The organism is Cuneatibacter sp. NSJ-177 (assembly GCF_022867805.1).
GTDB lineage: Bacteria > Bacillota > Clostridia > Lachnospirales > Lachnospiraceae > Pseudolachnospira.
In genome coordinates this window covers 1-57,671 of sequence record NZ_JALIFO010000015.1, presented here as the reverse complement: position 1 = coordinate 57,671, position 57,671 = coordinate 1, and the positions used below count along the sequence as shown (strand labels likewise).

At 49.3% G+C, this 57,671-nt stretch carries 50 protein-coding genes and 1 tRNA gene (1 of these 51 running past the window's edge); 45 read left to right on the top strand and 6 right to left on the bottom strand.

Translation table 11 applies throughout. From position 1 onward, the window contains the following. From MUB23_RS18035 to gatB, 15 genes are all read left to right on the top strand, one after another. Window positions 1–34, top strand: the final stretch of a protein-coding gene (locus MUB23_RS18035) for a GIY-YIG nuclease family protein (protein ID WP_244802150.1). The gene continues 236 nt to the left of window position 1, outside the view; 34 of the gene's 270 nt are visible here — the last part of the coding sequence; its start codon lies off the left edge, out of view; it ends in the stop codon at window positions 32–34. Window positions 35–193: 159 nt separating this feature from the next. Continuing rightward, a complete protein-coding gene (locus tag MUB23_RS18030; protein WP_244802149.1) occupies window positions 194–574 on the top strand; it encodes a GntR family transcriptional regulator in 381 nt (126 codons plus the stop codon). Continuing rightward, window positions 571–1,500 (top strand): ABC transporter ATP-binding protein, encoded by a 930-nt coding sequence (locus tag MUB23_RS18025; RefSeq protein ID WP_244802148.1) that lies wholly within the window; start codon window positions 571–573, stop codon window positions 1,498–1,500. Before MUB23_RS18030 ends, MUB23_RS18025 begins: the two co-directional genes overlap by 4 nt. Continuing rightward, window positions 1,497–3,680, top strand: coding sequence for a hypothetical protein (locus MUB23_RS18020; RefSeq protein WP_244802147.1), 2,184 nt, complete (start codon window positions 1,497–1,499; stop codon window positions 3,678–3,680). The genes MUB23_RS18025 and MUB23_RS18020 overlap by 4 nt, the downstream gene beginning before the upstream one ends. A 241-nt stretch (window positions 3,681–3,921) precedes the next feature. After that, entirely contained in the window at window positions 3,922–5,271 is a 1,350-nt protein-coding gene (glmM, locus tag MUB23_RS18015) for a phosphoglucosamine mutase (RefSeq protein WP_244802146.1), read from the top strand. Between the two features lie 2 nt (window positions 5,272–5,273). Next, complete coding sequence (locus tag MUB23_RS18010) at window positions 5,274–6,329, top strand: pyridoxal phosphate-dependent aminotransferase (protein ID WP_244802145.1); 1,056 nt, start codon at window positions 5,274–5,276, stop codon at window positions 6,327–6,329. A 96-nt stretch (window positions 6,330–6,425) separates the two neighbouring features. Continuing rightward, window positions 6,426–6,497 (top strand) — tRNA-Gln (locus MUB23_RS18005). Window positions 6,498–6,733: 236 nt separating this feature from the next. Further along, entirely contained in the window at window positions 6,734–7,462 is a 729-nt protein-coding gene (locus MUB23_RS18000) for an acyl-[acyl-carrier-protein] thioesterase (RefSeq protein ID WP_244802144.1), read from the top strand. 1 nt (window position 7,463) lies between these two features. Beyond that, entirely contained in the window at window positions 7,464–8,297 is an 834-nt protein-coding gene (locus MUB23_RS17995) for a CvfB family protein (RefSeq protein WP_244802143.1), read from the top strand. Window positions 8,298–8,526: 229 nt separating this feature from the next. Continuing rightward, window positions 8,527–9,129, top strand: a complete 603-nt coding sequence (locus tag MUB23_RS17990; protein ID WP_244802142.1) for a GNAT family N-acetyltransferase — start codon at window positions 8,527–8,529, stop codon at window positions 9,127–9,129. 14 nt (window positions 9,130–9,143) lie between these two features. After that, window positions 9,144–9,581 (top strand): GatB/YqeY domain-containing protein, encoded by a 438-nt coding sequence (locus MUB23_RS17985; RefSeq protein ID WP_244802141.1) that lies wholly within the window; start codon window positions 9,144–9,146, stop codon window positions 9,579–9,581. Window positions 9,582–9,648: 67 nt separating this feature from the next. Then, window positions 9,649–10,506, top strand: a complete 858-nt coding sequence (gene dapF, locus MUB23_RS17980) for a diaminopimelate epimerase (RefSeq protein ID WP_244802140.1) — start codon at window positions 9,649–9,651, stop codon at window positions 10,504–10,506. 162 nt (window positions 10,507–10,668) lie between these two features. Then, complete coding sequence (gene gatC, locus MUB23_RS17975; protein WP_244802139.1) at window positions 10,669–10,965, top strand: Asp-tRNA(Asn)/Glu-tRNA(Gln) amidotransferase subunit GatC; 297 nt, start codon at window positions 10,669–10,671, stop codon at window positions 10,963–10,965. After that, complete coding sequence (gene gatA / locus MUB23_RS17970) at window positions 10,962–12,425, top strand: Asp-tRNA(Asn)/Glu-tRNA(Gln) amidotransferase subunit GatA (RefSeq protein ID WP_244802138.1); 1,464 nt, start codon at window positions 10,962–10,964, stop codon at window positions 12,423–12,425. Before gatC ends, gatA begins: the two co-directional genes overlap by 4 nt. Before the next feature lies 1 nt (window position 12,426). Further along, window positions 12,427–13,857, top strand: coding sequence for an Asp-tRNA(Asn)/Glu-tRNA(Gln) amidotransferase subunit GatB (gene gatB / locus MUB23_RS17965; protein WP_244802137.1), 1,431 nt, complete (start codon window positions 12,427–12,429; stop codon window positions 13,855–13,857). A 73-nt stretch (window positions 13,858–13,930) separates the two neighbouring features. Here the strand turns inward: gatB and MUB23_RS17960 are convergent, their stop codons facing one another. Next, entirely contained in the window at window positions 13,931–14,851 is a 921-nt protein-coding gene (locus tag MUB23_RS17960; protein WP_244802136.1) for a LysR family transcriptional regulator, read from the bottom strand. 235 nt (window positions 14,852–15,086) lie between these two features. Here MUB23_RS17960 and MUB23_RS17955 point away from each other — a divergent pair, with 235 nt between their 5' ends. From MUB23_RS17955 to cls, 5 genes are all read left to right on the top strand, one after another. Next, entirely contained in the window at window positions 15,087–16,037 is a 951-nt protein-coding gene (locus tag MUB23_RS17955) for an alpha/beta hydrolase (protein ID WP_244802135.1), read from the top strand. A 26-nt stretch (window positions 16,038–16,063) separates the two neighbouring features. Then, window positions 16,064–17,374 carry an SLC13 family permease gene (locus tag MUB23_RS17950; protein ID WP_244802134.1) on the top strand — a complete coding sequence of 437 codons (1,311 nt, stop codon included), beginning with the start codon at window positions 16,064–16,066 and terminating at the stop codon, window positions 17,372–17,374. Between the two features lie 667 nt (window positions 17,375–18,041). Continuing rightward, a complete protein-coding gene (locus MUB23_RS17945; RefSeq protein ID WP_244802133.1) occupies window positions 18,042–19,388 on the top strand; it encodes an LCP family protein in 1,347 nt (448 codons plus the stop codon). Between the two features lie 254 nt (window positions 19,389–19,642). Continuing rightward, window positions 19,643–21,223 carry a S1C family serine protease gene (locus MUB23_RS17940; protein WP_244802132.1) on the top strand — a complete coding sequence of 527 codons (1,581 nt, stop codon included), beginning with the start codon at window positions 19,643–19,645 and terminating at the stop codon, window positions 21,221–21,223. A 103-nt stretch (window positions 21,224–21,326) separates the two neighbouring features. Continuing rightward, a complete protein-coding gene (cls, locus tag MUB23_RS17935) occupies window positions 21,327–22,859 on the top strand; it encodes a cardiolipin synthase (protein ID WP_244802131.1) in 1,533 nt (510 codons plus the stop codon). 213 nt (window positions 22,860–23,072) lie between these two features. Here the strand turns inward: cls and MUB23_RS17930 are convergent, their stop codons facing one another. Together MUB23_RS17930 and MUB23_RS17925 are read right to left on the bottom strand one after the other, a co-directional pair. Then, window positions 23,073–23,594, bottom strand: coding sequence for a DUF4364 family protein (locus MUB23_RS17930; RefSeq protein WP_244802130.1), 522 nt, complete (start codon window positions 23,592–23,594; stop codon window positions 23,073–23,075). Window positions 23,595–23,607: 13 nt separating this feature from the next. Then, window positions 23,608–24,756 carry an NAD(P)-dependent malic enzyme gene (locus MUB23_RS17925; protein WP_244802129.1) on the bottom strand — a complete coding sequence of 383 codons (1,149 nt, stop codon included), beginning with the start codon at window positions 24,754–24,756 and terminating at the stop codon, window positions 23,608–23,610. A 312-nt stretch (window positions 24,757–25,068) separates the two neighbouring features. Here MUB23_RS17925 and rho point away from each other — a divergent pair, with 312 nt between their 5' ends. From rho to MUB23_RS17885, 8 genes are all read left to right on the top strand, one after another. Then, window positions 25,069–26,991, top strand: a complete 1,923-nt coding sequence (gene rho, locus MUB23_RS17920) for a transcription termination factor Rho (RefSeq protein WP_244802128.1) — start codon at window positions 25,069–25,071, stop codon at window positions 26,989–26,991. 171 nt (window positions 26,992–27,162) lie between these two features. Next, a complete protein-coding gene (locus tag MUB23_RS17915; protein ID WP_244802127.1) occupies window positions 27,163–28,257 on the top strand; it encodes a VanZ family protein in 1,095 nt (364 codons plus the stop codon). Between the two features lie 182 nt (window positions 28,258–28,439). Continuing rightward, entirely contained in the window at window positions 28,440–28,646 is a 207-nt protein-coding gene (gene rpmE / locus MUB23_RS17910) for a 50S ribosomal protein L31 (protein ID WP_244802126.1), read from the top strand. A 167-nt stretch (window positions 28,647–28,813) separates the two neighbouring features. Beyond that, window positions 28,814–29,785 carry a DUF1385 domain-containing protein gene (locus MUB23_RS17905; RefSeq protein ID WP_244802125.1) on the top strand — a complete coding sequence of 324 codons (972 nt, stop codon included), beginning with the start codon at window positions 28,814–28,816 and terminating at the stop codon, window positions 29,783–29,785. Then, complete coding sequence (gene prmC / locus MUB23_RS17900) at window positions 29,782–30,621, top strand: peptide chain release factor N(5)-glutamine methyltransferase (RefSeq protein WP_244802124.1); 840 nt, start codon at window positions 29,782–29,784, stop codon at window positions 30,619–30,621. The genes MUB23_RS17905 and prmC overlap by 4 nt, the downstream gene beginning before the upstream one ends. Further along, window positions 30,615–31,688, top strand: a complete 1,074-nt coding sequence (gene prfA, locus MUB23_RS17895; RefSeq protein WP_244802123.1) for a peptide chain release factor 1 — start codon at window positions 30,615–30,617, stop codon at window positions 31,686–31,688. Before prmC ends, prfA begins: the two co-directional genes overlap by 7 nt. Window positions 31,689–31,701: 13 nt before the next feature. Further along, on the top strand, window positions 31,702–32,013 hold the full coding sequence (locus tag MUB23_RS17890; protein WP_244802122.1) for a hypothetical protein: 312 nt from the start codon (window positions 31,702–31,704) through the stop codon (window positions 32,011–32,013). Window positions 32,014–32,096: 83 nt separating this feature from the next. Then, complete coding sequence (locus tag MUB23_RS17885) at window positions 32,097–32,582, top strand: VanZ family protein (protein ID WP_244802121.1); 486 nt, start codon at window positions 32,097–32,099, stop codon at window positions 32,580–32,582. A gap of 243 nt (window positions 32,583–32,825) precedes the next feature. On the opposite strand, the gene argS is transcribed toward MUB23_RS17885, so the two are convergent. Further along, window positions 32,826–34,595: an arginine--tRNA ligase gene (gene argS / locus MUB23_RS17880; RefSeq protein WP_244802120.1), complete on the bottom strand. Its 1,770-nt coding sequence runs from the start codon at window positions 34,593–34,595 to the stop codon at window positions 32,826–32,828. A gap of 170 nt (window positions 34,596–34,765) precedes the next feature. Here argS and MUB23_RS17875 point away from each other — a divergent pair, with 170 nt between their 5' ends. The 6 genes from MUB23_RS17875 (at window position 34,766) to MUB23_RS17850 (ending at window position 42,379) form a co-directional block, all read left to right on the top strand. After that, window positions 34,766–34,951: a DNA-directed RNA polymerase subunit M gene (locus MUB23_RS17875; RefSeq protein WP_244802119.1), complete on the top strand. Its 186-nt coding sequence runs from the start codon at window positions 34,766–34,768 to the stop codon at window positions 34,949–34,951. Window positions 34,952–35,222: 271 nt separating this feature from the next. Next, window positions 35,223–36,710, top strand: a complete 1,488-nt coding sequence (locus MUB23_RS17870) for an LTA synthase family protein (RefSeq protein ID WP_244802118.1) — start codon at window positions 35,223–35,225, stop codon at window positions 36,708–36,710. Window positions 36,711–36,822: 112 nt separating this feature from the next. Further along, window positions 36,823–37,890, top strand: coding sequence for an acyltransferase (locus tag MUB23_RS17865; protein WP_244802117.1), 1,068 nt, complete (start codon window positions 36,823–36,825; stop codon window positions 37,888–37,890). A gap of 50 nt (window positions 37,891–37,940) precedes the next feature. Continuing rightward, window positions 37,941–39,188 carry a uracil permease gene (gene uraA, locus MUB23_RS17860; protein WP_244802116.1) on the top strand — a complete coding sequence of 416 codons (1,248 nt, stop codon included), beginning with the start codon at window positions 37,941–37,943 and terminating at the stop codon, window positions 39,186–39,188. Window positions 39,189–39,553: 365 nt separating this feature from the next. After that, complete coding sequence (locus MUB23_RS17855) at window positions 39,554–41,875, top strand: ATP-binding protein (RefSeq protein WP_244802115.1); 2,322 nt, start codon at window positions 39,554–39,556, stop codon at window positions 41,873–41,875. A 129-nt stretch (window positions 41,876–42,004) separates the two neighbouring features. Next, entirely contained in the window at window positions 42,005–42,379 is a 375-nt protein-coding gene (locus MUB23_RS17850; RefSeq protein ID WP_244802114.1) for a response regulator, read from the top strand. A 4-nt stretch (window positions 42,380–42,383) separates the two neighbouring features. Here MUB23_RS17850 and MUB23_RS17845 read toward each other — a convergent pair whose 3' ends face one another. Continuing rightward, window positions 42,384–43,247, bottom strand: coding sequence for a YitT family protein (locus MUB23_RS17845; protein WP_244802113.1), 864 nt, complete (start codon window positions 43,245–43,247; stop codon window positions 42,384–42,386). A gap of 119 nt (window positions 43,248–43,366) precedes the next feature. Here MUB23_RS17845 and MUB23_RS17840 point away from each other — a divergent pair, with 119 nt between their 5' ends. The 9 genes from MUB23_RS17840 to MUB23_RS17800 all read left to right on the top strand — a co-directional run bounded on the left by MUB23_RS17840 (window position 43,367) and on the right by MUB23_RS17800 (window position 55,506). Beyond that, a complete protein-coding gene (locus MUB23_RS17840; protein ID WP_244802112.1) occupies window positions 43,367–43,918 on the top strand; it encodes a DUF2284 domain-containing protein in 552 nt (183 codons plus the stop codon). A gap of 169 nt (window positions 43,919–44,087) precedes the next feature. Next, complete coding sequence (locus tag MUB23_RS17835; protein WP_244802111.1) at window positions 44,088–44,813, top strand: DUF554 domain-containing protein; 726 nt, start codon at window positions 44,088–44,090, stop codon at window positions 44,811–44,813. A gap of 68 nt (window positions 44,814–44,881) precedes the next feature. After that, a complete protein-coding gene (locus MUB23_RS17830) occupies window positions 44,882–45,343 on the top strand; it encodes a hypothetical protein (protein WP_244802110.1) in 462 nt (153 codons plus the stop codon). Window positions 45,344–46,026: 683 nt separating this feature from the next. Continuing rightward, entirely contained in the window at window positions 46,027–46,245 is a 219-nt protein-coding gene (locus tag MUB23_RS17825) for a helix-turn-helix domain-containing protein (protein WP_244802109.1), read from the top strand. A 14-nt stretch (window positions 46,246–46,259) separates the two neighbouring features. Beyond that, on the top strand, window positions 46,260–48,710 hold the full coding sequence (locus MUB23_RS17820) for a type I restriction-modification system subunit M (RefSeq protein WP_244802108.1): 2,451 nt from the start codon (window positions 46,260–46,262) through the stop codon (window positions 48,708–48,710). Continuing rightward, a complete protein-coding gene (locus tag MUB23_RS17815) occupies window positions 48,704–50,518 on the top strand; it encodes a restriction endonuclease subunit S (protein WP_244802107.1) in 1,815 nt (604 codons plus the stop codon). The genes MUB23_RS17820 and MUB23_RS17815 overlap by 7 nt, the downstream gene beginning before the upstream one ends. A 24-nt stretch (window positions 50,519–50,542) precedes the next feature. After that, window positions 50,543–51,709: a DUF3800 domain-containing protein gene (locus MUB23_RS17810; protein ID WP_244802106.1), complete on the top strand. Its 1,167-nt coding sequence runs from the start codon at window positions 50,543–50,545 to the stop codon at window positions 51,707–51,709. Beyond that, window positions 51,706–54,798, top strand: coding sequence for a type I restriction endonuclease subunit R (locus MUB23_RS17805; protein ID WP_244802105.1), 3,093 nt, complete (start codon window positions 51,706–51,708; stop codon window positions 54,796–54,798). The genes MUB23_RS17810 and MUB23_RS17805 overlap by 4 nt, the downstream gene beginning before the upstream one ends. Beyond that, the gene (locus MUB23_RS17800; protein ID WP_244802104.1) at window positions 54,799–55,506 is read left to right on the top strand and encodes a M48 family metallopeptidase; all 708 of its coding nucleotides are present in this window, start codon (window positions 54,799–54,801) and stop codon (window positions 55,504–55,506) included. An 87-nt stretch (window positions 55,507–55,593) separates the two neighbouring features. Here MUB23_RS17800 and MUB23_RS17795 read toward each other — a convergent pair whose 3' ends face one another. Then, on the bottom strand, window positions 55,594–56,637 hold the full coding sequence (locus MUB23_RS17795) for a hypothetical protein (protein WP_244802103.1): 1,044 nt from the start codon (window positions 56,635–56,637) through the stop codon (window positions 55,594–55,596). 322 nt (window positions 56,638–56,959) lie between these two features. Between MUB23_RS17795 and MUB23_RS17790 the strand changes: the two genes are divergently transcribed. Both MUB23_RS17790 and MUB23_RS17785 read left to right on the top strand, forming a co-directional pair. Next, window positions 56,960–57,184 (top strand): helix-turn-helix domain-containing protein, encoded by a 225-nt coding sequence (locus tag MUB23_RS17790; RefSeq protein WP_244802102.1) that lies wholly within the window; start codon window positions 56,960–56,962, stop codon window positions 57,182–57,184. A gap of 144 nt (window positions 57,185–57,328) precedes the next feature. After that, the gene (locus MUB23_RS17785; RefSeq protein WP_244802101.1) at window positions 57,329–57,544 is read left to right on the top strand and encodes a hypothetical protein; all 216 of its coding nucleotides are present in this window, start codon (window positions 57,329–57,331) and stop codon (window positions 57,542–57,544) included. The last annotated feature ends 127 nt before the right edge of the window (window positions 57,545–57,671 follow it).

Below are 57,671 nucleotides of genomic sequence, written 5' to 3'. Positions count from 1 at the left end.
GGCTTTGATTCAGAATGCCTACATAAACTATTAAGAAATCCGGGGTTGTAATCCAGCCCCGGATTTGATATATTCTATCTGTACTAGTTGACATAATACACCAAGGACGGAAGGAGAGGAAAAATCAGCCAGATCAATTAGACTGGCTTTTTCCCCCGCTCTGTACTAAAATAGAAAAGGAAGGAGGAAGCGGATGTTCCAAATTGATGTCATGAGCCGGAAACCAGTTTATGAGCAGTTGGTCAATCAGGTGGAACGTTTTATCCTGATTGGCGTGATCCATCAGGACGAACAGATTCCGTCCGTGCGCAGTCTTTCAGTGGAATTGGCAGTCAATCCCAATACGATACAGAAAGCTTACTCGGAATTGGACCGCCGGGGTATTACGTATTCTGTGCCCGGTAAGGGAAGTTTTGTTGCGCCGGGGGCGGTGCAGCGAATTGGTGAGAGGAGGAGAAGCAAATTGAAAGAATTTATCGCTCTGGTCAGCGAATTGGCTTTGGCCGGGATTAAAAAAGAAGAGATTATCGCCTGCGTGGAAGAGGCGTACCGGGAGAAGGAGGCGGTTCAATGATCAAAGTGGATGGACTCTCCAAAAAATTTGATCAGTTTACCGCCCTGAATAAGATTTCCTGTACGATTCCCCATGGCTGTATCTATGGCATGGTAGGGTCCAACGGCGCCGGAAAATCCACGTTTCTGCGTCTAGTCACCGGCATTTACCGCCCGGACTCCGGGAAGATTGAGATGGACGGGGAGCCGGTCTACGAAAATCCAAAGAAAAAAGCAGAGATCGCCTATGTACCGGACGATTTGTTTTTTCTTAGCGGCGCTACGATGGACCGGATGGCGAGGCTTTATGAGTCCATCTATCCGGCGTTTAACCGAAACCGCTACGGATATCTGACAGAGACCTTCGGCTTGAATCCGAAAAAACCGATCAACAATTTTTCCAAAGGCATGAAACGTCAGGCCGCGATTATATTGGCGCTGTCCTCCCATCCTAAATATCTGTTTTTCGATGAGACCTTCGACGGACTGGACCCGGTAATGCGAAACCTGGTCAAGTCTTTGATCTGCGAAGATGTGCTGGAACGGCAGGCCACAGCGATCATCACCTCCCATTCGCTCCGGGAACTGGAGGATACCTGCGATCAGCTGGCGCTGCTGCACCAGGGCGGGCTGGTGCTGGAGAGCGATATTCAGAACCTGAAAACATCACTGTTTAAGGTCCAGGTGGCGTTTCATGAATCCTTCAATGAAAAGCTGTTCGCAGGAATCGAGCTGCTGCATTACTCCAAGCGCGGTTCTGTTGCGAACCTGATTGTGCGCGGACAGCAGGATGAGACGGTTAACCGGATTGCCGCTTTGCACCCGGTGCTTTTGGATGTGCTGCCGCTGACTCTGGAAGAAGTATTTACCTATGAAATGGAGGCGCTGGGCTATTTCTTTGATCCCAGCGGTTATGGATTTGTGGAGGAGAAGGAGGTGAAAGCATGAAGAAAACCTGGTTTGACGCCCGTCTGTACCGGGAAGGACTCCGGCAGCTTCGGGTCATCGGGATCCTGAGCTTTGTGGTGATGGCGTTGGGCGCGATTTTGGTGCCGGTGGGGGAAGCGATCAGCTACTCATCGCAGATCGCAGTTCAGACCGCCCAGGCAGGAGCAGAGTTTAACCCGGAAATCATGACGCTGATGCGGGCGCACCCTCTGCTGATGCTGGGATTCCCTGTGCTGGCGCCGATTATGAGTCTGTATCTGTTTCATTTTCTGGATAGGAGAAGTTCCAGTGATTTCTACCATGTGATCCCTCAGACCAGAAACTGTCTGTTTTTAAGCCTGACGGCGGCCCTCTTGACTTGGCTCTTCGTGATCCTATGGGGGTCGGCGGCGATCTGCCTGATTACCTGCAAGCTGTTGGGAAAATATCTGGTGCTGACAACGGCGTCGGTTCCGGCTCTCGTTTTTACCATGACGGCGGCCAGCCTTTTGGTGGCGGCCAGCGTGCTGCTTGCGGTCAGTATCACAGGGACCTTGTTTACCAATATTGTCGTGTCGCTGCTTGTAATTTTTCTGCCCCGCGCCGTGATGCTGGTGATGAGCATCTGTCTCAGCTCCGCCATGCCGTATGTCAGCGATACCCATCTGTTTCCTCTGATGGATTATTCCTGGAACGTGATCACGGGAATCATGTTCGGATGGTTCACCGGCGTGTCGGGACAGGTGATTTATAGTTACTCCGCCGGAGCTTATACCTTGATTCTGGCTGTTTTATATGGGATCCTGGCCCGCTTTATGTTTGTCCGCCGGAAGAGCGAGGCGGCTGGTCAGGCGGCTCCATCGAGGAAAATGCAGGCGGTGTTCCGCCTGGCGGTTTCCATGACCATCTGCCTGATTCCGATTGGAATTGTATTCAGTCTGATTACAAATGAGGATGTCACCGGTTCCAGTCTGTTCGGCGTGGCGGTTTTGTATCTGATTGCCGTGATGGTCTATTTTGTCTACGAACTGATTGCGACGAGAAAACTGCGGAATCTGGCTGCTGCGGTGCCGGGCCTTGGAATTTTGGCTGCCCTGAATGTGGTTTTTATCTTTGGAATGTTTGGCATTTACCGGTATACCGAGAGCCAGCAGCCTGCCCCGGATGAGATTTCTTATGTGACGCTGCAGGCAGGAGCCAACTCTGCGATTGCCGCCTATTCCTATTCTTACGACAGCAGCGAGGTCGATTATTTCGACGCTTATCTGGAAGAGATCCGCCTGGATTCCCCGGAGGTCCGAAAACTGGTCAGCGAACGGCTGAGCGAGACCATCCGGTATTACACCGACGGCTATGAGGGCGGGATCGGCGGCCTTTTGGGCAGCAATAACATTGGAGTCCAGCTGGTGGCGATCAAAAACGGCGGCCGTACGCTTTACCGGAACATCTTTTTGACGGAGGCGGACCGAAAACTGATCATGGAGGAATATAAGGAGAAAGAGGAGGTCCGCCAGTTGTTCGGCAGTCTGCCGGAGAATGACCGAAAGACTACCACGGTCCGCTCCATCGACCGGCTGACCGATGCGGCCGCCGGGAGAGTTTACGCTGTGCTTCGGGAAGAAGCCGCTCAGACGGAGTTTGATGAATGGTATGCTTTGGTGCAAGGGATGGAAAATGAGGGAGAAGCGACCATTGTCGGCCGTGTAATGATGCAGACATACAAAGACAATCAACTGCTGACCTGCACGCTTCCGGTTTCTACGAAAATGCCGCAAACCTTTGCCCAGTACGTGAAGGAATACCAGGCAGTGAACCAGGAAGACCTTGGAAGTATCGCCGAACGCCTGAAGAAGCAGGATGCTGTCGTAACCGATTGCTATGCCAGCGGATTTGAGCAGGGCGTAAACCGGTTTTACACGAACCTTAGTTTCTCAATCAATCCTTATGGGGAAGAAGACGAGTCGGAAAACAAGAAGGACTGGGAGGAGAGCCGGACCTGCGGCCGGGAATTGGGAGAACTGCTGGATCTGGCAGGGACCAGGCAGGTCGAGGCGGACGGAGATTTTATGCTGCTGCAGGTCACCTTCTATGAGGAGGAACAGTACCACTATCTGGAAGTTTATCTGGCCGCAGGGCAGGATGATCTGCCGGATCTGATGCAGAAAAATCTCCAGAGAAACGACGGAAAAGCAAAGGATTAATAAAAGGGGCGAAAGCCCCTTTTTTCCTGCCCGGCTGGGCGCATGAAGCGGCGCGGGACGGAATAACATAAAAAAACAGAGTTGGTCAAAGGTTGGTCGGATGAGCGAAAAAAACAGTCAAAAAAAGAAAGATAAAATGAGTTTTGTTGCGCATGGAGGCGGATTGTGCTATACTAACACCGAATTAGGCGCGAAGACCGGCGGATTACCGGGAAGCGACCTTTCGGGAGGAACTGTTTTTATGGGAAAATATTTTGGAACTGATGGCTTCCGCGGGGAAGCAAATGTAACTTTGACGGTACAGCATGCGTTTCAGATCGGACGTTTTCTGGGATGGTATTACGGAAGAGATCACAAGTGTAAGGTTGCGATCGGAAAGGATACCAGACGAAGCAGCTACATGTTTGAAGACGCCCTGTCCTCCGGCCTGACCGCGTCCGGAGCCGACGTTTATCTGCTGCACGTGACGACGACCCCCAGCGTTGCCTATGTGGTCCGCACCGAGGAGGATTTTGACTGTGGCATCATGATTTCCGCGAGCCACAATCCCTTTTATGACAATGGAATTAAGATTTTAAACAGCCGGGGGGAAAAGCTGGAAGAATCCGTGATCGTGGAGATCGAGCGCTACCTGGACGGTCAGATGCCGGAGGCTCCTTTGGCAAAGCGGGAGGAGATCGGCTGTACCATCGACTATTCCGCCGGACGGAACCGCTATATCGGCTATTTGATCACGCTGGCAACCCGTTCCTTTAAAAATAAGAGGGTGGGGCTGGACTGCGCCAACGGCAGTTCTTTTACCATTGCCAAAAGCGTATTCGACGCGTTAGGGGCGAAAACCTATGTGATCCACAATGATCCGGACGGAACCAATATCAACCGAGACTGCGGCTCCACGCACATCCATGTGCTGCAGGAATTCGTCAAGGAACAGAAACTGGACGTGGGCTTTGCCTATGACGGCGACGCCGACCGCTGTATCGCGGTGGATGAAAAGGGGAACGTCGTGGACGGAGACTCGATTCTCTATCTCTGCGGGAAATATATGAAGGAAAAGGGCCAGCTGGCCAACAATACGATCGTTACCACCATCATGTCCAACTTCGGCCTCTACAAAGCGCTGGAGGAGGCGGGCATCGACTATGTGAAGACAGCGGTCGGCGATAAATACGTCTATGAGAATATGCTGGAAAACGGCCATCGTCTCGGCGGTGAGCAGTCCGGCCATATTATTTTCAGCAAATACGCTTCCACCGGCGACGGGATCCTGACCTCCCTGAAGGTGATGGAAGTGATGCTTGAGATGAAGCAGCCGCTGAGCAAGCTCTGCGAGGACCTGAAAATCTATCCGCAGGTCTTAAAGAATGTCCGGGTGGAGAGCAAGCCGGACGCCCAGGGCGACCCGGATGTGCAGGCGAAAGTGCTGGAAGTCGCGGAATCGCTCGGCAGCGAAGGCCGGATTCTCGTCCGGGAGAGCGGGACGGAACCGGTGATCCGCGTGATGGTGGAAGCGGCAAATTACGAGATCTGCGAGAAGTATGTGGACTCCGTGATCGAGGTTTTGGCGTACAAAGGACACGTGAAGGAGTAGAGATGAAGCCCTGGATGAAAAATCTGCGTCAGGTGGAGCCCTATGTGCCGGGAGAGCAGCCGAAGTCACTCGACGTGACGAAATTAAACACCAATGAAAATCCGTATCCGCCGGCTCCGGGGGTCTTAAAAGCCCTCGGAGCGATCCGGGCAGATTCCCTGCGCCGGTATCCGGATCCCGCCTGCGAAGAGTTGGTTTCGGCGCTGGCTTCCTATTACCATGTCGGAGCGGATCAGGTTTTTGTCGGGGTCGGCTCCGACGACGTGCTGGCCATGGCGTTTCAGACGTTTTTCAACTCCGAGCTTCCGGTGCTGTTTCCCGATATTTCCTACGCTTTCTATTCGGTATGGGCCGAGATGTTCAGCATCCCCTATGAGAAGCAGCCTTTAGATGAGGCGTTCCGTTTGGTCAAGGAAGATTATTTTAAGCCCAACGGAGGGATTGTTTTTCCGAATCCGAACGCGCCGACTTCGATCTTTGAGCCGCTTTCTTTTGTGGAGGAGATTGTTTCCCACAATCCGGAGAGCGTGGTGATCGTGGATGAGGCTTACATTGATTTTGGAGGAGAGTCGGCGCTGCCGCTGATTGAGAAATACGACAATCTCTTAATCGTGCAGACCTTTTCCAAGTCCCGGTCTCTGGCGGGCATGCGGATCGGTTTTTGCATCGGGAGCCCGGAACTGATTCAGGCGCTGAATTCTGTCAAATATTCTTTTAACTCTTACACAATGAATGAGACGGCGCTGGTTCTGGGAGCAGAGGCCTTGAAGGATGAGACCTATTTCCGGGAAACTCTGAACAAAATTGTGGATACGCGGGAGTCGGCGGTACGCCGGTTAAAGGAGCTGGGTTTTTCCTGCCCGGCACCCATGGGGAACTTTTTGTTTGTAACCCATGAGACGATTCCGGCTCGGAAACTTTTCGCGGATCTGCGCCGGGAAAATATTTTTGTCCGGTATTTTGATCAACCAAGAATTGACAATTATCTGCGAATTACCGTGGGAACTCCGGAAGAGATGGGAAGATTATACGGATTTTTGAAAAATTATTTGAAATAAGATGGAAAATCTGGGAAAAAGATTCTCGGAAAAAAGTTGAAATTGGGTCTTGCCAAATGGCGGAGGATGCGCTATAATTACTATCGCTGTGAGCGATGGGCTATCGCCAAATGGTAAGGCAACGGACTCTGACTCCGTCATTTCAAGGTTCGAATCCTTGTAGCCCAGCGATACAAAACCCTTGTAAATCCTTACAAGGGTTTTTCTTTATCCTGATGTATTTGTCGAATATTAAATGTGATTAGATGAAATATTTCGACAAAGAAGGCTTTGACAGCCGGAGGAGTCGAGATGAGATGCGACGGAATACGGTGACAGCAAAGGCGGTTGGAAGCAAACAAGGTTCCGCGTGTGCATTGTTTCTATATGAAAAGCTCTCCGGTCAATAAGGAAAGGCAAAATCGATGTACAGTAGAACGGAACGGATCCGGTTCAGTGAGGTAGGGCCGGACGGGAAGCTGACGCTTCCGGCTTTGGTGAATTACTTTCAGGACTGCAGCACGTTTCACTCCGAGGATCTTGGCGTGGGGCTTTCTTATTTGCAGGAAAGAAACTGCGCTTGGCTGATGAGTTTTTGGCAGGTGACAGTGGAAGAATACCCGGAACTAGGAGAAGAGGTCCGGATTGAGACGCGGCCTTACGCTTTTGAGCATTTTATGGGAAAGCGAAATTTTGAACTGTTTTCCGCCTCCGGGCGCTCTTTGGCGAGAGCCGACTCCCTTTGGTTCTATTATAATGCAGGGACAGAGAGGCCGGAGCGGCCGCCGGCGGAAATGATCGAGATCTATGGGATGGATGAACGGATCACCATGGATTATGCGGGAAGCCGGAAGATTCCGCTGCCGGATCAGATGGAGGCGCGGGAGCCTTTTTCCGTAAGGCGGATTCAGTTGGATACCAATGGGCATGTCAATAATGGTCAGTATGTCCGTATGGCGGAAGAATATTTTCCGGAAGGAAAGGTAACCGAGTTCCGGATGGAGTATAAAAAAGCGGCGCGGCTTGGCGACCGGATTTATCCAAAGGTTGGCCGGCAGGATGGCTGGACGGTGGCGGCCCTCTGCGATGAGAAGGGAAGGCCTTACGCCGTAGCAGCGGTTCAGGGTAATTTTTCCGAAGTGGAAAGAGGATAGAATGGAATTAGGAAAAAGACAGGTTTTAACGATTGTAAAAGAAAAAGAGATCGGCGTATATTTGGGGGAAGAGGGATCGGAGCGGACCGTTCTGCTGCCCAAGAAAGAAGTCCCTGCGGGAGCCAAGCCGGGGGATGCGCTGGACGTTTTCCTCTATAAAGATTCCGAAGACCGGCTGATTGCCACGACGGCGCAGACCGAATTTGAGGTCGGCGGGCTGGCGGTTCTGACTGTGTCGCAGGTGACGGAGATTGGAGCTTTTCTGCGCTGGGCCCTGGTTAAGGATCTGTTTCTTCCGTTTAAAGAGCAGCGGGGAAAGCTGAAAGAAGGCCAGCAGGTGTTGGTGGCTCTGTATGTGGATAAAAGCGGACGTCTGTGCGCCACAATGAAAATATATGGATATCTGAGCAGTGACTCTCCCTATCAGAGAAACGATAAGGTGACCGGTACGGTGTATCAGGTAAAGGACGAGGTCGGAGCCCTGGTTGCCGTTGACAACCGGTATTATGGCCTGATTCCGGAGCAGGAATTGTATTCCAGCCTGCGCCCCGGCGATTCGGTCGAAGCCCGCGTGCTTCAGGTGCGGCCGGACGGAAAGCTGGATCTCAGCAACAGGGAGAAGGCGTATGTCCAGATGGACCAGGACGCGGAGCGGGTATGGCAGGCTGTTCTGGAATACGACGGAAAGCTTCCCCTTCATGACAAATCCGATCCGGAGGAAATCAAGAAAGAATTGCAGATGAGCAAAAATGCTTTTAAGCGGGCGGCAGGCCGTTTGTTAAAGACGGGACGGATTCGCATTACGGAAGACGGTATTGAAAAAATATCCGGTTAAAGGAATGTTTTTGCCTAATCGATGCAGATTAAATAAAAAATGGAAAAAATTTGTAATTTCGTTTTTATGTCTGGTATTTAATGGACAAAATAAAAAGGGTATGGTATGATAAAAGAATTCGGTACACAAGATTTCTTTTTTGCCGAATCCACAGGTGAGAGAGCGGGAAAAGACCTATTCTGCAGGTCTGATTTGGGATGGCAGAAAAAATTTTAGAAGGAGTAGACAGATGAGAGACGGACTGCATTTCCTGTTCGGCCGGGAAATAGAAGTAATTTACAAACATTATATGAAAGCCGATTTTCCAGAAGCGGAACTGAAGCCGCTGACGAAGATTCAGAATATGACGAAGGACGGGTATTACGAACCCTACGGCTTATATGAGGCCGGAGCCCTTCAAGGATACGCATTTTTTGTGACCGGAGGGGAATTCTGCCTTCTGGATTACTATGCGGTATTAGAAGAAAAGCGGGGCGGCGGCTATGGCAGCCGTTTCCTGAAGATGATTCACCGCCACTATAAAGAAAAGGGCGGAATCTTCTTTGAGGTGGAACGCCCGGATGAGGCGGTCAATGCGGAAGAACGCGGGATCCGGGAGCGCAGAATTGCATTTTATCGAAAGAACGGATTAAAAGAGACGGAGATTCGGCCGCGTGTGTTCGGTGTCGGGTATCGGGTGATGTATCTTCCGTGCCGGAGGGACGAGTCGGACGAGATGTTGAAGGCTGAGTTGGACACGCTGTACCGCAGAATGTTCCCGCCGGAGGTTTACCGGAGGCAGGTCCGTTTTGAGGATCATATTCCTGTAGCGGCGGTAGAGAAAGAAGCATAGAAAGAGGTGATTTCTTGCAGTTTGAAACCTTGCAGAAAGACATGATTGCCGCGATGAAGGCCAAGGATAAGGTGCGAAAGGAAGCAGTTTCTTCCCTGGTGTCTGCGGCGAAGAAGGTGGCCATTGACGAGGGCTGCCGGGATCAGATCACAGAAGAAATCGTAAATCGGGTAATTGTAAAAGAGATGAAAAGCGTGCAGGAGCAGGTGGATACCTGCCCCGATGAGAGAGCGGAGCTGAAAGCTTCCTATCAGGCGCGGCTTGCCATCTTGAAAGAGTATGCCCCGCAGATGATGAGTCCGGAGGAGGTCCGCCAAGTTTTGACGGAGCAGTTCTCCGAGGTCTTGGCGACGAAGAATAAGGGGCAGATTATGAAAGCCGTGATGGCGGAGCTGAAAGGCAAGGCCGATGGAAAGGTGATCAGCCAGGTGGTGGCTGAGCTGTGCAGATAAAGTTGTCCGTCTGCGGGCAAAAGGAGAAAAATGGGAGGGGCGAGGGTTGCCCTGGGAGGCTAGCAGTATGAAATTTACGAAAATGCACGGAATCGGAAACGATTATGTCTATGTAAACTGTCTGGAAGAAGAGCTTCCGATGGATGCAGGGAGGCTGGCTGAACTGGTCAGCGACCGCCACTTTGGAATTGGTTCGGATGGTTTGGTCTTGATCGGGCCGTCCGAAGTTGCGGATTTTCGTATGGATATCTACAATGCAGACGGGTCCCAGGCCATGATGTGCGGCAATGGAATCCGTTGTGTGGCCAAGTACGTCTACGATCATGGCATGACCAATATGACGGCATTGAAAATTGATACTTTATCCGGAGTGAAAAATATCGAACTGACCGTCAAGGATGGAAAGGTCCGCCTGGCCACGGTCAACATGGGCCGCCCGGTGCTTTTGAGCCACGGGGCCAACCTGGAGGTGTCGCCCTCTCAGAAAGCGGACTTGAATGCGGAGCAGATTTTTGAGCCGCTGGAAGTCCTGGGAGAAGTGTGGCGGATGATACCGATTTCCATGGGAAATCCTCATGCGGTTTTCTTTGTCGGCGATGTGGACGGGCTGGATATTCAAAAGTACGGTCCTCTGATCGAAAAGCATCCGCGTTTCGTGGACCGCACCAATGTGGAATTTGTGCAGTTGATCGATGCGAGAACCGTCCGGATGCGCGTCTGGGAACGGGGCTCCGGGGAGACGATGGCCTGCGGGACAGGCGCTTGTGCCACAGCCGTCGCCTGCGCGCTGGCCGGTTACACCGAGACCCGGACCGATGTCCGCCTGCTTGGCGGCACCCTTCAGATTCACTGGGATGAGGACGATGGTCATGTCGATATGTGCGGCCCGGCCACCGAAGTATTTACCGGCGAATTCAACGTTTAAAGATAGGAACCAGAAGGCCTTGGCCCCTGCGTCCGCTCCGGCGATTCCGGCAGGATGCAGGGCCGGGGCTTTTTTCATTCATGGTGATGTCTGCGTAAGCAGACATGTCTGTTTACTGTGAAAGTCCCGGCAAGCGGCGAGATGGATCGAGGAGGGAAGAAATTGAAAGAGCAGATTACCGAGGAGATCGTAGAAGAGCTGGAGGTTTTAGTCCAGCTCTCTCTTCCGAAAGAAGAGAGGGAGCGGGCAGGCAGAGAACTGACGGAGATCTTAGCGTATGCGCAGACCGTACAGGATCTCGTGTGGACCGAAGAGGCGGCATCCGACTTTGCCCCTGTACTGCGGGAGGATGTGGTGGAGGAAAGCTTTCCGAAAGCGCGTTTGCTTGCCAATGCGCCGGAGGCAGAGGATGGCTGTTTTCGTGTGCCGAGGACCATTGGAGCGGGGAGGCAGTCATGAGAGAGAGGACAGCCCGCGAAATCGGAAGAGGGATCCGGGAAAAACGCTGGTCCGCGCCGGAGGCGGCGGAAGAATTTTTACGGGAGATTGCCGGCCGGGATTCCCAGTATGGGTGTTTTATCACCGTGGACCCGGAACTGGTACTCAGCCAGGCAGCTGCGGTTCAGCGGAAAATCGAGAAGGGCGAATATACCGGTCCTCTGGCAGGCGTACCGATTGCCGTAAAGGACAATATCTGTGCGGATGGCTTGAGGACCACCTGTGCTTCCAGAATGTTGCAGGATTTTGTGCCTCCCTATGACGCGGAGGCTGTTAAACGGATGAAAGAGGCCGGGATGGTGGTGTTGGGGAAAACGAATCTGGATGAATTCGCCATGGGAAGCACCACAGAAACTTCCGCCTTTGGGAGCACGAAAAATCCGTGGAATCCGGAACATGTCCCCGGCGGATCGTCCGGCGGGTCCGCGGCTGCGGTGGCGGCGGGACTTGTCCCGGCTGCCCTTGGCTCGGATACCGGCGGTTCGGTGCGTCAGCCGGCGGCATTCTGCGGCGTGACAGGGCTGAAACCAACTTACGGCACGGTATCCCGTTACGGCCTGGTGGCATACGCCTCTTCCCTTGACGTGATCGGGGTGATCGGCCGAGATATCTGGGACTGCGCATTGATCTGGGACGCCATGGCTGCCCTGGACCGGAAAGACAGCACTTCCCTGACGCGGAGCGATAAGCAAATGTTTCCTTTATCGGATCAGGGACTTGCCGGAAAGAAAATCGGGATCCCGAAAGAGTGGCTGGAGGGGGAGGCGGACCATGAGATGGCTGCGGCGGTGGAATCGGCAGCCGGAATCATGGAGAAATTGGGGGCTAAGATCCAGGAGATCCGCCTGCCTTTGACGGCAAAGTACGCAGTGCCGGCCTACTATCTGATTGCCTGCGCCGAGGCAAGTTCCAATCTGGCCCGGTTTGACGGCGTGAAATACGGGTATCGGACCGGAGAATACCAGGATTTTCATGAACTGTACCGCAAGACCCGCTCGGAAGGGTTCGGTTCGGAGGCGAAACGGAGAATGCTGCTGGGAGCTTTTGTGCTCAGCGCCGGTCACTATGAGGATTATTACCGGAAAGCCTGTGAGGCAAGAAAGCGGATCCGCGGTGAGTTTGCCGGTGTTTTTCAGGATTTTGACTTGATCCTGGGGCCGGCGGCGCCCTCCGGCGCTCCAAGGCTCGGCGAGAGCCTGGGCCGTCCGCTCCAGATGTACCGGCGGGATATTCATACCGTGGCGGCGAACCTCGCCGGACTTCCGGCGGTCAGCCTTCCGGCCGGGCTGGCCCAAAATGGGCTGCCGCTGGGGATTCAGCTGATGGCGGCGCCTTTGGCCGAGAAAACGTTGTTCGACGCGGCGGCCAGCTATCAAAAAGAGGTTCCGGCCCTGGTATGCCCTTGCCGGAAGGAGGCGTGAGATGGGAGAATATGAGACCGTCATTGGGCTGGAAGTCCATGTGGAACTGGCGACGAAATCTAAAATATTCTGCGGCTGCAGCACGGCCTTTGGCGGCGAGCCGAACACCCATGTCTGCCCGGTCTGTCTGGGGATGCCCGGCGCGCTTCCGGTGCTGAACCAAAAAGCGGTGGAGTATGCGGTGGCGGTGGGCCTTTCGGCCCACTGCGAGATCACGCGGGTCAGCTATTTTGACCGGAAGAACTACTTTTATCCAGATAACCCGCAGAATTATCAGATCTCCCAACTGTATTATCCGATTTGCCGGAATGGATATCTGGAGATCGAAGGGGAGGATGGAACGAAAAAGATCGGGATCCATGAGATCCATCTGGAGGAAGACGCCGGAAAGCTGATCCATGAGGAAAACGGCGGGGGATCCCGGATCGATTATAACCGGAGCGGCGTGCCTTTGATCGAGATTGTTTCCGAGCCGGATCTTGCCTCGGCCGGGGAAGTGATTGCCTATCTGGAACAGCTTCGGGTCACGATTCAGTACCTGGGCGCTTCCGACTGTAAGCTTCAGGAAGGATCCATGCGCGCGGACGTCAATCTGTCTCTGCGGAAAGCAGGGGAGGCCGGGCTCGGCGTGCGGACAGAGATGAAAAATCTCAGCTCTTTCCGGGCGATTGCCCAGGCCATTGCCCATGAGGCAAAAAGGCAGGAAGAGATCCTTTCTGGCGGCGGGCGCGTCGTTCAGGAAACCAGGCGGTGGGATGAGAACGAGGGCTGTTCCTACTCGATGCGCTCCAAAGAGGACGCCAAGGACTACCGGTATTTCCCGGAACCGGATCTTCCTCCCCTGGTGGTTTCCGATGAATGGATGGAAGAGATCCGCGGTCGGATCCCGGAGCTGCGGGAAGAGAAGAAAGCCCGCTATCGGATCGAGTATGGCCTTTCTGAGTATGACATCGGGATCTTGACGGAGTCCCGCCAAATGGCGGAATTTTTTGAAGACACGGTTTCCCTTTGCCGCCGGCCGAAGGAGACGGCGAATTGGCTGATCGGGGAAGCGATGCGCCTGCGGAAGGAGAGCGGCGGAGGAAACGGGTATTTTTCCTTTTCACCAAAGCATTTGGCTGGGCTGATCCGGATGGTGGAAGCGGGAGAGGTCAACCGCACCACGGCGAAAGTGGTCTTTGAACAGATTTTCCGGCAGGACGTGGATCCAGAAGTCTATGTCAAGGAGCATGGTCTCGGCATGACCGGCGATGCGGAGGAGCTGCGGGAGGCGGTTCGGCAGGTGCTGGAGCAAAACCCGCAGCCCGTGGCGGATTACAAGGGAGGAAAAGAGAAAGCCTTTGGCTTTTTGGTCGGCCAGTCGATGAAGGCGACCAAAGGGAAAGCGGATCCGGGTAAGATCCGTGAGCTATTGAAGGATTTATTATCATAGAAGAAACACAGAAATAAAATAGAAAACGAGATGGCGGCGAAACGTCCATCTCGTTTTTTATGGAAAAGGCTGTTTAGTCCCGGCTGTCCTGAGGCCTTCCGTAGTAGTCCAAAACAAAATCCCAAAAATCCTGAGCCGCCTCCGTCATCAGCGCTTTCCGCTGGCGGAGCAGGGAGAGGGTATGGCGGTAGGGACAGTTTTCCAGAGAGTAAAATACCAGATCGGAATCCGGAAATTTCAGGCAGCGGATGTAACCGGCCGGAAGGATGGCCAGGCCCAGGCCCTGGCGAACCAGATCCAGCTGGGCGTCGTAGCTGTCCGTTTGGATGGGGCTTTTGGTGAAAAATCCTGCGTTCTGGCATAAAAGAAAGGTGATATCCCGAAAAAAGATGGAATTATGGGTCAGGGTGATAAAGGGGTAGTCTGCAAGCTCCGCGAGGGACCGGGAGGTTTGGCCCGGCTGCGGGGGAAGGAGGCTGGCTGAGGCGGCTAGTACGTAGTCTTCCTCCGCCAAAGGCTCAGAGATCCAAAACTGTTCCGGGCTGAAGGGAAGAGTGCTGCTGGAGCTGCAAAGGATAAAATCCGGGGATTCCGCCCGTTTCAGCCGTTCCCCCAGAGCAAACTGGCTGATCATAAAGTGGACGTATGGATTCAGTTTGGCATAAGCGGCCAGACAAGGGTGGAGGATCGGGGAGTAAGCGTAGCAGAGAAGGGTAATCTGTCCGGTGATCTCATAGTGCACCTTTTTGGCTGCGTCCACGCCGTAATCCAGAAAGCGAAGCGCTTTCTCCGCATATTTGGCAAATTCTTCCCCGTTCCGGTTCAGCTTGATTCTTTTTCCGATCCGGTCGAAGAGCTGAATTCCAAGCTCTGCCTCCAGGGCGGCGATGCTCCGGCTCAGCGCCGGCTGGGAGATGTTCAGCAGATCGGCGGTTACCGACATGTGCTCATGTTTTTTCAATTCAAGAAAGTATTGAATCTGAAAGATATCCATTTTTGTTTCCTCGAAAGCGTGTTGCTTTGATCGCAGACTCGTGTATCTTGCTTCACTATAGCGAAGGCGGGAAAAAAAGTCAACCTGCTGTGGAAAGAGACCGGTTTCTTTATGCAGGATAGGTATCAACTCATAAGCAGGACGAATCAACCGGCAGGGAGAATTCTGATATAATCAGGAAAGATTCGATTCAGAACATGCGCGCAAAGGGATTCGGAACAGAAAGGAAAAAACTATGATTTGTAATCCTTGTCCTGGTTTTGAGCCGGTTATGCTGGCGGCCAGAAAAGAAGATACACCAGAGATTCAGGCGGCGAAGGCCGAGTTAAACCGCCTGGCAGATCAATTCCAGATCCCGGAGGGGATGAAGATAGAAGATCGGATGATTCCGGTGGATGAGGCGGGAACGGAACGTAACATCCGGATTTTTACACCGGCCGGCGCAGGAGAAAAGCCACCTGTCATCATGAGCCTGCACGGAGGGGGATGGAGACAGGGGGATCTGGAGCTGGATACCTTCCGCTGCTGCGCCTTGGCGGAGCGGATCCCCGCGATCGTGATAACCGTGGACTACCGCTTGGTGGACGGGAAGGAAATCGTCTATCCGATTCCGCTGATGGATTGTTACCACGCTTTTTGCTGGATATTTGAGCATGCGGCGGAGCTGGGAGGGGATCCGGAACGGATCGGCCTGACCGGAAACAGCGCCGGGGCCAATCTGGCGGAGGGGGTATCCCTGTATTCCAGGGATCACAACGGCCCCAGGTCTGTCTTTACCGCACTGGTGTGCCCGCCGCTGTCCGTGGATTTTACTAAAACAGCAGCCTACCACCAATGGTACGATTATAAAGTGGGAAAGGCTACGCCCCAGCTCTTTGCGGAACCCGGTTATCTCGGCGGCTATAATGGATATCCTGTTCCCTATTATGCGTTTCCCATGTATTGTCAGGATTTGGCCGGTCTGGAGCCCCATATGGTGGTGGCCGCTGAGTACGACGCGCTCCGGGACGACGGACTTCGCTACGCAAACCGCCTGTTAGAGCACGGCGTCCAGTGCGAGATTTACTGCGCGGCGCGGGTGGGACATTGCTATAATCGGATTCCCCATCCCTACAGTGACCTGCTCCATGATTTGATGGCGGCAGCTTTCCAGCGCGAGTTTCACATGGAGCCATACCGGCAATAAAACAAACGAGGAGAAAGGAAGAAAAAATGAATGTTACATTGATCGCAATTTTGATGGTGCTGGTGATCGTTCTCGCAGCCTTCCAGAAAAGAATTCCCATGTATCTGGTTCTGATGCTGATCCCCATTTTGGCTGCCCTGTTCTTAGGCTATTCCCTGACGGACATCAGTACGTCCATCATGGGAAAGCTGAACGAAACGATGGCATCCGCCGGATTTTTGCTTCTGTTCGCCCTGATTTACTTTAATCTGCTGATGGAGACCGGGATGTTTGAGACCATCGTCAACGTGATGATCAAGCCTTTTGGCAGCCGGATGAACGTGGTTATCCTTATTATTTTGACCACGGTGCTGAGCCTGCTTTGTGCGCTGACCGCACAGATCTCTGTTACTTATCTGATCATCTTCCCGATCCTGCTTCCTCTTTATAAAAAGCTGAAACTGAACCGGGAATACTGCTTCATTCTTTGTCAGACAGCGCTGGCCGTGATGATGTGGCTTCCCTGGAGCCCGGCCATCGTGAATGTATCGGTCGTGCTGGGCTGCGAGGCTACCGAGCTTTCCGTTGCAGCCTCCCAAGCTGCTGTCTGTATGGTACCCGGAATCCTGTTCCAGTGGATTTATATGGCGTGGAGGCATAAAAAGGACACGGGAAGTTTGTTTTTGACCGTGGATGGAGCCAGTGAGGCAGCGGCTGAGGAAGCGCAGGAGGAAAAGAAAAAGCTGGTTCGCCCGAAGCTGTTTTGGCCGAATCTTCTCGTATTTTTGATTTTGATGGTAGGCCTTTTAAAGTTTGGGATCCCCGCGTATCTGCTGTTTATGATCGGAACCGCCTACATGATCCTGGTAAACTACCCGAAAGATTTCGGCCCTCTGCTGGAGCGGGCGGGCAAACAGTTTATGGGTTTGTTCCTTTTCATGATCGGAATCAGTATTTACCTAGCCGTTTTCACCGATATGGGGATGGTGAATGCCCTCGGCGAGGCGATTGCCGGATCCTTCCCGGATTTTCTGGCCCGCTATATGCACATAATCCTTCTGGCAGTCTGCGTGGTCTGCATCCGCTATGTGCCGAACCGTGTCTTTACCATGCTGTACCCGGTGCTGGTTGCCACCGGAGCCCAATACGGCTTCCTCGGTATGGCAATGATCGCTCCCTTTATCATCAACCTGACTCTGGCCACCGGTTCCACACCGCTGAACCCGCCGAACTTTTTAGGCTGCTCCCTCCTGGAAATCGACGCAAACCACTACTTTGGTACCGCTGTCCGGATTCAAAGCATCACAAACCTCATCGCCATCGCAACCGCTGTCATTATGGGAATTATGCCGATATAAGAAACAAGGCAGAGAAAACCTTTGAAAGCAAAGAGTAAGCGGGACAGGACTCGGATGGGTAAGGAAGAAAAATAGGAAAACCAAGGCTGCTGCAAAAGGAGAAGGGATGCGGGGATTTGCTTTATCCGACTGTTTCGAACGAACGCTGCATCAAAGATTCCGCACACAGCAGCCTTGCTGATGGAAGGTCATCCCGGTTTATCAGTGTTTTTGCCGGGGCTATGTCCAATAGAAGAGAACACATTACCAGATACATCAGCACTCTAAAGGTCCGCTGGAATCATGCCCAAGGGGAGGGGCGTAGATTGAATTAGATGACGGGAGAACCGCGGAGCCTGATCCTTGGGATTCCTGATAGAAACACTTGACGGAAGACGGAACGAACAACCGGGTGTTTGCAGTTTCAAACTTGTTTTTCTTGACGCCCAGATTAGGGCCAGGCTGAAATTCCCGGTGTTTGTATTAAAAAGCAGGATTAAAAAATACCTAAATAATTAAAAATCCATACAAAAAATTCAAATTAACTGGTTTTTTCACGCCTACCTTTATTCTAAAACGGCATTTGTATGATTTTCTTAAGAAAAATCGGATTGAACTTTCCCAAAAAATCGAGTATGATAGGAGATGTTATTTGGAACGATACGAATAAAGAGAGGAAGAGATATTCATGGGAAATCGAGATGAACGGTATCGCGGCGACAAGCCGAGACGTCCCCGCACCGACGATCCTCGCCCGCGCAATTCCCGCGGCAATGACTCCTATGGCAGTAAAGACAGCCGCACCCGCAGCTCCCGTACCGATAGCTCTTATAATGGAAGTTCCCGCGCCCGTCGGGTATATCCGGGAGAAGAAGAGGGCGGCCAGCCGTACCGGGATGATCCGAACAGGAAAAACACACGGGAACGCCGCGAAATGGCTAAGAAGAAAAAACGGAGAAAGAGGATTATTCTTGTTGTCGTAGAAGTGGTTCTGCTGCTGATCGTAGCGGCGGTGGCCTTTGGCTTTTTCTACGTAAAAAATCTTTGGGACAAGGTAGATAAACCCACAGATTTTAAGAAAGAGGAAATTCAGACCAATGAGAATATTCCCGACTCAGTGAAGCAGGCAAAGGAAAAGTTTACGACAATCCTGCTTTTTGGCGTAGATTCCCGAAGCAACACGAATTTGACCTCGGCAGGCGCCAATGCGGATACGGACATCATTGCCTGCATCAACAATGAGACGAAGGAAGTGAAGCTGGTATCTGTTCTCCGTGATTCTTTCTTCGAGACGACGGAAGGAAAACACGGAAAACTGACGGATATTTATAGCCAGCATGGGGTAAAGGAAGCAATTCAGACGGTCAACCGGAATCTGGATCTGACCATCGATCAGTATGTGACGGTGAACTGGAAGGCCGTGGCGGATACGATCAATATGATGGACGGTTTGGATTTGGAGCTTTCCTCTGCGGAGGTAAAAGCTTTGAATCAGTACATTGGAGAAGTAATCGATGTAACCGGCCTGGATTCGGAAAAGGTAGACGTGAACGACGGCTATGAGTCGGACCAGGTGAAGGAAGACGGAAATCTGATGTATCACCTGGATGGGGTGCAGGCATTGACCTTTGCCCGTATCCGAAGCGTCGGACACCACGATCTGACCCGTGCAGAACGCCAGCAGGATGTGATCTCAGCTATGATGGCAAAGGCGAAAACGCTGAGCGTGGGCCAGCTCCAGGATATTGTTGAGACGATTGTACCCGGCATTTCCACGAACCTTACTCTGTCGGATATTTTGGGACTGGTACTGGATGTCAATGATTATACAATGGGCGAGAAGACGCGGATTCCTTTTGACAATATGTATCGGGATCAAGAGGACAAAGGGCCTGCCTACGTCTACTATTACCATCTGACGGACAATGTCACTAAGCTGCATGAGTTCCTGTACGGAACCACGGATTATCAGCCTACCAAGACGGTTCAGGAAATCAGCGATTATATTGATGAGTACCGTCAGTCCCATAAATAGAAAACGTTTCGCTGTCAATTTCGGAATTTCGTAAAACAGAACTTCCGGGGAACTCTTCAAGGTTTTTTAACTGACTTTACACAAATTCATCACAAAAGCCTGCTAAACTCGAACCATAAACAATAAGGAAGAGCGAGGCAGGCTTTTCCGGTACCTGAATCAGATCCCCTAAAAAGCAGAGAAAAATTTCAATGCTTACCAGGGGCGGGCATTGCCCGTGAACGTACAAGATATCCTTGGAAGGAGTGACAGATATGAGCGAACAGTGGGAAAATGACAACCAGCAGAATCACGACAATGAGACGGTGCATCCTTACGTACCGCGTCAGGATGCCGGGCGTATGCAGGACAATACACAAGGCGGAACTTCCGCCGGAGCCGATTATCAAGGGGAGGGGATCTACCGTTATCAGAGCGGGGAGAAAACCTATACCAGCGACAGTACCTCCCATACTACGGCTTATTCTTATCAGAATCAAAACGGGAATGACAACGGCCAGCCTTACAATGGCCAATCTTATCAGAACCCTTATCGGAACGGTCAGGCCTACGGCGGCGGTCAGCCTCCGAAAAAACCGAAGAAGAAAAAACCTTGGGGGAAAATCATCGGCATCCCGGTGGGCATTGTTTTAGTCTGTGCGATTATTGGCGGGGCAGCCTGGGGGATCGGCCGTCTGATGGGCGGAGACGAAGGACCGCAAGTAGCCCAGGGCACAACGACGGAGGCGGGGAGCACAAAGAGCCCGGAAACCCCGGCGGCAGAATCTGCAATTCCCACCGGCCAGGTCAAGAGCAATGGCAGCGGCCAGGCAACCGTGACGGATGCTTCCGATGTGGTGGAAGCCAGTATGCCTTCGGTCGTCGCCATCACCAGCACGATTATTTACAATAACTACAGCGACTATTACGGCTATTTTTACGGCCAGAACGGCGGTCAGAAAGAAGTGACCGGAGCAGGTTCCGGCATCATCATCGGGGATAACGGCACAGAGCTTTGGATTGTGACCAACAACCATGTGGTGGCGGATTCCGAGTCCCTGAAAGTGACATTTAATGACGGCACCACGGTGGACGCCTATATTAAGGGTACTGACTCCGAAAACGATCTGGCTGTGGTCGGCGTATCCATGGATTCCTTGAGCGAGGAAACGAAAAATTCCATCACGAAGATGGAACTGGGAGATTCGGATGCCCTGCGTCTTGGCCAGGGAGTCATTGCCATCGGAAATGCACTTGGGCTTGGCCAGTCGGTCAGCACCGGCGTCATCAGCGCCGTTGACCGTGAGATCCAGATGAGCGACGGATCTTCGCTGAATCTGCTTCAGACCGATGCGGCGATCAACCCCGGCAACAGCGGCGGCGCCCTGATCGATATGAACGGCAAACTGATCGGCATCAATGTGGCGAAGTATTCGGACAATGAGGTAGAGGGAATGGGCTTTGCGATTCCGATCTCCAAAGCGAAGGATATCATTGAAGAGCTATCTGCCAAGGAGCCTCGCCAGAAGGTATCGGATGATCAGTATCCCTACCTGGGAGTACAGCTGAAAGACCTTTCCAGCAATTATACGTCTGCCTATGGAATTCCCAGCGGCGTCCTGGTTTACTCCGTGGAGGAAGGAAGCCCGGCGGCGGAGGGCGGTCTCCAGACACAGGATATTATCACCGGATTTGAAGGCGAGAAGATTTCTACCTACGATGACTTGAATAAGCAGCTGGCCTACTATTCCGGCGGCACGACGGTAACCATTACGGTACAGCGCCTGGAAAAAGGACAGTACGTCGAGAAGGAGCTCAGCGTTACATTGGGGCTCAAATCGGATTATCAGAATTAACAGATAACTGAATGAAAATGGGGCGGATCCACCGAGGATACCGCTCCTTTTTTCTTGCAAAATAAAACAGAATCCGCTATACTAGCCCTAGCGAGGTGGAAAAATGAAAAAGGTTCTGAATAAAATTTTTTCGCGAATTTTAATTGTCGGATGCCTGATCGCTTTGCAGGCGGCCTGGTTCTTGGTTTTCATGTACCGGTTGACGGATTATTCGATGATTGCGAATCTGATTTTAAAACTGATCAGCGTAGCTGCGGTGATTCAGTTGGTCAGCACGGATATGAATTCTGATTCGAAGCTGGCTTGGACTGTCCCGATCCTGCTGTTCCCTCTGTTGGGCGGTCTGATGTATCTGCTATTTTATCAGAGAAAACCGACAAAGGGGCTGCGCACAAAACTGGAAGCGGCGGCGGACCGGGTGCGCCCTCTCGTTCCTTCTGGCCATGAAATTTTGAACCGGACGGCGAAGGAAAACAAAATTGCGGCGGGCCAGATGCGGTATTTGCAGCAGATCGCCGGATACGTGCCGTTTGAGGACACGGAAGCGGAATATTTCCCGTCGGGCGAGGCTGGATTTCCGACCATGCTGGAGGAACTAAGAAAAGCGGAACACTTCATTTTTCTGGAGTATTTTATCATCCGGGAAGGGGAGATGTGGGGAAAGGTCCATGAAATTCTGAAAGAAAAGGCAGAAGCCGGGCTGGATGTGCGGGTTATCTATGATGATGTCGGAAGCCTGACCTATCTGCCCTTTGCGTACCGGGAACAGATGGAACAGGAAGGCATCCGCTGCGAAGCCTTCAACCGTTTTGTTCCGTTCTTGTCGGTGGTGATGAACCACAGGGATCACAGGAAGATTCTGGTTATCGATGGACACACCGGTTTTTCCGGCGGGATTAATCTGGGAGATGAGTATATCAACGTAACCAGCGAATACGGCTATTGGAAGGACAATGTGATTCTGCTTCGCGGGGAAGGCGTCTGGGGTCTGACCGTGATGTTTCTGTCAATGTGGAACGGGATCCGCCCTACCGATGAACATTTTGAGCAGTACCTTCCCCACACCTATCATCCGGAGCCTTTTACGGGAAAGGGGGTTGTGCAGCCCTACAGCGACTCCCCGTTGGACGATGAGAATGTGGGGGAGAATGTCTATCTGAATATGATTCACGGCGCCCAGGAATCGTTGGAGATCTTAAACCCTTATGTGGTGCTGGATGATCAGCTGGTAACCGCTCTCTGCCTTGCCGCCAAGCGCGGCGTGGATGTGCGTTTGATCATTCCGGCCGTATCGGACCACAAGATTATCGGCTGGGTGGCGGAGTCCTATTTTCCGCATTTGATGCGGCAGGGCGTAAAGATCTACTGTTATCAGCCGGGTTTTCTTCATGCGAAGGTGTTTTTCTGTGATGGAAAACTGGCGACGGTCGGCACCGTGAATTTGGATTATCGGAGCCTTTATCACCATTTTGAATGTGGGATTCTTCTTTACGACACGCCGTGCCTTGCGCAGATTAAAGCGGATATTGAGGATACTTACAGACACAGTACGGCTCTGACGCTGGATACCATCAAACACGGCACGATGATCCGGCTGGTGCAGAAACTTCTGCGGATTTTTGCACCGCTGATTTGATGCGAGCGGCTTTCCTCCATAAGGAGGAGCTTTCCCTTCGGCGGAGTTCAGCAGCCTACATACGGAAAATTCAAAACCGGAGATTTTGTCCGCCTTTTTGCAAGGCGGCAAAATCTCCGGTTTTTTTATTTCTGAGAGTTCCTTTCCAGCGATTAGAACCCTGGTTAAAGATCGGTACACTTGGACAAAACACAAAAAATCGCCGCCCGCATTCTACTCTTTCAGCAGCTCCTTCATCAGAAACGCATAAATCGTCTGATTCGCTTCCTGCCACCGGTCGCACATCAGCTCGGCCTGATCCTCGCTGGGTACAGCCAGCTCCAGCTTGATCAAGGTGCTTTTTCCTTCGCGGACTTCGCACTCCACCATGAAATCCCCTGCGGTGGACTTGTAGTAATCGGCCACGATGCCCACCTCATTGCGCAGGCGGATTTTATTTTCCTTTAAAAACTTATCCATGTCCTCGATGATGCCTTCCGAGATACTGTTGCCGAAATAGACCAGGGTCTCCTCGCCTTCCCGTGTGATTTCATAGCGGGAACTATTGCGGATCACTTCCTGGGTCATCAAATGAGCCTCTAAAAGATCGTTCAGCGCTTCCTGGAGAGTAAAATATGTGGTGTACTCTTTTTCCAGAAAAAACTCGGAAAGCTGAGAGTTGGACAATGGAAACTTAGCCTGTTTCAACAGGTATAAGATCATCAGCTTATACAAAGTCAAGGGATCTGAAAGCATGGCGGCTCTCCTTCTAAATGTAGCGTTTGACGGCTTGGCTTACGATCTCGGATACTTGGGGATCAAATGCCTCCGGAAGAATAAAATCATCCGACAGTTTTTCATCCGGAACCAGGCTTGCGATCGCCTCGGCGGCAGCCAGTTTCATCTCTTCGGTAATCGCGGTCGCTCTGCCCTCCAGGGCGCCTTTGAAGATACCCGGGAAAATCACAACGTTATTGACCTGGTTCGGAAAATCGCTCCGGCCGGTGCCGATGATCCGGGCTCCGCCCGCCTTTGCCTCATCGGGCATGATTTCCGGAATCGGATTGGCCATGGCAAAGATGACGGCGTCCCTATTCATGGTTTGTACCATTTCTTTCGTCACAATGCCGGGGGCGGAGACACCGATCAATATGTCCGCGCCTTTCATGGCGTCCGCCAGCGTGCCGGTCTTGCCTTCCAGATTGGTGACTTCCATCATTTTTTCCTGCATCCAGTTTAGCCCTTCCGCTCCCTTGTGCAGGATTCCGCTCTTATCGCACATGGTAATATGGGCAAAACCGTAGCGAAGCAGCAGCTTGGTGATGGCCACGCCTGCGGATCCGGCGCCGTTGACGACGATCCGGCAGTCTTCTTTTTTCTTTCCGGTGATGCGCAGGCTGTTGATGACGCCGGCCAGGACGACAATCGCGGTACCATGCTGGTCATCATGGAACACTGGGATATCCAGGCGTTCTTTCAGCCTCTCCTCGATTTCAAAACAGCGGGGGGCCGCAATATCTTCCAGGTTGATTCCGCCAAAGACCGGGGCGATCCGAACGACGGTCTCGACAATCTCGTCCACGTCCTGGGTATCCAGACAGATGGGAAAGGCGTTGACTCCGCCAAATTCTTTGAAGAGTACGCATTTGCCTTCCATAACCGGGATGGAGGCGGCTGCGCCGATGTTTCCGAGTCCAAGCACAGCGCTTCCGTCAGAGACAACTGCAATGGTATTTTGTTTGATGGTGTATCGATAAACGGATTCCGGGTCGCGGGCAATCACGCGGCAGGGTTCGGCGACGCCGGGGGTGTAGGCCAGAGACATGGCCTCGCGGGAATCTACTTTCAATTTTGCAGTAGTGTCTAATTTTCCTTTCCATTGTTCGTGCAGTGCAAGGGCTTTTTCATCCAAAGTCATAGCTGTTCTTTTCCTTCTTTCTAGGTGTAATACAACGTTTGGATACATCATAGCAATTTCTTTGGGCGAAATCAAGAAAATCTTAAAAAATAGGTTAGGAATGGTGGAAGTGGGATGGCGGGCTGTGCTGTCCGCAGCGCACAAGCGAGATTCCGCTGCGCTGCTTGTAGCTTAAAAAAGATCTTCCTATTTTTTCGAGGATGTGCTAAGATAATATTATGTTCTAGTGTAGATCTAACCTAATGAGAAAAGATTCAAAGCATTCTGAATTTCTTTCCCCCGAAATATTATCAAATTAGAGGAGCTTAATATATGCAGGAAAATTATCTGGAAAAATCGTTGGCGGAGCTGCGGGAGCTTGCGAAGGGGAGGGGGCTGAAAGGCGTCAGCGGACTTCGCAAGAACGATCTGGCAGAGGCTTTGACGCGCTCCGACGCAGAGCGCAGGCCAAAGGAATCCGCTGCCGGACCGGCGCCTTCTGCCGGCGGTTCTGCCCCGGCGGGACAGAATGCAGCTTCGTCGGCTGCGCAAAACGCAGGCCAGAATACGGCAAGGACGCAGAATTCCATGCGGATGGTGCGCCGCCCTCAGAATGCAGCCGGATCATCCGGGCGTTCCACGCGGCATTTCGAACCATCCCAGCAGAGAGGCCACGCGGGATCGCAGCGGAGCGAAAACGGAAATTACAGTTCCCGCAATGAAAATGCAAGAGGAAATTCCCGCAGTGAAAATGAGGGAAATTCCTCCCGCTATGACAACGGGAGAAATTCTTCTCACAACGAAAGCGAGTCCGCGTCCTCCCGATATGAAAGCGGAAGAAACAATAACCGCACAGAAAACGAAGGGAGCGGTTCCCGCTACAATAATTCCCGCAGCGAAAATGAAGGATACGTTCCGCGCGGAGAAAACGGAAGAAATAATTTCCGCAGTGATAATGAAGGAAACGGTTCCCGGAACGAGAGCGCAAGATACGGTTCCCGCGGGGAAGGGGAGGGATATGGCGCCCAATCCGAATCCAGCGGAACCTTTTCCCGCAGCGAGGCCTATGCTTCCAGAGCGGAGGAGGAGACCTACCCTCGCCCTGCGGCTATCGATGATATCAGCGTGCTGGACAGCGGAGAGTCGGCCAATGGAATTCTTGAAGTGATGCCGGACGGCTTTGGGTTTATCCGCTGCGAAAATTATCTGCCCGGTGAAAATGATATCTATGTATCCCCTTCTCAAATCCGCCGGTTCAATATGAAAACCGGGGACATCATCAGCGGTTCGATCCGGATTAAAACCGGACAAGAAAAATTTGCGGCCCTGCTCTTTGTGAAGTCGATCAATGGGGAGCATCCTTCGGTGGCGGAGAAACGGAAGAATTTTGAGGATCTGACGCCGATATTCCCCAATTCCCGGCTTCATCTGGAAACCCTCGGCGGCAAGCTGCCGATGCGGGTGGTGGATTTGCTCTGCCCGATCGGAAAAGGGCAGCGCGGTATGATCGTTTCACCGCCCAAGGCAGGAAAAACAACTCTGTTGAAGCAGGTGGCAAAGGCGATTACGATGAATCACCCGGAGATGCACCTGATCATTTTGCTGATTGATGAGCGGCCGGAGGAAGTGACGGATATGAAAGAATCCATCACCGGAGAAAATGTGGAAGTGATCTATTCCACTTTTGACGAGCTGCCAGAGCATCATAAGCGGGTTTCCGAGATGGTGCTGGGCCGCGCAAAACGCTTAGTGGAGCACGGCAGGGACGTTATCATTCTGCTGGACAGCATTACGCGGCTGGCGCGCGCTTATAACCTGACGGTGGCGCCCAGCGGCCGGACTTTATCCGGCGGCCTGGATCCGGCGGCCCTGCATATGCCGAAACGGTTCTTCGGCGCCGCCCGAAATATGAGGGAAGGCGGAAGTTTAACCGTTCTGGCCACGGCTCTTGTGGATACAGGAAGCCGGATGGACGACGTGGTCTTCGAGGAATTCAAGGGGACCGGCAATATGGAACTGGTTCTGGACCGGAAGCTGTCGGAAAAGAGAATCTTCCCTGCAATCGATTTGATGAAATCCGGCACCCGAAGAGATGACCTTCTTTTAAGCAGGGAAGAGTATGAGGCGGTTTATATTTTGAGAAAGGCCCTCAATGGGATGAAATCCGAGGAAGCCGTCGAGCATATTTTAGATCTCTTCGCCCGGACGAAAAACAATCGGGAATTCGTTCAGATGGCAAAAAAAATCCGCTTTTAGGGCTTTAAATTAACCGGGATAGCGGAGCAATAGGCTGGAGCCAAATTAATATAACAGGTATTGTGACAAAAGAGTAAGCGAAATGTAAGGTAAAGTTAAGGCAATCCTTCCTCAGATTTTTTATAATAGGGACAGATAAAGAAATTTGTTCTGATCGGAGGAGGCGGTAAAATGTCAAATTTGTTCATCGCTTTAAAAGCGGCAATGATCTGGTTCCCGGTTCTTTCCGCACTGTTCACGATTCCGTATATTTTGGTGCAGTATAAAAAATATGGCTCGATTCCGATGATCCGGACCATTGTCGTGTATTCGTTCATTCTGTATTTGATGGTGGTATATTTTCTGGTCATCCTGCCTTTGCCTGCCATCGGTTCGGTGAAGCCGGTTCATACCATGCAGTTGGTTCCGTTCCAGTTTGTCCAGGATTTTATGCGGGAGACAAGCCTGGTGATTACGGATCCTGGAACGTATGTCAAGGCGCTGACGGAACGCGGGGTAACGCAAGTGGTGTTTAATGTGCTGATGTTTGTCCCGTTCGGCGTGTATCTGCGCTATTATTTCCGGTGCTCGCTGAAAAAAACAATTACTATCAGTTTCCTGTTCACTCTGTTTTTGGAACTGACGCAGTTGACCGGGCTTTATGGCATCTATCCGGGAAGTTACCGGGTTTTTGATGTGGATGATCTGATGCTGAATACCTGCGGCGGCTGGATTGGTTATGGCCTGGCCCCTCTCTTTGCCGCTTTTGTTCCCAGCCGGGAACAGGTGGACCAGATGGCCTACCAAAACAGCGGGCGTGTGACTATATTTCGCCGGCTGACGGCTTTTGTGATCGACTGCACGCTGTTTTTGTTCATTGCTGTGGCAGGGCAGCTGGTCAGCCTCGGAAGCCTGGGAGCACTGATTGGCAAGCCTTTGTATTTCCTGGCGCTGGCTGCTGTCTATTTTGTGGCGCTTCCTTGGGCAATGGGAAGTCAGACGCCCGGTAAACGCGCGGTGCACATTGAGGTGGTGGGGGAGGACGGCGAACCGGCCGGCGCGATTCAGTACGGGATCCACTATGGCTTGCTATTGGTCACCGGACTGCTTGGAATTCTGGCGGTGCCGCTTTTCATCATTGAAACAGTGCTGATCAAAACCGGGGTGATGGAGGATTATTGCCACTGCCGTTTCAGCCATACCCGGCTGGTTAATCAGGGGCATGAGGCTGAACAGGAAAAAAAGCGCCGTCCCCTGTTTCCGGAGGCCGGCCGAAGAGCGGTATAAGGAGGAAAATGGCAAATTTTCGGTAGTTTTTCGGCAGAAAATGCGGTACTAAGTCTTGCATTTGTGAAGGGACTATGCTATAATATCTTTCGCTGTCCTTCTTGACAGCGGAAGTCTGTAAAAAAACAGGGGCAGGGCGCAACTGCTCCGCCCATTAAAATAGGAATAGAGAGGTGAACGATATGCGGGAAAACATTCAGCCCAAATACTATCAGGCAAAGGTAACTTGCAACTGCGGAAATGAGTTCGTGACCGGTTCCACGAAGCAGGAGATCCATGTGGAAGTTTGCTCCAAATGCCATCCTTACTACACCGGACAGCAGAAGGCAGCGGCGGCTCGCGGCAGAATCGACAAATTCAACCGCAAGTACGGCATTACGAACGATTAAGATCTTACCAGGATTACAAAGCAATCATGGAGAAGCCCGGCAGCGGCGTAAAAGATTTGCCGGAGGCGGGCGGATGGATCATGATTGGACATGCAGAAAGGTTGAGGTTTGGGGGTTCCCGGAAGCCTCAGCCTTTTTCTGTTATCGCGTTAGCAGGAGGGCGAAATATGAAATCATCCGGAATTGGCGGCCAAGCGGTTCTCGAAGGTATTATGATGAAAAACGGGGACAAGTATGCGGTGGCTGTGAGGAAACCGGACCAGGAAATTGCACTGGAGATTCAGGAGTATCCGGGCATCACAAAAGGAAGGCGTTGGATGGATATTCCGTTTCTAAGAGGGATTTTCCGGTTCGTTGATTCCTTGGTGCTCGGAATGAAGTGTCTGACCTATTCTGCCAGTTTTTATGACGAGGAAGAGGAGCAAAAGCCGGAGAAAAAATCTTTTCTGGAACGGCACCTGACCGCAGAGCAGCTGGATAAACTGATGATGACCGTGGCGGTGGTAGCGGCGATTGCACTGTCGATCGGCATCTTTATGGTGCTGCCGGTGGCGGCAGCCAATTTATTCCGCCATGTGACGGATTCCTCCTTTTTGATTGCTCTTTTAGAGGGGGTGATCCGCATGGTGATCTTCATTTCCTATGTGGCGCTGATTGCGTTGATGAAAGATATCAAGAGGACCTATATGTACCACGGTGCCGAGCACAAATGTATCAACTGCATTGAGCATGGCCTGCCTCTGAATGTGGAGAATGTGCGAAAGAGCTCCAAGGAGCATAAGCGCTGCGGGACTAGTTTTTTGCTGCTAGTGATGGTGATTAGTATCCTTGTATTTATGTTTCTGCGGATCGACAATATCTGGCTGCGGATGCTGAGCCGTGTCCTTTTGGTTCCGTTTATTGCAGGGGTTGCCTATGAATTCATCCGGCTGGCCGGAAGCAGCGAGAACTGTGTGGTGAATGCTTTGAGCCGTCCGGGACTGTGGCTGCAGGGTTTAACCACCAAGGAGCCGGAGGACGACATGATCGAGGTGGCGATCCGGGCCGTGGAGGCTGTGTTTGACTGGAAGGCGTATGAGGCGGAGGAATTTGGCCTGGCGTTTCCGGAAGAAAAACAAATTGCGGAGGCCGCGCCGTGACTTGCCGGGAGCGGCTGACGGCGGGGACCGCCAGGCTCCGGCGTGCCGGCGTGCCGGAGGCGGATTGGGATGCCTTTTGCCTTTGGGAGGCGGCGTCGGGGATGGACCGCGGCCGCTATTTGATGGAGCAGAATGAGGAGCCGGATCCGGGGTGGGTCCGGTCCTTTGAACAAATGCTGGAAAAAAGGGAAAAAAGAGTGCCTTTACAGCATATCTTAGGGACGACGGAGTTTCTGGGACTGACTTTCCGGGTAAACCGGGATGTACTGGTGCCCCGGCCGGATACGGAGGTACTGGCGGAGCAAGTGCTGAAAGATTTTCCGGACGGCAAAGGAAGGCGGCTTTTGGATATGTGCACCGGCTCTGGTTGCCTGGCAGTGGGTTTGGCGGCGCTGGGGCATTTTCAGGTGACGGCCTGTGATCTTTCCGGCGCGGCGCTTGCTGTGGCGAGAGAGAATGCGGATAAAAATGGGTGTAAGATTTCTTTTTATCAGGGAGATCTGTTCGAAGCCCTGCCGCCTCAAAAATTTGATGTGATTGTCTCAAACCCACCCTACATTCCCAACGGGGAGCTTTCTGGCTTGATGCCGGAGGTGCGGGATTTTGATCCGAGGATGGCGCTGGACGGACGGGAAGACGGACTGTATTTTTACCGGAGGCTGGCGGAGGAAGGAAAAGAATTTTTAGCGTCCGGAGGACGGATTTACTGGGAGATCGGATGGAATCAGGCGGATGCAGTGAAGGAAATTCTGAAAAAAGCAGGTTATCTTGGCCTGCGGATCATACCGGATCTGGCAGGAAATGATAGAGTGGTAACAGGAGAATGGACATGTTAGATCGATTGGAAGATATTCTGATTCACTATGAGGAGCTTGAGGCCGAGCTCTCCACACCGGACGTAACGTCCGATCCGAAACGTTTTCGTAAGCTGATGAAAGAGCAGAACGATCTTTTGCCTTTAGTGGAAGCTTACCGGGCCTATAAAAAAGCGAAACGGGACGCGGAAGACAGTCTGGCGATTCTGGATGAAGAAAAAGACGAAGAGATGCGGGATTTGGCAAAAGAGGAATTGACGGAAGCGAAAAAGCAGATGGAACAGTTGGAACAGGAGATTCGCATCTTGCTTTTGCCGAAGGATCCCAATGACGATAAAAACGTAATCATGGAAATCCGCGCCGGTGCGGGCGGCGATGAGGCGGCTTTGTTTTCCGCCGAGCTTTACCGGATGTACAGCCGGTTCGCCGAGCGGAACCGTTGGAAAGTGGAGCTGATCAGCGTCAATGAGAACGGCATCGGCGGTTTTAAAGAAGCGGTCTTTATGATCAGCGGGCAGGGCGCTTATTCCAAATTGAAATATGAGAGCGGAGTCCATCGGGTCCAGCGGGTGCCGGAGACCGAGAGCGGCGGACGGATTCACACTTCTACCAGTACGGTGGCGGTCATGCCGGAGGCGGAAGAGGTCGATGTGGAGATCGATATGAACGACTGCAAGTTTGACGTATTCCGCGCTTCCGGAAACGGAGGCCAATGCGTCAATACGACAGACTCTGCCGTGCGTCTGACTCACCTTCCTACTGGGATTGTGATTTCCTGCCAGGATGAAAAATCCCAGTTAAAGAATAAGGATAAAGCATTGAAGGTGCTGCGCTCCCGTCTTTTGGATCTGGAACGCCAGAAAAAACAGGATGCCGAAGCCGCGGAGCGGCGCAGCCAGATCGGTACCGGGGACCGTTCGGAGAAAATCCGGACCTACAATTTCCCTCAGGGCCGTGTCACCGAACACCGGATTAAGCTGACTCTATATAAGATTGACGCGGTCATGGACGGAGACCTGTTCGAAATTTTGGACAGTCTGATTGCAGCGGACCAGTCAGCGAAACTGTCCAGTATGCAGGAAAACTAAGGAGAAGAGGAAAATGGCACAATTTTTGGAGACGGCAATGTTGATTCTTTTTGGATGCTCCTGGCCGTTTAATATTGTGAAATCCATCCGCTCCCGTACGGCAAAAGGCCGCAGCGCTGGTTTTATGTATTTGATTATGCTGGGATATCTGTGCGGGATTGCATCTAAGATTGCAGCGGGAAATGTGACCTATGTGGTTGCCTTCTATGTTCTGGATTTGGTGATGGTGATGATCGACTGCACCTTGTATTGGAGAAACCGCCGGCTGGACGCTCAGGCAGAGCGGGAAGCGTGCGGTGCTGCGGGACATGGTCCGAAACAGTGACTAGGGGCACCAAGGTGCGCCGGATTGCAGAGACGGCCAACCCCAAAGAGACCGGTTTGTTTTTGCGGGAGCTGTGAAGCAGAATGAAAAAAAGAAAGAAGCAAGTATTCCACTGGTTTTTATGGGCCGCGTTTTTGTTTTATCTGCTGGCCTTGGTGGATCTGATTATTTTTAAGTACAGTGGGGCAAGGACCAGGGAAATTCTGTCTCACTGGAGTGTGGATGCCGTGCGCGCTCATGCCGAAACGGCTAACTACACTCCCTTTCGGATGATCCAGTTGTATTTGCGGCACTGGGAAAAAATCCCGAAGCTGGCCTTTGCCAATTTGGTGTACAATGTGACTGCGTTTTTTCCCTTCGGTATTCTAGTCCCCATGCTGCGCCGCGGGCGCCGCTACCTGATTCCCACTGTATTGGGAGCATTCCTATTTTCTCTGTTTTTAGAAACCGTTCAGCTCGTTACACTGCTGGGAGAATTCGACGTAGACGACATGATCCTAAACACACTGGGAGCCGTAATCGGAATGATCGGATACGCTATAGTAAAGAAACTGTGGAATGAAAAATAGCTGCGAAGCAGATATTTTTGCCCAAACGGAGCAAAGCGGAGTTCGGGCTCCCCGTCCTTTTTTATGGAGCGACGGAGGAGCGCAATAAAAAATAGCTGCGAAGCAGATATTTTTGCCCAAACGGAGCAAAGCGGAGTTCGGACTTCCCGCCCTTTTTATGGAGCGGCGAAGGAGCGCAATAAAAAATAGCCGCACCTCTGCGTAGGCGGCTATTTTTTCAAAGTTTAAATTCTTAAAAAGCACTTACATCTTTTCCGGTGCATCAAATCCCAAAAGTCCAATACAGTCGGCCAGAACCGCCAGTGTAGCGGAGAGCAGCGCGATCCAGCCATTTTGTTTTTCCCGGTCCTCTTCACCAATAATCTTTGTCTCATGGTAAAACTTATTAAAGGAATTGGAGACTTCATAAATATACTGGCACAGGCGGTGAGGAGCAATTTCCTCGCAGGCCGCCGCGATCACATCATTGGCACGGGCCAGGAGAAGCTGCAAATCTTTTTCACTGCCGCTCTCAGCCGCACGGAGCGTCTCCGGAAGCGTTTCGGAGGGTTCCGACGCTTTGTATTTCGCCAGGATGGATTTAATCCGGACCATGGTGTAGAGAATATACGGCCCGGTATTTCCTTCAAAAGAGGTGAACCGCTCTACGTCAAAGACATAATCTTTAGTAGCCTGGTTGGACAGGTCTCCGTATTTTAGCGCGGCCAGGCCAATGATCTGAGAAATCCCGCGGGCCTCTTCTTCGGATATTTCACGGTTTTCCATGATTCTGGCGTATACGGCCTCATTGATATCGCTGATCAGATGCTCCAGACGCATGACGCCGCCCTCACGGGTCTTGAAGGGCTTGCCGTCCTTTCCATTCATCGTTCCAAAGCCAAGAAAAGTCAGCTTTGTCTCCGGACGGATAATCCCCGCTTTTCGGGCGGTGCGGAACACCTGGGTAAAGTGCATATCCTGACGCTTGTCCACCACATAGAGAACCTCATCGGGATGGTATAACTTTTCCCGCTCGACGAGTGTGGCCAGATCCGTGGTGGCATAGAGGGAAGCTCCGTCGGATTTCTGTACGATACAGGGCGGAATTTCCTTGGAGTCGGAATCTTCCTTTACATCGACCACCAGGGCTCCCTGGCTTTCATGGAGGAGGCCGTCGTCCTTCATCTTTTGAATCATGTCCGGAATATAGGGCTGCGCATCGCTTTCCCCTTTCCAGACGTCAAAATCCACTTTCAGACGAGCATAATTCTTTTTCAAATCCGAGATGGAAACTTTTAAAATATGGCGGAAAATCGCCTGATAGCCGCGGTTTCCTTTTTGCAGTTTCACGGTCGCGTCATGGGCTGCTTTGGCGAAAACTTCATCCTCCTTTGCCTTGGCACTTGCCGTAGGATAGATTTCTTCCAGATCGGAGATGGTAAAGGGAGGCTCAGACGGATATTCTCCGGTATAGGACTCGTCAAAATAAGGAAGCTCCGGATGGCGAGACCGCGTTTCCTCAATGATCAGTCCCATCTGCAGGCCCCAGTCTCCAAGATGCACATCTCCAATGACCTGATAACCATTATAACGGTAGATCCGCTTCAAACTTTCCCCAATGATTGCCGCGCGGAGGTGTCCGACGTGGAGCGGCTTCGCTACGTTGGGGCCGCCGTAGTCAATGACAACGGTTTTTCCCTGTCCGGCGGGCTCGCAGCCTAATTGCCCTTCTTGGTTCATCTGATTCAGATACCCGGACAGAAAGCTGCCGGAAAGCTTTAGGTTCAAAAATCCGGGGGCAACGGCAGCGGCCTCCAAAAACATCGGATGTCCCTGCAGATGTTCGGCCACGGCGGAAGCGATCTGAATCGGCGCTTTATGATAGGTCTTGGCAGCTGCCAATGCTCCGTTGCACTGATATTCACATAAATCTGGGCGGTTGGACAGGCTGACTTTGGCAAAACGGGATTCATATCCGCATGCCTCAAACGCCTCCTCCATCACTGCCGTAATTTGTTTTAATATGGTTTTCATAAATCCTCCAGGTAATATACTCGGTTTTTCTTATCATGCCTCACAAACGGCGGATATAAACTATGAACCAGTTTATTACAAAAAAAAAGAAAAAGCAAGTCTTTCTCTTCTTGTAAATTTATGTATAATAATAGAGAAGGGAATACTCCCGGCAATAGGGGGGAAGCATCATGATACGTGTATTTATCTGCCCGAAGTGCGGCAAAGTACGGGTAGTGTCCAAATATCTGAAAGCCAGTTGTTATGAGTGCGGCAGACCGATGGTGGTCTGCCACACTCCCTATGTTGAATGGGTGGAGCTGGACGAAACAGAGCGAGAACAGATACGGGCACGGTATTGGAAAAGTGAGAAGTAAGTTGGCTGCCTGGCGTGTTTGCCGGGCAGTCCTTTTCTTTTTTTGTTAATGAGAGCAGCGGGCGCGGATTTTTTGTGCATGGAAAAGGTTGGGCGAAGCCTGCAGAAGATAGCTGGTACACTTGGGCAGTAAAAATTAGAATGAAAAGTTGAAAATTGAAAAAATAAAGTATATTTTGTCACAAAAAGGATTCTGAAGTTGCTATCGCCGGCGGTATTGTGATATACTGATTCATGTTTTGAAGTGATATTCAGGGGGAAACGGGGTTGTAATGAAAAAGAGAAAGAATCAAATTTTAGCCGGTGTCTGTTTTTTGTTCGTATTTTTGGGAATTCTGGCGGTTGCATCGGTGATTTTTGTCAATCGTGCTTATAATGAGCCAACGTTTGAGCAGATTATTTTTCAGCTTACCAGTCCTATGGATGGAATGTCTTGGAGCTATGTCCGGCAGGTTCTGGTGAATTGTGTGGTGATTCCTTTGGGACTGACCACCTGCTTGGCAATTCTTGTATGGATTCCGATCAAAAAAGGAATGTGGAAAAATCCGTTCCGCATTTATGGTCTCCCTTTCCTTTCTCTGATCGCACTGGTCGCTGGTTTTTGGTATGCGGTGGATCGGCTGGGAATTGTGGAGTATATCCAATATCAATCGGAGGAGTCCTATCTGATCGAAGAAAATTATGTGGATCCCAATTCCATTGCATTAGCGTTTCCGGAGAAAAAGAAAAATTTAATTTATGTGTTCTTGGAATCAATGGAATCCTCCTACCAATCGAAGGATGAGGGTGGGATTTTTGATTTTAACTGCATTCCGGAACTGACGGAGCTGGCTAGGCAAAATGTGAACTTTTCATACACGGATGGGGTCGGCGGGTATCAACCTTGCTATGGCGCAGGCTGGACGATCGCCTCGATGTTTTGCCAGACCAGCGGGCTCCCTTTCCTAACGCCTGTTGAGGCAAATTCCATGAGCTTGTATGAACAATTTATGCCAGCGGTCACGAGTATCGGTGAAATTTTAGAGGAAAATGGATACCAAAACGTATTTATGTCTGGTTCGTCTGCTGGATTCGGGGGGACAAGCAACTGGTTTTCTCAGCATGGGAATTATGAAATTTGTGATTATGATTGGGCCGTAGCAGAAGGAAAAATCCCGGAAGATTACTATGTCTTTTGGGGCATGGAAGATGCCAAGTTATTTGATTTAGCCAAAGAAAAACTTTTGCAGCTGGCAGAGGAGGGACAGCCGTTTAATCTGACGATGACCACAATCGATACTCATTTTGAGGATGGGTATGTCTGTGAATTGTGTCAGAATGAATTTGAAGATAATCAGTATGCAAACGTAATGGCGTGTTCCAGCCGCCAGTTGGCGGAATTTGTCAAGTGGGTGCAGGCTCAGGAATTCGGAGACGATACCATGATTGTTCTGGTTGGGGACCATCTGACCATGGACAGTAACTTTTGTGACGATACGCCGGAAGGATACGTTCGCTGCGCTTATGACGTATTCATCAATCCTTCGGTTTCGCCCGTTCAGGAAAAAAATCGTGCCTGTACCACGCTGGATTTTATGGCGACCACACTGGGAGGACTCGGAGTGGAGATTGAAGGAAATCGGGTTGGCTTAGGGACGAACTTGTTCTCGGAGGAAGAAACACTTTTAGAAAAGCTGGGAGGCGATCTGGGGGCGATGGATGCAGAGTTTGCGAAGAAGTCTTCTTTTTATCAGGATCGTTTCCTGTATTCTATGGAATAGATGTGCGAAGTAGAAAGGCTGCCGGGAGATTGGTTCCAGAAAAGACGCTGAAAAGGGGGGGACTTTCTGAGATCGATTTTACGCAGCCTTTTATTTTACGGGGGAGAGATACGTGAGCAAAAGAGAGCGGAATGTAAATATTGATTTGACTAAATGTATCGCAGTTCTAGGGGTCATCTCTGTACATTTCTTTTTGAATAATAAGTTTTACGAAGTGCCGGTGCAGGGAGAACGTATGTACCTCATGATGGCGATGCGTACCGCTTTTATGGTATGCGTACCGTTATTTTTAATTACAACCGGATTTTTGATGTCGGAAAAGAAACTGAGCCTGCGCTATTACAAAGGAATCCCCCATACCCTATTTATCTATCTGGCCGCCAGTTTTTGCTGTATGGCTGTGGTTCATTTTAAAGAAACGCCTTACACATGGCACACTGCTATCCAGGATTTGATTGATTTTACCGGCGCTCCCTATGCCTGGTATGTGGAAATGTATATTGGCCTGTTTCTCCTGATTCCATTCTTGAATTTAATCTATCGGAATCTGGAGGGAAAGCGGCAGAAGCAGATTTTGATTTTGACGCTGTTTGTGTTGACCAGCCTGACCAGTCTCATCAACACATCCAGCTATTTTGTTCCCGCCTATTGGCTGCATACCTATCCGCTCCTATATTACTTTATTGGCTGTTACCTGAAAGAGTACCCCGTACAGTGGAAGCGGAAACATGTTTTGCTTTTGTTTTTTGGCCTTTGGGTGGCGCTCTGCGCTGCTTTTAATATCTATCGGAGCGGAGGCGGAAAATATGAGTGGGGCATGTACGCCGACTGGTACGGATTTGAAAATGTGATCTCAGCGTCCCTTCTTTTTGCCTGGCTGCAGAGTCTTTCAATCAATCGAATGCCGGGAATTTTGAAAAAGGTATTGGCCTGCGTCTCCCGAATTTCCCTGGGAATCTATCTGGTATCCTGGATTTTTGACCAGAAGTTTTATGAGATTCTCAACACAAAGGTGCCTGTCATGACGGACCGGCTATTTTATTATTTTGTGATCGTGCCTGCCGTCTTTTTCTGCTCTTTCCTGACAGCGCTTTTGCTCGACTGGATTTATCGCCTCCTTCAAATTACTCTGTCTTGGGCTATTAGAAAAATCCGCATTGCCAGGGAAAAAAAGATATGATACACTAGCTTTTGGTGTACCAGATTATATCAGAGAGAGGGAGGTAACACATGGAGAGACGTACGATTCAAGTGGAGGAGAAGGTTCCTGCGAAACTGCTGATCCCGCTGAGTATTCAGCACATGTTTGCAATGTTCGGCGCATCGGTATTGGTTCCGTTCCTGTTCCACATCAACCCGGCGATTGTTTTGCTGATGAACGGCGTGGGGACGCTGCTGTTTATCTTGATCACCAAGGGGAAAGCTCCGGCTTACCTGGGATCCAGCTTTGCCTTCATTGCACCGGCGACACTGGTGATTGATAAGTTCGGATTCCAGTATGCGCTGGGGGGTTTTGTGATTTTGGGACTGTGCGGTATGGGGATCGCCTTGATCATCGGAAAATGCGGGACCAAGTGGATTGATATTGTGCTTCCTCCCGCGGCGATGGGGCCTGTGGTCGCTTTGATCGGCCTGGAGCTGGCTGGAAATGCTGCGGATAATGCAGGGCTATTAGCGGATCAGATCGATATGCGCAGTGTGGTTGTGTTCTTGATCACCTTGGGCGTCGCTGTGTTAGGGCAGATTTTATTCCGTGGTTTTCTGTCGGTCATACCGATTTTAGTTGCGATTATCGCCGGGTATGTGGCCGCGGCGTTTTGTGGGATTCTGGACTTTACCGAGGTGCAGGCGGCTTCCTTCTTCGCGCTTCCGAATTTCCAGGCGCCGAAGTTTAACATTGAGGCGGTCCTCACGATTCTTCCTGCGCTGCTTTTAGTCACATCGGAACATATCGGCCATCAGGTCGTCACCAGCAAGATTGTGGAAAAGGACTTGTTGAAATCTCCCGGCCTTCACCGCACGCTGTTTGCCGATTTCTTTTCCACGGCGTTATCCGGCTGTGCGGGCTCGGTGCCGACGACCACTTACGGCGAAAATATTGGTGTGATGGCGATTACGCGGGTATACAGCGTACAGGTAATCGGCGGAGCGGCAATTCTTTCGATCTGTGCTTCCTTTCTTGGCAAACTGGCGGCGCTGATCAGCACGATTCCCGGTCCGGTGATCGGAGGAATCTCTTTCCTGCTCTATGGGATGATCGGAACTTCCGGCCTCCGGATTTTGGTGGATTCCCAGGTGGATTACGGGAAGTCGAGAAATCTAACTCTGACATCCGTGATTTTTATCACAGGTCTTTCGGGAATCACGTTAAAATTGGGAAATGTAGAGCTGAAGGGAATGGTTTTGGCCTGTGTGGTCGGGATGCTGATGAGTCTGGCGTTTTATGTGCTGGACAAGCTGCATTTGACCAATGATTAAAAACGTTCTGGTGTGAACTTACCTTGAAATAAATGGAAAAGAAAAGAGCCGTGGGTACTGGGAAAAAGCGATCAGCCCCTTGTCAAGCAGACAAGGGGCTGATCATTGCTTCTTAGCTAATTTTTATTTTGGGTTGTCTTTCTCCGCCCTTTCGCTTAGAATAGTATATGTTGAAATCTTTTCAGCTATTGCCGGAAGAGAAGTGAGAAGAGAAAAACTGTTGATGGGCAACTTTGCCTTGACGGCGCTTTTGGTTAGCAGAGTAACAAGGCAGCCGCCAAGAATTCAATTCTGTATAAGATCAATCCTGGATTGGTAAGTATCCGGAGTTTGGCCGTTTGATGGGCGCAGAATGAGGGAATCAGATGAAAAGAAACATTTTTGAAAATAGAAAGAAGAAACAAACGGCGGCGGTGTTGCTGGTGCTGATTCTTTTGATGAGCAGTTTCACCTGGAGCGGGTCAGCATATGGCGCGGCAGCGGAGAACCAGGACTCAGAGAAAAAAGTTCTGCGCGTTGCCTTTGCTCCGGTAACGGGAATCAGCGAAGTGGATGAATACGGAAACCGGACGGGACTTCTGGTGGATTATCTCAATGAAATAGCTAAGTATACGGGCTGGGAGTATGAATATATCGATGTAGATACCGAACTGATGACCGACGAATTTCTTCAAGGAAAGTTTGACTTGATGGGGGGAACATACTACTCTCCTGATCTGGAACAATATTTTAATTATCCGAATTATAGTATGGGAAGCAGCCGGACTACCCTTCTTTGCCGGAAAGATGACCGCAGCATGAAGGGATATGAATTGTCGTCCCTCAATGGAAAAACAATCGGCGTCTATGAGAAGGCAGACGAGAAAATCCGTCGTTTAAAAGAATTTTTAAGCATCAATGGCCTGGACTGTACCTTGAAGTATTATACCAAAGAGCAGATGTCTGTGGAAGGCAATTTATATGAAGCGCTGAGAAACGGAGAGGTAGATCTGTTACTGGGAAACGACACGGATTTAATGGCAAATGAATTTCGCCTGGTGACCTCCTTTGCCGGCCAGCCGTATTATATCGTCACAACGATCGGAAACGACGAAGTGCGGGACGGACTGAATTGGGCTTTGGAAAATATTTTGGAGTCGGATCCGGATTTTTCTGAGGAACGATATTCAATCAATTATCCAGATATTCGGACGGCGGATCCTCAGCTCAGCGAGCAAGAGCTGGAATATATTTCGAAAAAGAAGAATGTGACAGTGGCGATTCTTGAGGCTTGGCACCCTTTTTACTGTGTCGACAAAGAGGAGGAAAATCATGACGGCCTTCTCCCGGAATTGCTGGAAAAGATCTCCGAGTACTCCGGATTGACTTTTTCCTATGTCTACGCTGACAGTTACCAGGATGCGGTTCGTCTGGTGCAGGAAGGGAAAGCAGATATTGTCGGAGCTTTTTTTGGAACGAATGAGGAAGCTTTTGAAAAAAATCTCGTGACGACAAAAACTTATATCAGCCTGAATAGCATTATTTCTAAGAATAAATCGGTTAATTATCCGGAAGATGGTCTGACCGGAGGGATTCTTGCCGGATGTACGATGCCGGACAGTATCCAAGCCGGTGAGGTTTTGTACTATGCAAGCGTCCAGGAGGGACTGCGCGCGGTTGACCGCGGAGAGATTGATTTTTTCTATGGCCTGTCGGCGCAGATGGACCGGCTGATGCAGGAGCATCAATATACCAATTTGGTCCCGGTTACCCGCATGGACAATAACACGGATATTTCTTTTGCTCTTTCCCGGCCGTTGGAAACAGAGCTTTTGACGATTTTAAATAAAGCGATCGGAAATCTGTCAACCCAGGAAAAGAATACAATGATGGATCGGAATCTGGTGTCCATGGGATACCGCTCTTTGGGGTTTTCAGAATTAATTTACTCCAATCCGGTTACTTTTATCGTAATCGTCTGTGTGTTTTTACTGATGATCCTGATTGGGTTTTTGGCAATTGCGCGGAGCAAGGTGAAAAACTCGTTGATGAGAAGTGAACTGGAGCGGGCGGAGGCAAAGAGCAAGGCAAAAGGTGAGTTCCTCTCTCGGATGAGCCATGAAATCCGTACCCCGATGAATGCGATTGTAGGATTATCTGATTTGGTCTGCCAGGAGAAGGACATATCGGAACAGGTGAAGCAGAAGCTGGAGAAGATTCGCTCCTCCTCTCAATACCTCCTGGCGCTGATCAATGATATCTTGGATATGTCTAAAATCGAAAATGAAAAAATGGAGCTTGTGCAAGAAGAATTTTCCTTAGGCCAGGTCCTGGATGATTTGATTGTTATGATGAAAACCCAGGCAGGGCAGAAGCAGCAGTCTTTCCGCAGTGAAATCGAGATCGACGACGATATCCTAATTGGCGATCCGATCCGGCTGCGCCAGGTGCTGACCAATCTGTTGTCCAATGCGATTAAATTTACTCCCGATGGCGGCAGCATATGCCTGAGAGTCGAGGAGACCGGGAAAGAAGAGGGGACGGCGGATTATACCTTTTGGGTGAAGGATACGGGAATTGGTATTGCGCTGGAAGACCAGGAAAGAATTTTTCATTCCTTTGAGCAAATTGGCACCAATGTGGCGAGGAGCGAAGGAACCGGTCTGGGTCTGGCCATCAGCGGAAGTTTAGTCCAGGCGATGGGCTGAAAGCTTTGTGTAGAGAGTGTTCCTGGAGACGGATCTCAGTTTTATTTCCAGATTCGATTTTCTTTTGGAAGTAATACTTCAAAAGAGGATCCGATTTTATCGAATCCGGCTGATCTAAGAGGAAAACGTGTGCTTCTGGTGGAAGACAATGATTTAAACGCGGAGATTGCCGCAGCGCTGCTGGAGAACCAAGATATTCTGGTAGAGCGCGCCGCCGATGGGGAAAAAGCGGTCAAACAGTTTTTGGCCAGCCCGGCCGGCTGGTACCAGGCGGTCTTGATGGATATTCGGATGCCGGTGATGGACGGTCTGGAAGCCACGAGGCAGATCCGGGCAAGCGAGCACCCGGACGGGGCGGCTGTTCCGATTATTGCGATGACGGCCAACTCCTTCAAGGAAGATCAGATTGCCGCGGCAAAGGCAGGAATGACAGAGTTCCTCTCCAAACCGGTGGATGCAGAAGTTTTAACCAAGGTTTTGCGGAAAGTAATGGCGGAAAGCTAATTGTTCAGCTTTTTCCGAAGGGGTGATTTCTCTCTTTGTTCAGAGAAAAACCATGTCCTTTGACTTCCTTAACTTGACTGATAATGAGAAACGCTTCAGGGTCAACAGCAAGAACCAATCGGTTTAGGCGAACCAGCTCCCGGTTGGGCATGACGGTGAGCACCATGGGCTGGTTTTGATGCAGGTATCCGGTGCTTGCCTGAATCAAAGTGGATCCGCGGTCCAGATCCCGCAGGATGGCATGATTGATTTCTTTGTATTCCTGACTGATGATTTCCACTTTGACCTGCCCGGTTCCAAGGACCAGTACCTTGTCTAAGGTGACAGTATAGATAAGCACCAGCAAAATCCCGTAGAGGACATTTTCTTTGTCGGAAAATGATGCCTGCAGAAGAAGAATGACCAGGTCAAAGCCATAGAGGGAGACGGAAACCGGTATTCCCAGTTTCTTCTGCAGAATCAGGGGAGGAACATCCATTCCGCCCGTGGATGCTCCGGTCCGAATCACAATCCCGATGGCAAAGCCGATCAAAAGACCGCCGCAGATGGTTGAAAGCATTCGGTCACTGGTCAGGCCGTTTGGGATAGGAAGTTTTTGCAGCACCTGTAAAATAAAGGGATAGTAAAAAGTGCTGACCAGTGTGGTAAAGGCAAAACTACGGCCAAGAATGGCGGCTCCCAGAACGAGCATGGAAAAGTTGAACAGCAGCAGGAACTTGGATAACGGCAGAGATAAATAATGGTTGGCGGCCAGCGCCAGTCCGGTGGATCCTCCGGTGATCATCCCTTCCGGCAGGAGAAAGAGAACAATGGCCAGAGCGTAGAGCGTGTTTCCGGCAAGAACCAGGAGAAGGCTTTTTAGTTTCATAGGACTCCTTTCCTTTTTTGGATAGTGTGTCCGGGAATGGGGCGGATTAGCAGGATAAACGAAAATTCAGAGGAAGCCTGTTGCGGGTGTTTGCAGCATTGCTAAGAGGGAGGAATAAAATGGAAGAGAACGATATGATTCAGATGGCGTTGGACGCCGGATTTCTCCATGCAAAAGTGATGGATCAGTCCGATCTGATGTTTGACGCAGAGCTTCGCCGGTACTGTGAGGCGAACACCTGTGGAAATTTTGGCGCGAACTATGCTTGTCCGCCTGACTGTGGGACTCCGGGCGAGATGGAGGCAAAAACACGGAAGTACAAAAAGGCATTGGTTCTTCAGACCATACAGCAGGTCGACAGCGTGATGGACGAAGCTCAGATCAAGGAAGTGCGCCGCGCCCATAATCTGATTTCCCTTTCCCTTACTGATCAGTTTCGAAAAGCTGGGATCCATGGATTGCCAGTGATGGCCGGACCCTGTTCGCTGTGTGCGGTCTGTGCCAGGAAGCAGGAAGAACCTTGTCATTTCCCTGAGAGAGTCGCGTCCTGTCTATCAGCGTACTGCATTGATGCCTATCGGATGGCTCAAGAATGTGAGATGGATTACTGGTGCGGGGAGGATAAGGTGGCATTTTTTAGCATTTATCTATTTGACGAAGCCGAGGATTAGGGCTGGCCGCAAAGGCATCGAAGAAAGAGGGCTCTTTTTGGCTGTCCGGCCGAGGAGAGCCTTTTTGGTGAGTGGGGGATGGGCAAACTTGGATTTGCGGCTCTGACAGCGGCTTGGGGATAGGGATGAGGAGAGGAAACTCGGAATATATGGATGACAGGGGACGAAGATGAGAGGATTCGGGACGATTATTAACGTGGCGGCCGTACTTTTGGGCGGCGGCCTGGGCGCGCTTTTCAAGGGCGGCATGAAAGAAAGATATCAGCAGATCCTGATGCAGGCACTTGGCGCCTGTACCATATTTATTGGTATCGCGGGCGCTCTGAAAGGGATGTACCGCATAGAAAACGGTGTGTTGGAAACAACGGGAACCATGCTGTTGATTGCTTCTCTGGTCATCGGTTCTCTCCTTGGGGAATGGATTCAGATCGAAAAAGGGATGGATCATTTTGGTGAGTGGCTTCGCAGGAAGGCGGGCGGAAAAAATGACAGCCAGTTCGTGGAAGGATTTGTCTCTGCGTCCCTTGTCATCTGTGTGGGCGCCATGGCCATTGTAGGGGCCCTGGAAGACGGGATCCGCGGTGACTATTCTATGCTGGCAGCCAAAGCCGTCCTAGACGCGGTGATTGTAATGGTTTTTGCCTCCTCTTATGGAAAAGGCGCTGTATTTTCCGCACTTCCCGTGGGGCTCTGGCAGGGAAGCATCACGATTTTTGCCGGTTTCCTGGAACCAGTCCTTACCCCGCAGATCATTTCTGATCTTTCCTTCACGGGCAATGTACTGATTTTCTGCGTTGGTGTGAATCTCGCGTTTGGCAAAAAATTTCGCGTCGGAAATATGCTCCCGGCCCTGCTGTTTGTCGCGGTATTTGATGTGTTGGCTGCGGTGTTTTGAATAATTTATATGATCAATAGATAAATGGAATTTATAACAGACATTATTTATATTGGAGGACTTAACGTATGCAGGATTTTTTTGAAGCATTAAGAAGTGAAAGAAAAAACAAAGCATTACCCGAAACGTTTAACTATTTTGGAAAACTTATTGGTAGTTGGAAAATAAACTATATGGAACGTAAAGATTCCCGTGTAATAAAAGGAGAGTGGCATTTTTCATGGGTACTTGAAGGAATGGCCATTCAGGATGTCATTATTTTGCCGGATTATGAATATGGGTCTTCACTTCGGATCTATAATCCTGATACGCACGTATGGGATGTAGCTTATGGTTATACTGGAAACATAATACGGCTTGAAGCAAAAAAACAAGATGACATGATCGTGCTTACCTACATCAATGACGAAAGAAGAAAGTGGATTTTCACTAAAATAGAGGATGATTGTTTTCATTGGAAAAATGTCACTGTTAAAGAAGATGGCGAATGGGATATAAATGCAGAAATATATGCTGAACGTGTTGAATAAGCATGGCAATCAAGCTGCTAAAGCCAGCTGATTAGAATCGATATTCAACAAGAAATGAAAAACGGTATGCAGTCAGTTGCGGGTTATGCGCGGAAAGGCTGAAAAAGCTTGGTTAGTCATACTAACCAAGCGACGGAATAAGCTAACCAAGAAGGTGTAAATACTGTGCTAACCCGTATTTTGAAATAGAAGATATTTTGATTCTATTTGGTTTAGAAGAACACCAATTACTATACCATTTGCCCGTGAATTTGCGTGGATTTACAAAGAATCACGTAGGTTTTGGGCAAAACACAAAAATCGAAAAAGTGCCGGAAAGCCAGCATTATCAAGGTTTGAAGGCTTATGAAGGGATATAAAAGATATGATAAAGATACTATTCGTCTGCCACGGCAGTATCTTGAACAATCCTGAAAAAGCCTGTAAAATCAATGATTTCATGGAGAGGAAAGGCACTTACTACACCACTACTACACCATTTAGATTTGGGTTAGAGCTTTGATGTGACAGAAAAGAATATTTGCAAGAAAAGAATAGCTTGTGTGGTTTGATGAAACAGACAGCACCAGGTATTCTTTTTTGTTTTATAAATATAACTGAGTAAGTCTGTCGGCCAAAGTTTCTGACTTGTCAAGGAATATCGCATATGCTATACTTTTGATGACGAAGGAGGGCGTTTTACAATGGAAATTGGAGCTTTAATTAAAGCGGTTCGCAAAGAAATGGGAGTATCGCAAAAAGAATTTGCTAATAAGCTGCATGTTAGTTTTTCCACTGTAAACCGTTGGGAAAACGGCCATGTGACGCCAAATCAGCTTGCAATTGTGACATTAGTTGAACTGTGTGAGAGAGAAAATGTTTCAGCACGTCTATTGCAGGAACTTAAAATACAAAAGAATTAAGAGGGATTTGACAAATGGCCATTAAGAAAAGTGAGATTTACAGCCAAATATGGGCTGCTTGTGACAAATTGCGCGGCGGTGTGGAACCGGCACGCTATAAAGATTATATTTTGACGTTGCTGTTTGTGAAATATGTTTCCGACCGGTTCAAGAGTAGTGATAACTGGGATATTGAGGTGCCGGAGGGTGGCAGCTTTGATGACATTGTTGCTTTGAAATATAAGAAAAATATTGGCGAGGGAATCAATGTTATTATCGGCAAACTGGCAGAGACCAATGATCTGAAGGGTATTATCGATATTGCCGATTTCAATAGCGAGGAGCTGGGCACAGATAAAGAAGCGGTAGATAAACTCTCCGGGCTTGTGGAGATTTTCCAGAAGCCAGAGCTGGACTTTACAAATAACCGCGCTGGTGGCGATGATATTTTAGGCGATGCTTACGAATTTTTGATGCGGAAATTCGCCCAAGATTCCGGTAAGAGTAAGGGGCAGTTCTATACACCCGGCGAGGTATCTCGCATTATGGCGAAAGTAATCGGTATTGATAAGGCCACTGACCCCAGTATGACGGTCTACGATCCGGCCTGTGGTTCTGGTTCGCTGCTGATCCGTGCAGCGGATGAGGCTCCCTGTGAAATCTCCATCTATGGGCAGGAGAAAGACAACTCCACCGCCGGTCTGGCCCGCATGAACCTGGTTCTGCACAATAAGGGGGCTGGTGTCATTGTCGGCAATAAAAGCACTTTGTCTGCGCCCCAATACAAAGATGAGAACAACCCTGAGTTACTGAAAACCTTCAATTACATCGTGGTTAACCCACCATTTTCAGATAAATCTTGGATGGATGGTATTACTATTCCCGATGTGTACGGCCGGTATAGTGAATCCGTGTTGGGTGTGCCGCCAGAGAAAAATGGCGACTATGCATGGCTGCTGCATGTTTTGAAATCTTTGAAATCCAACGGCAAGGCAGCGATCATTCTGCCCCATGGTGTGCTGTTCCGTGGTAACGCCGAAGCGGATATCCGAAAAGAGATCATTGACCGTGGATATATCAAGGGTATTATTGGCCTGCCTGCGAACCTGTTCTATGGTACGGGCATCCCTGCTTGCATTTTGGTTTTGGACAAGGAGGATGCCGTTAATCGTACGGGAATTTTCATGATCGATGCCAGTAAAGGCTATGTAAAGGATGGCAATAAGAACCGCCTGCGGGAGCAGGATATTCACAAAATTGTGACTACATTCCTCTCTATGGATAAATCGAATCCAAAGTATGCCCGCTTTGTGCCCAATGAGGAAATCAAAGTCACCAATGAGTACAATCTGAATATCCCTCGGTACATTGACAGCAGCGAACCGGAAGATCTGCAGGACATCAATGCCCACCTGAACGGGGGCATCCCCCAAAACGATGTGGACAGCATGGCCGAATATTGGACTGTATATCCCTCTTTGAAGGAAATCCTTTTTCAGCCGTTGCGTCCGGGTTATTTGCGCCCAGCGGTGAGCAAGGATGAGGCAGTTTCTGTTATCACCTCCCACCCTGAGTTTATCTGCCATGCTGATCAGGTAGATGATGCTTATTCTCGTTGGAAAGAGGGTATTATCCCGGATTTGATGGAACTGAGCCGGGAAGTCTCTCCGAAAGAACTGATTGGCAAGATTTCCGAAGCCCTGTTGGCCAACTTTGCCCAGGTACCGCTGCTGGACAAGTACGATGTCTATGAGGTTCTGATGGAATACTGGGCGGAAACCATGCAGGATGATGTGTATGCGGTTTGTTATGATGGTTACGAGGCCGGTCGTGAAATAGCCTATGAATACGTAATCAAGAAGAAGAAGCAAAACGGTCAGACCATTGAAATTAAAACCGATAAAATTAAGGGCTTTGAGGGAAAACTGCTCCCCAAGGCTTTGGTTGCTATACACTTTTTCGCGGAAGATGTGAAAGCATTGGATACCCTTCGCGGGCAGTTGGATGAAGTATCGGCCAAGCTGGAAGAAATGGCCGAGGAAAACGGTGGCGAAGACGGACTGTTTTCGCAGTTGGATGATTTGAAAAAAGCAACCATCAACGCTCGTATTAAGGCTATTAAGAAAGACCCCACTGCAAAGGAAGCATTAGCGGCATTGCAGAAGTATATGTCTCTGCTGGATGCTGAAAGCAACTATAAGAAGGCAATCAAGCAGGCCGAGACTGATCTGGACACCAAGTTGGAGAAGAAATACCCCCAGCTGACGTTGGAAGAAATTCGTCATCTGCTGGTGGAGGAAAAGTGGTTTGCCGCCATTTACAGCGGAATTGATGCTATTCATGAGGCGGTGTCCCACCATCTTTCCGCCCGTGTGATCCAGCTGGTGGAGCGGTATGAGTATACATTGAAGGAATGCGAGGATGAAGTAGACCAGTACGAGGCCAAGGTCAAATCTCATCTAGAAAGGATGGGGTTCGTATGCTGAGCTTCAACAAAGTGACATTGGTTACTGTTTGTGATGTGTTAAATGGAGATAGAGGAATAAACTATCCTTCAAGTTCAGATTTTGTTTTGTATGGAATTCCATTCATCAATGCTGGGGCTATAGAAAATAAGAAGATTAACTTCGGGAAAGTAGATTTTATAGCAGAATCTAAATACAATGGTTTGGGTGGTGCGAAATTCGAAAATGGCGATATAGTTTTTTGCTTAAGAGGCTCTCTTGGAAAATACGCTATGCTTAAAATAGACCAAGGAGCACCTGCGTCATCTTTAGCTGTTTTACGTTGTAAGAGCAATAGGTTAAATAATAAATTTCTTTTTCAGCTACTTGGCTCAGAAATAATAGAGAAACAAATATTATCTGAAAACAACGGAAGTTCTCAGCCAAATTTATCTGCAGAAAGTGTGAAAAGATTTCTTATTCCACTACCAGATATTACAGAGCAAATTGCCATTGCCGAGGCTCTTTCCGACATAGACAGTTTAATTTCCTCCCTGCAAAAGCTGATTGAGAAAAAGAAAGCCATCAAGCAGGGAACCATGCAGGAACTGCTCACCGGCAAAAAACGCCTGCCGGGGTTTTACGGAGCGTGGTCAAAACAACAGCTAGGCAATATTTGTGATATTATCAATGGAGGAACACCATCAACCTCAATAGCAGAATTTTGGAATGGTAAGATTTTGTGGTGTACGCCGACAGATATAACTAGCTGCGCAACAAAGTATATTTACACTACCGAGAGTAAAATCACAGAAAGTGGGTTGAAGGCTAGTTCAGCAACACTCCTACCAAAGGGAGCTCTGTTACTCTGTAGCCGAGCTACAATTGGCGAAGTGCGAATTGCAGGTAATGAGATTTGCACTAATCAAGGCTTTAAGTCCCTGGTTGTTCATCAGAATATTAGCAATGAGTGGCTATATTACATAGTGCGTATTTTGAAGCAAGATATGTTGGAAAAAGCTATTGGTTCTACTTTTTTGGAAATCTCCAAAAAAGATTTGGCTGAACTCGATATAATTGTTCCAGAGTTTGCCGAACAACAAGCTATTGCTCAAGTTCTTTCTGATATGGACAGTGAAATTGAGCGACTAGAAAAGAAACTGACCAAGTACCAGCAGATCAAGCAGGGTATGATGCAGGAACTGCTTACCGGTCGTATTCGATTGGTGGATGTGGATGGCAAAGAGCAACCGAAAACACAAGCTGTTCAGGAAAAACAACCTCACCCCGCACATAATCAGCATTTTGATGATGCTGTTATGATTGCAGGAATTGTGAATGCCTTCTACTCCGAGAAATATCCTTTAGGGCGCAAGAAAGTTCAGAAACTTCTCTACCTGGTGCGCCGCAAAGAACAGGCGGATATTTCTGCGTTCCATAAAAAAGCCGCAGGCCCTTATGCCGATGAGGTTCGCTACAAAGGCGGCGAACCAATCGCTCAGAAAAATCGCTATATCCAAATTAAAAGGAGCGATAAGGGAAGTTGCTTTGAAAAGGGCACGCAGATGCAGCAGGCGCTTTCCTACTTGCAGGACTGGGGAAAACAGGCAGACATCACTTGGCTGGTATCCCAGTTTCAGTACACCGGTGTCAATGAACTGGAGCTTTTGGCAACAGTGGATATGGCAATGTGTGATTTGCGTTTGACCGGCAAAGAAATTTCGGTAACTTCTATCAAGGATTTGATTCGCTCCAATAAGGAATGGCGAGATAAACTGAACAAGACCTATTTCAGTGATGCAGATATCCGTCGGGCAATCAAACGGTGTCAGGAGCTTTTTGTAAAATAATTGTTTGTGGGAGGTGAAAATTCTATGCGGCTTTTTCTTGATGAAGCGGGAAATACTGGCAGTATTATTGATAAAAATGGAAAATTGAATTATGGAACACAGCGCCATTTTTGTCTGGCATCTGTGGTAGTTAATGATGCGCAAGAAGAACAGCTGATTCGGCAGAAATATGCCGCATTTAAGGAGCATTTTTCACCTCATGGGGAACTAAAAGGTAATTCTCTTTTTACAAGAGAATGTAATGACGCGCTAATATATTTTCTAGAAAACATATTGGATTCTTCTCATTTTTCAATATGCCTATATGATAAAAAGTTCTATTTGGCATCGCTTTTGTTATTTTCTATATTAGGAGAGCGGGCCAGAGAAGAATGCCCAGTAGAATATTATGCTCTCGTAAGTGATCTTTCCCAAGAACCGGATGATCTGTTTGCAACTTTCTGCCAATTAACAAAACGGGCTACGATAGAGAGTGTTCATGAATTGTTTGAATTCTTGAAAAAATATCCTTATCGACACGTTTCGCCATATGGAAACGGTTTGCTTTGGGCTATATCAAAGATTCAGGAAATGGAAATTGAAGAAACTTTTGTAAATGATTTTCTTCAGTTCGGTTGCTATTCAAACCGAAAGTTTGCCAATCTAATTAATTTAAATGCCCTATCAGAGTTAATTGAGGTAATTTCGCTAGAGCGTGAATATGATGCCAGAAAAATAGACATTATCCATGATAATATTTCTGGTATTGGTGAATTGTTGAAGCAAGAACTGGAACAATTTGAAATAGCAATTCAGTTTACAGACAGTAAATCGGATGAGTTGATTCAGTTAGCGGATAATGTTGCGAGTATTTTTTGCAAAATAATAAATACTATTGTACGTTGTTGGGATACAAAAATGGAGTGGGCGCCTGAGAATGAATGGATATTAGAAAAAGCAGCACTGTTTTTACAAAAGATAGGAACACAAAATATAAAATTTACTGTTCCAATTCAAAGCTGGGCATTAGCCTTTTGCGCCATGGAAATGTTTGATCCGAAGTATCCCAAAGAAAGGCGCAAAAACTTGTTTTTTAATCCGAAATACAAATACTGGAATCAGGCAGTTATCCAAAATATTGAACAGTTGGATTTTTCGAAGCATGCAGAGTGCTTTGAGAAACTATACTCGTGTGGGGAGGGAAAAGGATGAGCGTCGGTCAACGGGAAAAAGCCACACAAAAGCGTGTGATAAAATTATTTGTCCAGGAGCTTGGTTATACTTATCTTGGCGACTTCACCGACAGGCAAAACTCCAATATTGAAACAGAACTGCTGACAAAATTTCTGACCCGAAAGGAATATTCGCCGGTGCTTATCAGCCGCGCCCTGAAGGAGTTGCATGATGCCGCAGGAAATCAATCGGTGAATCTCTATGATCTGAATGAGCAGACTTACAAAAAGCTGCGCTATGGGGTTAAGACCAGTGAAACGGTAGGGCAGCACAAAACTACTGTCCAGTTTGTGGACTGGGAGCATCCACTGGAGAATGACTTCTATATTGCCGAGGAAGTGACTATTAAGCATAAGCGACCTGATTTGGTATTGTACATCAATGGTATTGCGTTTGCAGTAATCGAGTTAAAGCGCAGTACAGTTTCTATGTCGGAAGGCATTCGACAAAACTTAACCAATCAGCGCCCTGATATGATTATGCAATTTTTTGCTACTATCGGGCTGGTTTTGGCAGGCAACGATTCAGAAGGCGCTCGATATGGCACCGCAGGTACGCCGGAAAAGTATTATCTTTCCTGGAAAGAAGATCCTAACGCTAAAGATGAGGTTTCTGTGGCGATACGTGCTCAAATTGAAAAGTATTCGCTGCGTCTGGACAAAAACCTGATTTCGCTGTGCCAGAAAGAGCGATTTGTGGAACTGTTGCACAATTTTATCGTGTTTGACAGTGGGGTGAAAAAGACCTGCCGCCCCAACCAATTCTTTGGCAATATGGCAGCGAGGGATTTTGTGTGGCGGCATGAGGGTGGTATCATTTGGCATACCCAAGGAAGCGGAAAATCGCTCACAATGGTGTGGCTCAGTAAATGGATCAAAGAAAATATTCCCAATAGTCGAATTTTGATTATTACCGACCGGGATGAACTGGATGTTCAAATTGAGCAGGTCTTTGCAGGTGTAAGCGAAAAAATCGTCCGCATTCGTCGGGGCAGTGAGTTGATTCACAAGATCAATGATACTTCGCCTGTTATGATGTGTTCGCTGATTCACAAGTTTGGTAAGAAAAACCGAAGCAAAAGCGGCGAGACAGATTACACCGGATTTATCGAGGAGTTGAAACGCTCTCTACCGGAAAACTTCTCTCCCAAAGGCGATTTCTATGTGTTTGTGGATGAGTGCCATCGTACCCAATCCGGCAAGCTCCACAAGGCGATGGAGATGATCTTGCCGGAGGCTACTTTCATTGGCTTTACTGGCACTCCGTTGATGAAAAAAGATAAAGAAACCAGCCTGGAGATTTTTGGACCCTATATTCATCGATATAAATTCGATGAAGCTGTGAGGGATAAAGTGGTTCTAGATTTGCGCTACGAGGCCCGCGAAGTAGAGCAGAACGTTGTTCAGCAGGAAAGAATTGATGCCTGGTTTGAAGCTAAAACCAGAGGTTTGACCGGTGTAGCCAAGGCCAAGCTGAAGCAGCGTTGGGGCAATCTGCAAAAGATGTTCAGCTCTAAAGCGCGTCTGGGGCAAATTGTAGCGGATATTGTGTTCGATATGGAAACGAAACCGCGCCTTCATGATGGGCGAGGCAATGCTATGCTAGTTGCTGGTAGTATTTATCAAGCCTGTAAATTCTATGAGCTGTTTCAAGAAACTGAGTTAAAAGGCAAATGCGCTATTGTGACTTCTTACGAGCCAGCTGTAGGGGATATTCGCACGGAAACGGTTGGCGATGACGGGGAAACGGAAGCTATAGAGCAATATGAGATTTATAAGAAGATGCTGAACGGAAAAGACCCCAAGGCATTTGAAAAAGAAGTCAAAGAGAAATTTATTAAACAGCCGGAACAGATGAAACTTTTGATCGTGGTGGACAAGCTGCTCACAGGTTTTGATGCTCCCCCTGCTACATATTTGTATATCGATAAATCTATGCGGGATCATGGCTTGTTCCAAGCTATCTGCCGTGTAAACCGCTTGGATGGCGAGGATAAGGAATTCGGGTACATCATTGATTATAAGGATCTCTTCCGTTCACTGGAGCTGGCGGTTGCTGATTATACTTGTGAAGCATTTGATTGTTACGACAAAGAGGATGTTTCTGGGTTACTCACAGATCGTTTGGATAAAGCGAAAGAGCAGCTTGAAGATTCATTGGAAGCCTTGCGCGCTCTGTGTGAGCCCGTAGCTCCGCCAAAAGACATGGTGGATTACTATCATTATTTTTGCGGTGCAAACACAGAAGCCTTTGATCTGGGTGAGCTTGAGGAAAATATGCCTAAACGGGAGCAGTTATATAATTTGTCTGCTGCTGCGCTCCGAGCATTCGGTGAAGTATCCGGAGAATTACAAGAAAAATACTACTACACTGTTGACCAGATTAAGGCGATTGAGCGGGAAGTCACTTATTATATTAAAGTACGTGATGATGTACGGCTTGCCAGCGGAGATTATGTGGATTTGAAAAAATATGATCCGGATATGCGTCATCTAATTGATACTTATTTGTCAGCAGATCCTAGCCGCGTACTGACTTCTTTTGGAGGTGCAACACTGGTAGAATTACTGGTGGATAATGGAATTTCTGCTCTGAAAAATATGCCCTCCTCCACTCCCAAAGAGCAGGAAGCAGTTGCGGAAACGATCGAAAACAATGTTGGAAAGGAAATCGTTGAAAAGACGCAGAGCAATCCGAAGTATTATGAGAAAATGTCTGCACTCCTGCGTGAACTGATTGAAAAACGCAAAAATGATGTAATTAATTATGAGGAGTATTTGCGCCAGATTGTAGAATTAGCAAAGAAAGTGCATAAACCAGAAAGCGGTGTGGAATATCCGGCAGACATTCGGGAAAGTGCTGCTAAACGGGCATTTTACGATTATCTTGATGGAAATGCAAATGTAGCAAAACAGTTGCACGAGGCGGTTATGCTCAGCAAGCAGGATAATTTTCGGGGAAGTAAAATAAAAGAACGAAAAATTTGGCGAGCGATTCGTTCGATTGTGAAAGATGACCAGGAGGCAACTGAGTTATTGGCATTGGTAAAGGAGCAAAGTGAATATTAAGTGAGCAAATTAATAATTGGCGGTATTGAAATTACGATTATAAAGAAGAATATTAAAAATATGTATATCCGAGTTCTGCCACCAGACGGTGCAGTACAGATTACAGCTCCATATGGCGCTAACGAGGAAACAATTCGTATGTTTGCGGTTTCCAGAATCTCTTGGATAAAAAAGCAAAGGAAGAATTTTGAGAATCAGGCTCGTCAAACCAAAAGACAATATGTAACTGGAGAAAGCTACTATGTTTGGGGAAAACGTTACAGACTGGATGTGCGATATTCAAATATTCGCAATGAAGTCAGAATTTTGGGCGGAAAATTAATACTGCAAGTTCGTAAAGAAAGCACACCTGCTCAAAGAGAAAATGTTTTAAATGAGTGGTATCGCGAACAACTAAAACAAACAATTCCGGGGGTCTTAGAAAGATGTGAGCATGTTGTTGGTGTGAGTTGTGCTGAATGGCAGGTTAAAAATATGCGAACAAAATGGGGGACCTGCAATATAGAAAAACGAAGAATATGGTTGAACTTACAGTTGGCCAAGAAAACTCCGAAATGTTTAGCTTATGTTATCACTCACGAACTGGTTCACTTTTTGGAACGCAAGCACAACGATCAATTTAAGCAATATATGGATCAATTTTTTCCTAATTGGCGTGATGTGAAAGAAACTCTGAATCAACAGATGTTGGATTATATGGAGGAATAAATTATTTTACTAAAAAGTGTTGTAAGCTAAGGATACTTTTTGTTAATGTCCTTAGCTTACTCATAGATAGGGAAAGGCATTTGTGATTCAATAATTAGCCAGCGAAACGATAACATTACTCTGCTGATATAGCCAGTTCGTAAACTCTTTCGGGCTGGCTGTTCTGTCTTTTACAGCCTTTTTCTTTTGCAGTGCTTCTTTCTTGAACGCTTCAAAAGCATCCAGCATTTCTTCCAGCCGATCAGCCGGGAAGCCGATTGTTTTCTTTGCCTTGTTGATTTTATTGCGCCAGTTCTGGCACTCGTTCTTGTAGAGCAGATCGTAGTTGTTTTCTCTTGCCCTCTCGTCAAATTCCCGCTTATTTTGAAGCGCCTGTTTCTTCCGGCACTTATCGCTGCACAGCTCATACCGCTGGCTTGTTGCGAGGAAAATACGTCCGCAGACTTTGCATTTTCGGAAGCACAGCCCCCAGTCATTCAGGCGGTTCAAATAGTAGGTTATCAGCGGATAAAACGTGGCATAGGCGGCAACACATTCTGTTGTGCGCCGGTTGTCTGGATACCAGAGGTCAAGCCGTGTTTCCGCTGCCGGTACGGAGCCGAAAATGCGGCTGGATATATGGAACGGTTCTGGCCTGCCGGTATTGCTGTCAAATTGCAGAGGACTTCTCTGCTGAAACATCATGGTAAAATGGCTCATTTTATCCATGAAACGGTCACAGGCTTGATCTCGTTTCGCCGGTTCCCTTGCCAGCAGGTAGCCGTTCCAGATACGGAACGCCGCATACATCCGCAGCGGATCGCCGCTGTCAAATTTCTTTTGGAGGAAGTCACCGGCGGCCTGCTCCAACGCTGGCTGCTTCCAGCGGTTTGAGTGCAGAGCTTCCCGCAGCGGAGCAAGCCCCAAACGGTTCCATTCCCCGTCCGGGTCATGCTCAAAGTCCGCAAGGAAAGTACCGAGCGGACGGGTTGTGTCGCACAGCACATCCGCATCCCTATCCCCCTGTAAACGGAAGCGCACCTGCAATTCTTCCCCAATCAAAATCCGCTCTTTCATCTTCTTTCTGTCCAACGTCAGGACAAACAAAATCCGGTCATAACACGGCTCATGCCGCACAAATCCTGTTTCCATCCTATCCCCCTGCCTTTGCTTATGGTAATTTTATAATTTAGTAATATTCGTTACACTCATGGTATCGCAGAAGTCTTGTTTTGTCAAGGAGAAGTTGCTATGATGATTGCACATGGTAATTTAGTACCACGCAGTACCTTGACAAGTGAATGACCGTCCAAAAGGGATATGACCGGCAGGAGAAGTGACGCATGAAGCGCACCAATGCAGGGATACGCCGCAGAAATGGGGCAGCCGCAGGGATGCGGCTTTTAGGACAACGGCTTTTGGGGAGAACGGCAACAGGAAGCATTGAAACTGATTTTAAGTATGGAGGAACAAAATGAGCGATAACAAGAGAGTGAATAACTATGACGAGCTGCCGCTGGTTTTGGACGTGGCGGACATTCGGCGCATTATGGGAATTTCCAGAGTGAGCGCCTACGAGCTGGTACACACGCCTGGCTTTCCGGCATTTCGGAGCGGTAGACTGATTAAGGTCAGCAAAAAGGCGTTCTTTGACTGGATGGCAAAGGGGACTGAACTCGTACCGGGAAGCGACAAATGAGGGAAAGGTATCTTCCCCTGTCTGGAATACTGCCGCCCTTTTCTAAGGGCATACAGAGGGGAAAATCCCTAAAAATGATACCGAAACGCTACACAAAAACGCCTGTCTGCGTATGCCGGATAGAAACGGGGAAAGGAGCCTGTTATGTCGAGAATGAGTAAGAAGCGCCGGTTGGAGCTGTCTTTCTTCTTAAATGAGCGAAACCGTGTCACTTATAACGAATTGTGCCGGAAATGCTGCCATGACTGCAAGCAGAGCTTCCGGGCAGTTGTGATCGAATGTCCGAAGTATCTTTCCAAGCGTTCCCGTAAAGGGGCGAGGAAAAAGGAAACGGAGCCGGAAACGGCAGAAATCCCTTGAGGAACGAAAGGGCGCATTATCCCAGATATTCAATTATCCGAGGAAATTCTTAAAAAACACCATCCGTAAAGGCTTTCAAGAAGATTTCCTCGGATAATGTAAGCGCTATTTCAGGAAGTCGGGCAAC

Excerpts from the sequence above, each read along its gene's own strand:
- MUB23_RS18030 (WP_244802149.1), top strand. The coding sequence starts at position 194 with ATGTTCCAAATTGATGTCATGAGCCGGAAACCAGTTTATGAGCAGTTG.
- MUB23_RS18025 (WP_244802148.1), top strand. The coding sequence starts at position 571 with ATGATCAAAGTGGATGGACTCTCCAAAAAATTTGATCAGTTTACCGCC.
- MUB23_RS18020 (WP_244802147.1), top strand. The coding sequence starts at position 1,497 with ATGAAGAAAACCTGGTTTGACGCCCGTCTGTACCGGGAAGGACTCCGG.
- glmM (WP_244802146.1), top strand. The coding sequence starts at position 3,922 with ATGGGAAAATATTTTGGAACTGATGGCTTCCGCGGGGAAGCAAATGTA.
- MUB23_RS18010 (WP_244802145.1), top strand. The coding sequence starts at position 5,274 with ATGAAGCCCTGGATGAAAAATCTGCGTCAGGTGGAGCCCTATGTGCCG.
- MUB23_RS18000 (WP_244802144.1), top strand. The coding sequence starts at position 6,734 with ATGTACAGTAGAACGGAACGGATCCGGTTCAGTGAGGTAGGGCCGGAC.
- MUB23_RS17995 (WP_244802143.1), top strand. The coding sequence starts at position 7,464 with ATGGAATTAGGAAAAAGACAGGTTTTAACGATTGTAAAAGAAAAAGAG.
- MUB23_RS17990 (WP_244802142.1), top strand. The coding sequence starts at position 8,527 with ATGAGAGACGGACTGCATTTCCTGTTCGGCCGGGAAATAGAAGTAATT.
- dapF (WP_244802140.1), top strand. The coding sequence starts at position 9,649 with ATGAAATTTACGAAAATGCACGGAATCGGAAACGATTATGTCTATGTA.
- gatA (WP_244802138.1), top strand. The coding sequence starts at position 10,962 with ATGAGAGAGAGGACAGCCCGCGAAATCGGAAGAGGGATCCGGGAAAAA.
- gatB (WP_244802137.1), top strand. The coding sequence starts at position 12,427 with ATGGGAGAATATGAGACCGTCATTGGGCTGGAAGTCCATGTGGAACTG.
- MUB23_RS17960 (WP_244802136.1), bottom strand. The coding sequence starts at position 14,851 with ATGGATATCTTTCAGATTCAATACTTTCTTGAATTGAAAAAACATGAG.
- MUB23_RS17955 (WP_244802135.1), top strand. The coding sequence starts at position 15,087 with ATGATTTGTAATCCTTGTCCTGGTTTTGAGCCGGTTATGCTGGCGGCC.
- MUB23_RS17950 (WP_244802134.1), top strand. The coding sequence starts at position 16,064 with ATGAATGTTACATTGATCGCAATTTTGATGGTGCTGGTGATCGTTCTC.
- MUB23_RS17945 (WP_244802133.1), top strand. The coding sequence starts at position 18,042 with ATGGGAAATCGAGATGAACGGTATCGCGGCGACAAGCCGAGACGTCCC.
- MUB23_RS17940 (WP_244802132.1), top strand. The coding sequence starts at position 19,643 with ATGAGCGAACAGTGGGAAAATGACAACCAGCAGAATCACGACAATGAG.
- cls (WP_244802131.1), top strand. The coding sequence starts at position 21,327 with ATGAAAAAGGTTCTGAATAAAATTTTTTCGCGAATTTTAATTGTCGGA.
- MUB23_RS17930 (WP_244802130.1), bottom strand. The coding sequence starts at position 23,594 with ATGCTTTCAGATCCCTTGACTTTGTATAAGCTGATGATCTTATACCTG.
- MUB23_RS17925 (WP_244802129.1), bottom strand. The coding sequence starts at position 24,756 with ATGACTTTGGATGAAAAAGCCCTTGCACTGCACGAACAATGGAAAGGA.
- rho (WP_244802128.1), top strand. The coding sequence starts at position 25,069 with ATGCAGGAAAATTATCTGGAAAAATCGTTGGCGGAGCTGCGGGAGCTT.
- MUB23_RS17915 (WP_244802127.1), top strand. The coding sequence starts at position 27,163 with ATGTCAAATTTGTTCATCGCTTTAAAAGCGGCAATGATCTGGTTCCCG.
- rpmE (WP_244802126.1), top strand. The coding sequence starts at position 28,440 with ATGCGGGAAAACATTCAGCCCAAATACTATCAGGCAAAGGTAACTTGC.
- MUB23_RS17905 (WP_244802125.1), top strand. The coding sequence starts at position 28,814 with ATGAAATCATCCGGAATTGGCGGCCAAGCGGTTCTCGAAGGTATTATG.
- prfA (WP_244802123.1), top strand. The coding sequence starts at position 30,615 with ATGTTAGATCGATTGGAAGATATTCTGATTCACTATGAGGAGCTTGAG.
- MUB23_RS17890 (WP_244802122.1), top strand. The coding sequence starts at position 31,702 with ATGGCACAATTTTTGGAGACGGCAATGTTGATTCTTTTTGGATGCTCC.
- MUB23_RS17885 (WP_244802121.1), top strand. The coding sequence starts at position 32,097 with ATGAAAAAAAGAAAGAAGCAAGTATTCCACTGGTTTTTATGGGCCGCG.
- argS (WP_244802120.1), bottom strand. The coding sequence starts at position 34,595 with ATGAAAACCATATTAAAACAAATTACGGCAGTGATGGAGGAGGCGTTT.
- MUB23_RS17875 (WP_244802119.1), top strand. The coding sequence starts at position 34,766 with ATGATACGTGTATTTATCTGCCCGAAGTGCGGCAAAGTACGGGTAGTG.
- MUB23_RS17870 (WP_244802118.1), top strand. The coding sequence starts at position 35,223 with ATGAAAAAGAGAAAGAATCAAATTTTAGCCGGTGTCTGTTTTTTGTTC.
- uraA (WP_244802116.1), top strand. The coding sequence starts at position 37,941 with ATGGAGAGACGTACGATTCAAGTGGAGGAGAAGGTTCCTGCGAAACTG.
- MUB23_RS17855 (WP_244802115.1), top strand. The coding sequence starts at position 39,554 with ATGAAAAGAAACATTTTTGAAAATAGAAAGAAGAAACAAACGGCGGCG.
- MUB23_RS17845 (WP_244802113.1), bottom strand. The coding sequence starts at position 43,247 with ATGAAACTAAAAAGCCTTCTCCTGGTTCTTGCCGGAAACACGCTCTAC.
- MUB23_RS17840 (WP_244802112.1), top strand. The coding sequence starts at position 43,367 with ATGGAAGAGAACGATATGATTCAGATGGCGTTGGACGCCGGATTTCTC.
- MUB23_RS17835 (WP_244802111.1), top strand. The coding sequence starts at position 44,088 with ATGAGAGGATTCGGGACGATTATTAACGTGGCGGCCGTACTTTTGGGC.
- MUB23_RS17830 (WP_244802110.1), top strand. The coding sequence starts at position 44,882 with ATGCAGGATTTTTTTGAAGCATTAAGAAGTGAAAGAAAAAACAAAGCA.
- MUB23_RS17825 (WP_244802109.1), top strand. The coding sequence starts at position 46,027 with ATGGAAATTGGAGCTTTAATTAAAGCGGTTCGCAAAGAAATGGGAGTA.
- MUB23_RS17820 (WP_244802108.1), top strand. The coding sequence starts at position 46,260 with ATGGCCATTAAGAAAAGTGAGATTTACAGCCAAATATGGGCTGCTTGT.
- MUB23_RS17815 (WP_244802107.1), top strand. The coding sequence starts at position 48,704 with ATGCTGAGCTTCAACAAAGTGACATTGGTTACTGTTTGTGATGTGTTA.
- MUB23_RS17810 (WP_244802106.1), top strand. The coding sequence starts at position 50,543 with ATGCGGCTTTTTCTTGATGAAGCGGGAAATACTGGCAGTATTATTGAT.
- MUB23_RS17805 (WP_244802105.1), top strand. The coding sequence starts at position 51,706 with ATGAGCGTCGGTCAACGGGAAAAAGCCACACAAAAGCGTGTGATAAAA.
- MUB23_RS17795 (WP_244802103.1), bottom strand. The coding sequence starts at position 56,637 with ATGGAAACAGGATTTGTGCGGCATGAGCCGTGTTATGACCGGATTTTG.
- MUB23_RS17790 (WP_244802102.1), top strand. The coding sequence starts at position 56,960 with ATGAGCGATAACAAGAGAGTGAATAACTATGACGAGCTGCCGCTGGTT.
- MUB23_RS17785 (WP_244802101.1), top strand. The coding sequence starts at position 57,329 with ATGTCGAGAATGAGTAAGAAGCGCCGGTTGGAGCTGTCTTTCTTCTTA.